This window comes from Aliirhizobium wenxiniae, from assembly GCF_014201355.1.
GTDB lineage: Bacteria > Pseudomonadota > Alphaproteobacteria > Rhizobiales > Rhizobiaceae > Neorhizobium > Neorhizobium wenxiniae.
In genome coordinates, this window is sequence record NZ_JACHEG010000002.1 from 1,420,308 (window position 1) to 1,477,058 (window position 56,751).

The 56,751-nt window shown below is 59.7% G+C and carries 54 protein-coding genes and 1 other RNA gene (2 of these 55 running past the window's edge); 33 read left to right on the forward strand and 22 right to left on the reverse strand.

The features are described 5' to 3' along the window. Positions 1 to 1,780: the 5' portion of a DNA polymerase I gene (polA, locus tag HNQ72_RS14825; RefSeq protein ID WP_183993155.1), read on the reverse strand. 1,205 nt of this gene lie to the left of the window's left edge; the window shows 1,780 of its 2,985 coding nt (coding positions 1–1,780); it begins with the start codon at positions 1,778 to 1,780; its stop codon lies beyond the left edge, outside the window. Positions 1,781 to 2,207: 427 nt separating this feature from the next. Here polA and HNQ72_RS14830 point away from each other — a divergent pair, with 427 nt between their 5' ends. Then, positions 2,208 to 2,639 carry a MarR family winged helix-turn-helix transcriptional regulator gene (locus HNQ72_RS14830; RefSeq protein ID WP_183992935.1) on the forward strand — a complete coding sequence of 144 codons (432 nt, stop codon included), beginning with the start codon at positions 2,208 to 2,210 and terminating at the stop codon, positions 2,637 to 2,639. A 48-nt stretch (positions 2,640 to 2,687) separates the two neighbouring features. On the opposite strand, the gene HNQ72_RS14835 is transcribed toward HNQ72_RS14830, so the two are convergent. Further along, positions 2,688 to 4,352 carry an L-lactate permease gene (locus HNQ72_RS14835; protein ID WP_183992936.1) on the reverse strand — a complete coding sequence of 555 codons (1,665 nt, stop codon included), beginning with the start codon at positions 4,350 to 4,352 and terminating at the stop codon, positions 2,688 to 2,690. 226 nt (positions 4,353 to 4,578) lie between these two features. On the opposite strand from HNQ72_RS14835, the gene HNQ72_RS14840 reads away from it, so the two are divergent. Continuing rightward, positions 4,579 to 5,970 (forward strand): M20/M25/M40 family metallo-hydrolase, encoded by a 1,392-nt coding sequence (locus tag HNQ72_RS14840; RefSeq protein ID WP_183992937.1) that lies wholly within the window; start codon positions 4,579 to 4,581, stop codon positions 5,968 to 5,970. Positions 5,971 to 6,043: 73 nt separating this feature from the next. Here HNQ72_RS14840 and dnaJ read toward each other — a convergent pair whose 3' ends face one another. From dnaJ to HNQ72_RS14855, 3 genes are all read right to left on the reverse strand, one after another. Continuing rightward, positions 6,044 to 7,171: a molecular chaperone DnaJ gene (gene dnaJ / locus HNQ72_RS14845; protein WP_183992938.1), complete on the reverse strand. Its 1,128-nt coding sequence runs from the start codon at positions 7,169 to 7,171 to the stop codon at positions 6,044 to 6,046. Positions 7,172 to 7,260: 89 nt separating this feature from the next. After that, positions 7,261 to 9,159, reverse strand: coding sequence for a molecular chaperone DnaK (dnaK, locus tag HNQ72_RS14850; RefSeq protein WP_148146183.1), 1,899 nt, complete (start codon positions 9,157 to 9,159; stop codon positions 7,261 to 7,263). Positions 9,160 to 9,377: 218 nt separating this feature from the next. Beyond that, positions 9,378 to 11,948 (reverse strand): transglycosylase domain-containing protein, encoded by a 2,571-nt coding sequence (locus HNQ72_RS14855; protein WP_183992939.1) that lies wholly within the window; start codon positions 11,946 to 11,948, stop codon positions 9,378 to 9,380. 115 nt (positions 11,949 to 12,063) lie between these two features. On the opposite strand from HNQ72_RS14855, the gene HNQ72_RS14860 reads away from it, so the two are divergent. From HNQ72_RS14860 to HNQ72_RS14875, 5 genes are all read left to right on the forward strand, one after another. After that, positions 12,064 to 12,423, forward strand: a complete 360-nt coding sequence (locus HNQ72_RS14860) for a hypothetical protein (protein ID WP_183992940.1) — start codon at positions 12,064 to 12,066, stop codon at positions 12,421 to 12,423. A gap of 115 nt (positions 12,424 to 12,538) precedes the next feature. Next, entirely contained in the window at positions 12,539 to 12,748 is a 210-nt protein-coding gene (locus tag HNQ72_RS14865) for a hypothetical protein (protein WP_183992941.1), read from the forward strand. A 108-nt stretch (positions 12,749 to 12,856) separates the two neighbouring features. Beyond that, on the forward strand, positions 12,857 to 13,054 hold the full coding sequence (locus tag HNQ72_RS31250) for a hypothetical protein (RefSeq protein WP_312408121.1): 198 nt from the start codon (positions 12,857 to 12,859) through the stop codon (positions 13,052 to 13,054). 283 nt (positions 13,055 to 13,337) lie between these two features. Further along, entirely contained in the window at positions 13,338 to 13,550 is a 213-nt protein-coding gene (locus HNQ72_RS14870) for a hypothetical protein (RefSeq protein WP_183992942.1), read from the forward strand. Between the two features lie 102 nt (positions 13,551 to 13,652). Then, positions 13,653 to 14,021 (forward strand): hypothetical protein, encoded by a 369-nt coding sequence (locus HNQ72_RS14875; RefSeq protein WP_183992943.1) that lies wholly within the window; start codon positions 13,653 to 13,655, stop codon positions 14,019 to 14,021. A gap of 6 nt (positions 14,022 to 14,027) precedes the next feature. On the opposite strand, the gene HNQ72_RS14880 is transcribed toward HNQ72_RS14875, so the two are convergent. Further along, a complete protein-coding gene (locus tag HNQ72_RS14880) occupies positions 14,028 to 14,519 on the reverse strand; it encodes a YbaK/EbsC family protein (protein WP_183993156.1) in 492 nt (163 codons plus the stop codon). 557 nt (positions 14,520 to 15,076) lie between these two features. Between HNQ72_RS14880 and HNQ72_RS14885 the strand changes: the two genes are divergently transcribed. Continuing rightward, on the forward strand, positions 15,077 to 15,286 hold the full coding sequence (locus HNQ72_RS14885; RefSeq protein WP_112459391.1) for a cold-shock protein: 210 nt from the start codon (positions 15,077 to 15,079) through the stop codon (positions 15,284 to 15,286). A 457-nt stretch (positions 15,287 to 15,743) separates the two neighbouring features. Further along, positions 15,744 to 16,925 carry a low temperature requirement protein A gene (locus HNQ72_RS14890; protein WP_183992944.1) on the forward strand — a complete coding sequence of 394 codons (1,182 nt, stop codon included), beginning with the start codon at positions 15,744 to 15,746 and terminating at the stop codon, positions 16,923 to 16,925. A 100-nt stretch (positions 16,926 to 17,025) separates the two neighbouring features. Here the strand turns inward: HNQ72_RS14890 and HNQ72_RS14895 are convergent, their stop codons facing one another. Beyond that, positions 17,026 to 17,232: a SlyX family protein gene (locus HNQ72_RS14895; RefSeq protein WP_183823872.1), complete on the reverse strand. Its 207-nt coding sequence runs from the start codon at positions 17,230 to 17,232 to the stop codon at positions 17,026 to 17,028. An 82-nt stretch (positions 17,233 to 17,314) separates the two neighbouring features. Continuing rightward, complete coding sequence (locus tag HNQ72_RS14900) at positions 17,315 to 18,814, reverse strand: globin-coupled sensor protein (protein ID WP_183992945.1); 1,500 nt, start codon at positions 18,812 to 18,814, stop codon at positions 17,315 to 17,317. Positions 18,815 to 19,088: 274 nt separating this feature from the next. Here HNQ72_RS14900 and recF point away from each other — a divergent pair, with 274 nt between their 5' ends. From recF to HNQ72_RS14915, 3 genes are read left to right on the forward strand one after another with little or no spacing between them, the layout of a single operon-like run. Continuing rightward, positions 19,089 to 20,222: a DNA replication/repair protein RecF gene (gene recF / locus HNQ72_RS14905; protein ID WP_183992946.1), complete on the forward strand. Its 1,134-nt coding sequence runs from the start codon at positions 19,089 to 19,091 to the stop codon at positions 20,220 to 20,222. A 34-nt stretch (positions 20,223 to 20,256) separates the two neighbouring features. Further along, positions 20,257 to 21,063, forward strand: a complete 807-nt coding sequence (locus HNQ72_RS14910; RefSeq protein WP_183992947.1) for a molybdopterin-synthase adenylyltransferase MoeB — start codon at positions 20,257 to 20,259, stop codon at positions 21,061 to 21,063. Next, positions 21,063 to 21,545, forward strand: a complete 483-nt coding sequence (locus HNQ72_RS14915) for a GNAT family N-acetyltransferase (protein WP_183993157.1) — start codon at positions 21,063 to 21,065, stop codon at positions 21,543 to 21,545. Before HNQ72_RS14910 ends, HNQ72_RS14915 begins: the two co-directional genes overlap by 1 nt. A gap of 2 nt (positions 21,546 to 21,547) precedes the next feature. On the opposite strand, the gene HNQ72_RS14920 is transcribed toward HNQ72_RS14915, so the two are convergent. Further along, complete coding sequence (locus HNQ72_RS14920; protein WP_183992948.1) at positions 21,548 to 22,552, reverse strand: 2-hydroxyacid dehydrogenase; 1,005 nt, start codon at positions 22,550 to 22,552, stop codon at positions 21,548 to 21,550. 156 nt (positions 22,553 to 22,708) lie between these two features. On the opposite strand from HNQ72_RS14920, the gene HNQ72_RS14925 reads away from it, so the two are divergent. Then, the gene (locus HNQ72_RS14925) at positions 22,709 to 23,248 is read left to right on the forward strand and encodes an SH3 domain-containing protein (protein ID WP_183992949.1); all 540 of its coding nucleotides are present in this window, start codon (positions 22,709 to 22,711) and stop codon (positions 23,246 to 23,248) included. Here the strand turns inward: HNQ72_RS14925 and HNQ72_RS14930 are convergent. After that, positions 23,241 to 24,233 (reverse strand): adenosine kinase, encoded by a 993-nt coding sequence (locus HNQ72_RS14930; protein WP_183992950.1) that lies wholly within the window; start codon positions 24,231 to 24,233, stop codon positions 23,241 to 23,243. The genes HNQ72_RS14925 and HNQ72_RS14930 overlap by 8 nt on opposite strands. Before the next feature lie 316 nt (positions 24,234 to 24,549). Here HNQ72_RS14930 and HNQ72_RS14935 point away from each other — a divergent pair, with 316 nt between their 5' ends. Next, positions 24,550 to 25,494, forward strand: coding sequence for an AEC family transporter (locus tag HNQ72_RS14935; RefSeq protein WP_183992951.1), 945 nt, complete (start codon positions 24,550 to 24,552; stop codon positions 25,492 to 25,494). Between the two features lie 65 nt (positions 25,495 to 25,559). Here HNQ72_RS14935 and HNQ72_RS14940 read toward each other — a convergent pair whose 3' ends face one another. Next, positions 25,560 to 26,141: a c-type cytochrome gene (locus HNQ72_RS14940; RefSeq protein WP_183992952.1), complete on the reverse strand. Its 582-nt coding sequence runs from the start codon at positions 26,139 to 26,141 to the stop codon at positions 25,560 to 25,562. A 169-nt stretch (positions 26,142 to 26,310) separates the two neighbouring features. On the opposite strand from HNQ72_RS14940, the gene HNQ72_RS14945 reads away from it, so the two are divergent. Further along, on the forward strand, positions 26,311 to 27,069 hold the full coding sequence (locus HNQ72_RS14945) for a 3-deoxy-manno-octulosonate cytidylyltransferase (RefSeq protein ID WP_183992953.1): 759 nt from the start codon (positions 26,311 to 26,313) through the stop codon (positions 27,067 to 27,069). Positions 27,070 to 27,083: 14 nt separating this feature from the next. Further along, positions 27,084 to 27,947: a prephenate dehydratase gene (locus HNQ72_RS14950; protein WP_183992954.1), complete on the forward strand. Its 864-nt coding sequence runs from the start codon at positions 27,084 to 27,086 to the stop codon at positions 27,945 to 27,947. An 88-nt stretch (positions 27,948 to 28,035) separates the two neighbouring features. On the opposite strand, the gene HNQ72_RS14955 is transcribed toward HNQ72_RS14950, so the two are convergent. The 4 genes from HNQ72_RS14955 to HNQ72_RS14970 form a co-directional block, all read right to left on the reverse strand. After that, positions 28,036 to 28,410, reverse strand: coding sequence for a VOC family protein (locus HNQ72_RS14955; RefSeq protein WP_183992955.1), 375 nt, complete (start codon positions 28,408 to 28,410; stop codon positions 28,036 to 28,038). Between the two features lie 68 nt (positions 28,411 to 28,478). Then, positions 28,479 to 29,174, reverse strand: a complete 696-nt coding sequence (locus HNQ72_RS14960; protein ID WP_183992956.1) for a helix-turn-helix transcriptional regulator — start codon at positions 29,172 to 29,174, stop codon at positions 28,479 to 28,481. A 49-nt stretch (positions 29,175 to 29,223) separates the two neighbouring features. Beyond that, positions 29,224 to 30,201, reverse strand: coding sequence for an NAD(+) diphosphatase (nudC, locus tag HNQ72_RS14965; protein WP_183992957.1), 978 nt, complete (start codon positions 30,199 to 30,201; stop codon positions 29,224 to 29,226). Then, on the reverse strand, positions 30,198 to 30,608 hold the full coding sequence (locus HNQ72_RS14970) for an HIT family protein (protein WP_244654364.1): 411 nt from the start codon (positions 30,606 to 30,608) through the stop codon (positions 30,198 to 30,200). Before HNQ72_RS14970 ends, nudC begins: the two co-directional genes overlap by 4 nt. 99 nt (positions 30,609 to 30,707) lie before the next feature. Between HNQ72_RS14970 and ffs the strand changes: the two genes are divergently transcribed. From ffs to HNQ72_RS14990, 4 genes are all read left to right on the forward strand, one after another. Next, an RNA gene (gene ffs, locus HNQ72_RS14975) (signal recognition particle sRNA small type) lies at positions 30,708 to 30,804 on the forward strand. Positions 30,805 to 30,894: 90 nt separating this feature from the next. Further along, positions 30,895 to 32,781, forward strand: a complete 1,887-nt coding sequence (locus HNQ72_RS14980) for a DNA polymerase III subunit gamma/tau (RefSeq protein WP_183993158.1) — start codon at positions 30,895 to 30,897, stop codon at positions 32,779 to 32,781. Positions 32,782 to 32,801: 20 nt separating this feature from the next. Beyond that, complete coding sequence (locus tag HNQ72_RS14985) at positions 32,802 to 33,125, forward strand: YbaB/EbfC family nucleoid-associated protein (protein WP_112506836.1); 324 nt, start codon at positions 32,802 to 32,804, stop codon at positions 33,123 to 33,125. 24 nt (positions 33,126 to 33,149) lie between these two features. Continuing rightward, a complete protein-coding gene (locus HNQ72_RS14990) occupies positions 33,150 to 33,761 on the forward strand; it encodes a LysE family translocator (RefSeq protein ID WP_183992959.1) in 612 nt (203 codons plus the stop codon). Positions 33,762 to 33,766: 5 nt separating this feature from the next. On the opposite strand, the gene HNQ72_RS14995 is transcribed toward HNQ72_RS14990, so the two are convergent. Next, the gene (locus HNQ72_RS14995) at positions 33,767 to 34,378 is read right to left on the reverse strand and encodes a hypothetical protein (RefSeq protein ID WP_183992960.1); all 612 of its coding nucleotides are present in this window, start codon (positions 34,376 to 34,378) and stop codon (positions 33,767 to 33,769) included. 90 nt (positions 34,379 to 34,468) lie between these two features. Beyond that, on the reverse strand, positions 34,469 to 35,089 hold the full coding sequence (locus tag HNQ72_RS15000) for an MOSC domain-containing protein (RefSeq protein ID WP_183992961.1): 621 nt from the start codon (positions 35,087 to 35,089) through the stop codon (positions 34,469 to 34,471). 56 nt (positions 35,090 to 35,145) lie between these two features. Here HNQ72_RS15000 and recR point away from each other — a divergent pair, with 56 nt between their 5' ends. Both recR and HNQ72_RS15010 read left to right on the forward strand, forming a co-directional pair. After that, complete coding sequence (gene recR, locus HNQ72_RS15005; protein ID WP_183823894.1) at positions 35,146 to 35,751, forward strand: recombination mediator RecR; 606 nt, start codon at positions 35,146 to 35,148, stop codon at positions 35,749 to 35,751. A gap of 178 nt (positions 35,752 to 35,929) precedes the next feature. Then, a complete protein-coding gene (locus HNQ72_RS15010) occupies positions 35,930 to 37,198 on the forward strand; it encodes a lytic murein transglycosylase (protein WP_246450323.1) in 1,269 nt (422 codons plus the stop codon). Here HNQ72_RS15010 and HNQ72_RS15015 read toward each other — a convergent pair. Both HNQ72_RS15015 and HNQ72_RS15020 read right to left on the reverse strand, forming a co-directional pair. Next, the gene (locus HNQ72_RS15015) at positions 37,190 to 37,648 is read right to left on the reverse strand and encodes a GNAT family N-acetyltransferase (RefSeq protein WP_183992963.1); all 459 of its coding nucleotides are present in this window, start codon (positions 37,646 to 37,648) and stop codon (positions 37,190 to 37,192) included. The genes HNQ72_RS15010 and HNQ72_RS15015 overlap by 9 nt on opposite strands. Before the next feature lie 3 nt (positions 37,649 to 37,651). Further along, entirely contained in the window at positions 37,652 to 39,280 is a 1,629-nt protein-coding gene (locus tag HNQ72_RS15020; RefSeq protein WP_183992964.1) for an MFS transporter, read from the reverse strand. A gap of 234 nt (positions 39,281 to 39,514) precedes the next feature. Between HNQ72_RS15020 and rimP the strand changes: the two genes are divergently transcribed. The 11 genes from rimP to HNQ72_RS15075 all read left to right on the forward strand — a co-directional run bounded on the left by rimP (position 39,515) and on the right by HNQ72_RS15075 (position 53,304). Continuing rightward, complete coding sequence (gene rimP, locus HNQ72_RS15025) at positions 39,515 to 40,108, forward strand: ribosome maturation factor RimP (protein WP_183992965.1); 594 nt, start codon at positions 39,515 to 39,517, stop codon at positions 40,106 to 40,108. A gap of 68 nt (positions 40,109 to 40,176) precedes the next feature. Next, positions 40,177 to 41,790, forward strand: coding sequence for a transcription termination factor NusA (gene nusA / locus HNQ72_RS15030; protein ID WP_183992966.1), 1,614 nt, complete (start codon positions 40,177 to 40,179; stop codon positions 41,788 to 41,790). Continuing rightward, on the forward strand, positions 41,787 to 42,476 hold the full coding sequence (locus HNQ72_RS15035) for an RNA-binding protein (protein ID WP_183992967.1): 690 nt from the start codon (positions 41,787 to 41,789) through the stop codon (positions 42,474 to 42,476). Before nusA ends, HNQ72_RS15035 begins: the two co-directional genes overlap by 4 nt. A 100-nt stretch (positions 42,477 to 42,576) precedes the next feature. Beyond that, the gene (infB, locus tag HNQ72_RS15040; RefSeq protein WP_183992968.1) at positions 42,577 to 45,396 is read left to right on the forward strand and encodes a translation initiation factor IF-2; all 2,820 of its coding nucleotides are present in this window, start codon (positions 42,577 to 42,579) and stop codon (positions 45,394 to 45,396) included. A 69-nt stretch (positions 45,397 to 45,465) separates the two neighbouring features. Next, positions 45,466 to 46,224, forward strand: a complete 759-nt coding sequence (kduD, locus tag HNQ72_RS15045; RefSeq protein WP_183992969.1) for a 2-dehydro-3-deoxy-D-gluconate 5-dehydrogenase KduD — start codon at positions 45,466 to 45,468, stop codon at positions 46,222 to 46,224. A 335-nt stretch (positions 46,225 to 46,559) separates the two neighbouring features. After that, positions 46,560 to 47,750 carry a tonB-system energizer ExbB gene (gene exbB / locus HNQ72_RS15050; RefSeq protein WP_373289438.1) on the forward strand — a complete coding sequence of 397 codons (1,191 nt, stop codon included), beginning with the start codon at positions 46,560 to 46,562 and terminating at the stop codon, positions 47,748 to 47,750. 4 nt (positions 47,751 to 47,754) lie between these two features. Beyond that, positions 47,755 to 48,270: a TonB system transport protein ExbD gene (gene exbD, locus HNQ72_RS15055; RefSeq protein WP_183992970.1), complete on the forward strand. Its 516-nt coding sequence runs from the start codon at positions 47,755 to 47,757 to the stop codon at positions 48,268 to 48,270. After that, complete coding sequence (locus HNQ72_RS15060) at positions 48,267 to 49,199, forward strand: energy transducer TonB family protein (RefSeq protein ID WP_183992971.1); 933 nt, start codon at positions 48,267 to 48,269, stop codon at positions 49,197 to 49,199. Before exbD ends, HNQ72_RS15060 begins: the two co-directional genes overlap by 4 nt. Before the next feature lie 96 nt (positions 49,200 to 49,295). Continuing rightward, complete coding sequence (locus HNQ72_RS15065) at positions 49,296 to 50,288, forward strand: Ldh family oxidoreductase (RefSeq protein WP_183992972.1); 993 nt, start codon at positions 49,296 to 49,298, stop codon at positions 50,286 to 50,288. Positions 50,289 to 50,734: 446 nt separating this feature from the next. Then, entirely contained in the window at positions 50,735 to 51,361 is a 627-nt protein-coding gene (locus HNQ72_RS15070; RefSeq protein ID WP_183993160.1) for a ribonuclease D, read from the forward strand. Between the two features lie 206 nt (positions 51,362 to 51,567). Continuing rightward, entirely contained in the window at positions 51,568 to 53,304 is a 1,737-nt protein-coding gene (locus tag HNQ72_RS15075; protein ID WP_183992973.1) for a hypothetical protein, read from the forward strand. Positions 53,305 to 53,405: 101 nt separating this feature from the next. Here the strand turns inward: HNQ72_RS15075 and rpsA are convergent, their stop codons facing one another. From rpsA to aroA, 3 genes are all read right to left on the reverse strand, one after another. Next, positions 53,406 to 55,112 (reverse strand): 30S ribosomal protein S1, encoded by a 1,707-nt coding sequence (gene rpsA / locus HNQ72_RS15080; RefSeq protein WP_183992974.1) that lies wholly within the window; start codon positions 55,110 to 55,112, stop codon positions 53,406 to 53,408. 172 nt (positions 55,113 to 55,284) lie between these two features. Next, positions 55,285 to 55,920 carry a (d)CMP kinase gene (gene cmk, locus HNQ72_RS15085; RefSeq protein ID WP_183992975.1) on the reverse strand — a complete coding sequence of 212 codons (636 nt, stop codon included), beginning with the start codon at positions 55,918 to 55,920 and terminating at the stop codon, positions 55,285 to 55,287. Continuing rightward, positions 55,920 to 56,751 carry the 3' portion of a 3-phosphoshikimate 1-carboxyvinyltransferase gene (gene aroA, locus HNQ72_RS15090; protein ID WP_183992976.1) on the reverse strand. 536 nt of this gene lie beyond the right edge of the window, so only the last 832 of its 1,368 coding nucleotides appear in the window; its start codon lies off the right edge, out of view; it ends in the stop codon at positions 55,920 to 55,922. Before aroA ends, cmk begins: the two co-directional genes overlap by 1 nt.

Here is a 56,751-nt window from a genome sequence, read left to right on the forward strand (position 1 = left end):
CGACCAACGGACGCTCCAGCCGTTCGTAAATACGGGTAAGGCCCATCGCGGCCAGCTGCGGCTTCAGCACCATCCAGAGGCGCAGCGTCACATCGGCATCTTCGGCGGCATAGGTCGTCGCACGGTCGATATCGACGAAATCGAAGGTGACGCCGCTCTTGCCCGAACCGGCCACATCCTTGAAGGCGATCGGCTTATGGTTCAGCCAGCGCTCGGAAAGCGTGTCCATGCCGTGCGTGGTCTTGCCGGCATCCAGCACATAGGACATCAGCATCGTATCGTCATAACCCTTCACGGTGATGCCGTGGCGCTTCATGACGAGGTAATCGAATTTGAGGTTCTGCGCGACCTTGAGGACCGATGGATCTTCGAGCAGCGGCTTCAGGCGATCGAGAGCATCTCGGGTCGATAGCTGGTTTTCGGCCATTCCGCCGCCGAGCAGATCACCAACGCCGGTCTTGTGGGTGAGCGGCACATAGGCGGCGCGAACATCGAGCCCGGACGGATTATCGCTGTTATCGGCAATGGCGAGCGAAAAACCGACCAGTTCGGTCTGCATCGGATCGAGCGAATTGGTCTCGGTATCAAAGCCGACAAGACCGGTTTCACGTGCCGCCTTGATCCAGTCGTCGAGCACCTCGACATCTCGGATCGTCACGTATTTCGTCGTGTCGATCCTGGTATTGGCGAAAGCGGCGATCCGTGCGTCCGCGAGATCCGACGGCGTTGCGCCATCTGTACCCTTGGCGACAGCAGTCTTGGCAGGCGAAGCCGGCGCATCGGCAGCAGCTTCGCCGGTGTCGACCGCGGTGCCGGCGTCGAGATCCGGTCCACGTGCGTCTGCGCCCCATTCCACTTCGATGAGAGCCGGTTCGATGGCATTGGCATCACATTCGCAGGCGGTTGCCACGCGGCGGGTCAGCGTGCCGAATTCCATCGCCTTGAGGAAGGCTACGAGCTTCGGCCCGTCCTGTGGCTCAAGGAACAACGCGTCGAGATCGAGCTCAAGCGGCACATCGGTCCGCAGCTCCACCAGCTGGCGGGAAAGGCGCGCCATATCGGCATTGGCAATGATGTTTTCGCGGCGCTTGACCTGCTTGATCTCGCCTGCGCGTGCCAGCAGCGTATCGAGATCGCCGAACTCTTCCAGAAGCTGGGCAGCGGTCTTCGGGCCGATGCCGGGAATGCCCGGAACGTTATCAACCGAATCGCCGACCAGCGCCTGAAGGTCGATCATTTTTTCCGGCGGCACGCCCCATTTTTCGACAACCTCCGGAATGCCGATCTGCTTGTCCTTCATGCTATCGTACATGTGGACCATCGGCGTCACGAGCTGCATCAGGTCCTTGTCGGAAGACACGATGGTTACGTCTGCGCCAGTGGCTTCCGCCTGACGGGCGTAAGTCGCGATGATGTCGTCGGCTTCGAAACCCTCGGTCTCTATGCAGGGCAGATTGAAAGCGCGGGTCGCCTGACGGATCAGGCCGAATTGCGGGACCAGTTCTTCCGGTGGCGCCGAGCGGTTTGCCTTGTAGGCATCGTAGAGATCCTTGCGGAAAGTCTTCGACGAATAGTCGAAGATGACCGCGAAATGGGTGGGCGTCACGCCAACGGATGTGTCACGCGCATCGGTGAGAAGCTTCCAGAGCATGTTGCAAAAGCCGGAGACCGCACCGACCGGCAGGCCATCGGTTTTGCGCGTCAATGGCGGCAATGCGTGGAAAGCACGGAAGATAAATCCGGACCCGTCGACTAGGAAGAGGTGATCGCCTTTTTTCATGGGCATGAAATAGCGTGGCACAGGATCGGCGTCCATGAAAACTTCTCGGGAACCAAGCTAGCAGACCTTGGCCTACCTTACCGAATTGTAATCCAGCTTTCCCTTGAAAAGCCGCAATCCGCCCCTCATTTCAGGATTACCGGCGATTGTAACGCCGCAGTCTGGCAGAAGGCCCGTCCCCCGCCTCACCAGACCGGACAAAGGCCTACCCCCCTCTCCGGGTCTTTGTCCTGCTATAAGAAACGCCGCGGCTGTCCCCCTCCCAGCCGTGGCGTTTTTATTTGCGCTACCTCCGGCATCGGCAACCGAATTATCAGTGCCCATCTTGCCAACATCGCGCCTGTGCCCCAATCTCATAAAAGCATTGCCTGATATCGATTATCGTCTGCCAGCCAAGCTGGTTCCCTTGAGAATAGTGGCGGAGGCCATGGGATTCGATCGCTCGCAGTCGGCTACCTATCTGGCCGGTCAGCTCGCCAGGGTGTTTTCACGATCGCTGCAGAAGCGTGCGGCGTCACTGGGCTTTTCTCCCGGGCAGTTCCCCGTCCTGCTTGAGCTTTGGCAGGAGGATGGCCTGACCCAGAAGCAGCTTCTGGACAAGCTTGAAGTGGAGCAGGCAACGCTCGCCAATACGCTTGCCAGAATGGAGCGCGACGAGCTGATTGTGCGCACACCGCATCCAACCGACAAACGCGCCCAGATTATCACCCTGACGGAACTCGGAAGATCGCTGGAAACCAGCGCTGTCGATGCAGCCGCCGAGGCAGACAGCGCACTGTTTTCCGGCTTCCGCTCCTTCGAGCGCGAGCTGATGATGGAATATATGCGGCTCATCATTTGCAATAGCCGCAAGGCATGACGGAAAAGACTGCCCAAACCGAAGTCCGGACAGCCTCTCCCGAAACCCTCAAGGCTGCACGACCATCGCCGAGAAGGGCCAGACATAGGCCTGCAACGTCACCAGCACACCAACAAGGCAGGCAAGCACAATCGAGTGCCAGAAGACGAAGCGCAGGATACTGCCCTCATGCCCGAACCAGCCCGTCGCGGTGGAGGCAACAACGATCGACTGCGCGTCGATCATCTTGCCCATTACCCCACCTGACGAGTTCGCAGCCCCCATTAGAATCGGCGAAAGGCCGAGCTGTTCGGACGTCACCTTCTGAAGGTTGCCGAACAGGATGTTCGATGCCGTGTCGGATCCAGTGAGCGCCACGCCCAACCAGCCGAGCAACGTACCGAAGAACGGATAAAAGACACCGGTCGCGGCAAAGGCGAGGCCGAGTGTGGAATCGATACCCGAGAGCCTTGTCAGCGTGCCGAGCGCCAGCATGGCCGAAATGGTGATCAGCGAATAGGCGCAGAGTTTTATGGTCCGGGCATAGGTCTTCACCATCTGCCCGGGCGTAAAGCCCATGGCGAAGCCGGAAAGAAGTGCTGCGATCAGCATTCCGGTTCCGGTGTAGGATAGCCATGTAAACGAGAAAGTTGCGGCCTCCGGCGTGGGACCGGGAGCGACAGGCGGCATCTTGGCGATCATCTTGTCGAGGCCCGGAACGGGATAGTTCCATACCGCCCATGAATTGACCGCCGACTTGAAGAAACCGGTGCCCCAGATCAAAAGGATCACGCAGACGATCACCCACGGTGTCAGTGCTGCGCGGATCTCGGCCCGCGACGGTCGCACGACCGGTCTTGCTTCCTTCAATGTGCCGTCATCGGAAATATCGTGGCCGCGCAGCTTGGGTGAGGTCCAGACCTCCTTGGGCTGCCAGACCTGCAGGAAGCCGATGAGGCATGCCATGGAGATCAGCGATGCGCCGATATCGACGATCCAGGGATTGATGTAGTTGGAAATCGCAAATTGCGAGATTGCGAAGGATGCGCCGGTCACCAGGATGGCCGGCCAGATCTGCATCATGCCCTTGCGTCCGGCAAAGACCCAGATCAGCCAGAAAGGCACCAGCACCGAGAAGAACGGCAGCTGTCTGCCGACCATGGCGCCGAGCAGATAGGGATCGATGCCGGTGACCTGCGAAAGCCCCTGGATCGGCGTGCCGAGCGCACCATAGGCGACCGGGGCCGTATTGGCGATCAGCGACAGGCCGGATGCGGCGAGCGGCGAAAAGCCGAGGCCGATCAGGATCGCGCCGGTGACCGCCACCGGAGTGCCGAAGCCGGACGCGCCCTCGAAGAAAGCACCGAAGGCGAAGGCGATGAGCAACAATTGTATGCGGCGGTCATCAGTCACGCTGCCGATCGTCTGTTGAAGCTTCTCGAACTGCCCCTTCTCCACCGTCAGCCGGTAGAGAAAGATGACATTGAGGACGATCCAGCCGATCGGGAAAAAGCCGGTAATCGCTCCGAGAATGGTGGCGCGGATCGACATGGCTGCCGGCATGGTGAAGATGAAGATCGCAATCAGATTGGCAATGACGAGCGCGATGATGGCTGCGATATGTGCCTTCACCACATTGGTTGCGATCAGGCCGAGAAGAATGAGAACGGGAATTGCGGCGAGTATGGTGGACAGAACAGCGCTGCCCGTGGGGTCATAAACTTGATTCCACATTGAAGCCCCTCCCAAGGCCGGACGAAACATTGTCCGAATTCGGAGCATATATCTCCACTTTGTCGACAGTCCAGAGTTGTACCCCTTCGACCAAAGTTGCATTGCCTCGCCGATCCTGGCGTCGACAACGGCTTTTGCCATTGTGCCGCCCTCCCCTTGCTTGCTAACAGTTCAAGGCAAGCTGGCCGCCCGGTGTGCGCTGCCGCTCAAAAGACAAGGTGTTTCCATGACCGATATTTCCGCCGTTCTCGATCGCGCCGACCAGAACCTTTCCGACAGCATTGAACGTCTCTTCTCGCTGGTCCGTATCCAGTCGATCTCGACCGACCCTGCCTACAAGGCCGAGTGCCGCAAGGCGGCCGAATGGCTGGTGACCGAGCTGAAGGGCATCGGGTTTGATGCCTCCGTGCGTGATACGGCCGGCCATCCGATGGTCGTTGCACATCACGATGCGGCAACCGCCGATGCGCCGCACGTCCTCTTCTACGGTCACTACGACGTGCAGCCGGTCGATCCGATCGAACTTTGGGAAGACTCGCCGTTTGAGCCGAAGATCAAGGAGCTTTCGCCCGGCCGCAAGGTGCTGACCGGCCGCGGCACCGCCGACGACAAGGGCCAGCTGATGACCTTCGTCGAAGCCTGCCGCGCCTACAAGGAAATCAACGGCTCGCTGCCGATCCGCATCACCATCCTGTTCGAGGGCGAAGAAGAATCCGGTTCGCCATCGCTGAAGCCCTTCCTTGATGCGAACGCCGCCGAGCTTAAGGCCGAATTCGCTCTGGTTTGCGATACCGGCATGTGGGATGGCGATACACCGGCAATTGCAGCCGCATTGCGTGGCCTAGTCGGCGAAGAGATCGTCATCAAGGCTGCCGATCGCGACCTGCATTCCGGTCTGTTCGGCGGAGCTGCCGCCAACCCGATCCATATCCTCACCGACATTCTCGCCGGCCTGCATGACGAGACCGGTCGCGTGACACTGGAAGGCTTTTACGAGGGCGTCGAAGAGACGCCGACCAACATCAAGGAAGGCTGGGAAACGCTCGGCCGTAGCTCCGAGAGCTTTCTTGGCGGCGTCGGCCTTTCGATCCCGTCCGGCGAAAAAGGCCGTTCGGTTCTGGAACTGACCTGGGCGCGCCCGACTGCGGAAGTGAACGGCATTACCGGCGGCTACACCGGCGAAGGCTTCAAGACGGTGATCGCGGCTCAGGCCTCCGCCAAGGTTTCCTTCCGCTTGGTCGGTGACCAGAACCCGGCCAAGATCCGCGAAGCGTTTCGCGCCTATGTGCGCTCGAAAATCCCCGGCGATTGCTCGGTGGAATTCCATGAACATGGCGCATCACCTGCGATCCAGCTTTCCTATGATTCACCGGAACTGACCAAGGCAAAGGCTGCCCTGTCGGAAGAGTGGAAGAACCCGGCCGTCATCATCGGCATGGGCGGCTCGATCCCGATCGTCGGCGATTTCCAGAAGCAGCTCGGCATGGATTCGTTGCTGGTCGGCTTCGGTCTCGTGGACGACCGCATCCATTCGCCAAACGAGAAATATGATCTGAAGTCCTACCACAAGGGCATCCGCTCCTGGGCACGGATCATGACGGCTCTGGCTGCCAAGTAAGCCGAAAATTCTCCCACAAACGCAAAACGCCGGCTCTTCAGCCGGCGTTTTTCAATTCCACGATCGTCTTCGATCAGTTGTCGAAGAATTCCTTCATCCGGGCAAAGAAACCGGTCGATTCCGGGTTGTTCTCCTTGGAGGAGATTTCCTCGAATTCCTGCAGCAGTTCGCGCTGACGCTTGGTCAGCTTCTGCGGCGTTTCGATGCCGATCTGAATGTAGAGGTCGCCTGTCTGCGACGAGCGCAGAACCGGCATGCCCTTGCCCTTCAAACGAAACTGCTTGCCGGCCTGGGTGCCTTCCGGCACCGACACACGCGACTTCGAGCCGTCCAGCGTGCCGACATCGAACGTGCCGCCAAGCGCTGCCGTGGTCATCGAGATCGGCACGGCGCAATAAAGATCGGCTCCGTCGCGCTGGAAGAATTCATGCGGCGTGACCGACAGGAAAATGTAGAGGTCGCCCGCCGGGCCGCCACGGGTGCCGGCTTCGCCCTCGCCCTGAAGGCGGATGCGGGTGCCGTCCTCGATGCCGGCCGGTATGTTGACCGAGAGCGAGCGTTCTTCAGTAACACGGCCCTGGCCGTGGCACTTGGTGCAGGGGTCGGTGATCGTCTGGCCGCGGCCATGACAGGTCGGGCAGGTGCGCTCGACAGAGAAGAAGCCCTGGGAAGCGCGAACGCGGCCGGAACCCTGACAGGTGCCGCAGGTCTTTGGCTGCGTGCCAGGCTTGGCGCCAGAACCGGTGCAGACGTCGCAGGTGATCGAGGTCGGAACCCGGATCTGCGCCGTCTTGCCGGAAAATGCCTCTTCCAGCGAAATTTCCATGTTGTAGCGAAGATCGGCGCCGCGTTCGCGACCGCCGGCGGAACGGCGCGCACGACCGCCGCCCATCATCTCGCCAAAGATGTCTTCGAAAATGTCGGAGAAGCCGCCGGCACCACCGCCGAAACCGCCGCCACCGCCCATGCCGCCCTGTTCGAAGGCTGCATGACCGTAACGATCATAGGCTGCGCGCTTCTGCGGGTCCTTTAGGGTTTCGTAGGCCTCGTTCAGTTCCTTGAACTTCTTTTCGGCCTCCGCGTCACCGGGATTCTTGTCCGGGTGGTATTTCATGGCCATCTTGCGGAAGGCGCTCTTCAGCTCCTTCTCGTCCGCCGATTTGGCGACGCCCAGGATTTCGTAAAAGTCTGCTTTGGCCATTCAGGTATCCGGCTCCGGAAACGTAGTCCGGCTGCACAAGGCAGCCGGAACTTTTAGTCGACTATATTGAGGCTTCCGTCAACGGAGCCTTAGGCCGACTTCTTGTCGTCCTTGATTTCCTCATAGTCGGCATCGACAACACCGTCGTCCTTGCCGCCTTCGGCACCACCTTCAGCCTGCTGGGCCTCGTAGATGGCCTGGCCAAGCTTCATGGAAGCTTCCATGAGGGTCTGCGTCTTTGCCTGGATGTCATCGGCATCCGGCTCGGAAGCTTCGACCGAGGTCTTCAGCGCAGCAATCGCATCTTCGATCGCCTTGCGGTCGGCTTCGGTGACCTTGTCGCCATACTCCTGGAGCGACTTCTCGCTGGAGTGGATCAGGCTTTCGGCCTGGTTCCTGGCTTCAACGCCTGCACGACGCTTCTTGTCGGCTTCGGCATTGGCTTCGGCGTCCTTGACCATCTTCTCGATATCGGCGTCAGAAAGACCACCGGAAGCCTGGATACGGATCTGCTGTTCCTTGCCGGTACCCTTGTCCTTGGCCGAAACCTGGACGATGCCGTTGGCGTCGATGTCGAAGGTGACTTCGATCTGCGGCATGCCGCGCGGTGCCGGCGGCAGGCCGACGAGGTCGAACTGGCCGAGCAGCTTGTTGTCTGCCGCCATTTCGCGCTCACCCTGGGAAACGCGGATCGTCACGGCCTGCTGGTTGTCGTCAGCGGTCGAGAAGGTTTGGCTCTTCTTGGTCGGGATCGTCGTGTTACGGTCGATCAGACGGGTGAAGACGCCGCCGAGGGTCTCGATGCCAAGCGACAGCGGGGTCACGTCGAGAAGCAGAACGTCCTTGACGTCGCCCTGAAGAACGCCGCCCTGGATAGCAGCACCGAGGGCTACGACTTCATCCGGGTTGACGCCCTTGTGCGGCTCCTTGCCGAACAGCTGCTTGACGATTTCCTGCACCTTCGGCATGCGGCTCATGCCGCCGACGAGAACGACTTCGTCGATCTCGGCTGCAGTCACGCCGGCATCCTTCAGTGCTGCCTTGCACGGTGCGACAGTGCGCTGAACCAGATCATCGACCAGGCTTTCGAACTTGGCGCGGGTCAGCTTCAGCGTCAGGTGCTTCGGACCGGAAGCGTCAGCCGTGATGAACGGCAGGTTGATTTCGGTCTGCTGCGAGGACGACAGTTCGATCTTGGCCTTTTCCGCAGCTTCCTTGAGGCGCTGCAGGGCAAGCTTGTCGTTCTTCAGGTCAATGCCCTGATCCTTCTTGAACTCGGCTGCAAGATATTCGACCAGACGCATGTCGAAGTCTTCACCGCCCAGGAAGGTATCGCCATTGGTCGACTTCACTTCGAAGACGCCATCGCCGATTTCCAGAACCGAGATATCGAAGGTGCCGCCACCCAAGTCGTAAACGGCGATCGTCTTGCCGTCCTTCTTGTCCATGCCGTAGGCAAGGGCAGCAGCGGTCGGCTCGTTGATGATACGGAGAACTTCAAGACCGGCGATGCGGCCGGCATCCTTGGTTGCCTGGCGCTGCGCGTCGTTGAAGTATGCCGGAACGGTGATGACGGCCTTTTCGACCTTTTCACCGAGGTAGGATTCAGCGGTTTCCTTCATCTTCTGAAGGATCATCGCGGAAACCTGAGCCGGGGAATAGTTCTTGTCGTGTGCCTTGACCCATGCGTCGCCGTTATCGCCCTTGACGATATCGAACGGAACAAGGCCCTTGTCCTTCTCGACCGTCGGGTCTTCGAAGCGGCGGCCGATCAGGCGCTTGACTGCAAACAGGGTGTTGGTCGGGTTGGTCACCGCCTGGCGCTTGGCCGGCTGGCCGACGAGACGTTCGCCGTCTTCGGTGAATGCGACCATGGAGGGCGTGGTGCGCGCGCCTTCGGCGTTCTCGATAACCTTCGCATCCTTGCCATCCATGATGGCGACGCAGGAGTTGGTGGTACCGAGGTCGATGCCAATTACTTTAGCCATATCTTCTCTCTCCTTTAAGCGAACCGTCGGGACCCCGAAAGGCATTCCACTGACAGTTCCTCGACTGGGATGGTCTTTTGAATTCCTTGGCAGCCAGCGCTACCGTCATGCGGCGTATATAAGGACGGGTTTTTCCGACTGCAAGGCAGGAAATCGCCAGCCTTCCGGCAAAAAGCGCGATTCATCAGCTGACGCATACAAGCATGCCGCCGGAGACATTACTGGCCCATGATGACGTCAAGCAATGTGGTCCTGCGAGCTTGCTGCGGCTGGTAGACATGGCCGCCGTCAGCGCCGACATCTCCGGAAGGCATAGGGCCGCCACCAACGCTTCCGGGCGGCACGGGAGCCTGCGAATCATACGGGCCTTTATACTGGCGATAATCGCGGTAGCCGCCGGCCTGTTCGGCGTCGGTATTGCCGCGATATTGGCGCTGCTGCCGATTATCGTAAACCGTGCCACCATTACCGTTGTTGCAGATGGCGTTATCGCCATAAGCGCAGGGAATGGCGCCCGGAGGCTGCGGTGAAGCCGGCCGATCAATGTTTCGGGCCGGCGGCAGGGCAGCCTCTGCCTGCGGCTGCACCGGCGGCAGCGGGCGCGAGCGAACGATATCCGAGCCGGCAGGTGCCGGTGGCGCCGGCGGAAAACTGTCAGAGCCCGAATATTCCGGTTGCTCCTGAGAGGCTCCAGGCAGGATGCCGGAAATGATGTCGCCGATCGAAGTGGAGGGCGACTGCGGCTGATCGGTTGCGGGCGGCAACTGAGCGCCGTTGCCGAAACCAAACAAGGGCGTCGGCGTATATCCCTTCATCGCTACAGTCATATATTCCTTCCAGGCCTTGGCAGGCAACGTGCCGCCGGTAACCCTCTTCATGTAGCTGCCGTCGTCATTGCCGAACCACACACCAGTCGTCAGAATGCTGGTAAAGCCGACAAAAAGCGCATCTCGGGAATTCTGCGTCGTCCCCGATTTTCCGGCCGCCTGCCAGCCGTCAAGCCGTGCCGCCCTACCGGTACCCTCGCGAATGACACCGGACATCATGCCGTTCATCGTGGCGGCGATGGGTTCGCTCAATACACGCGGTGGATTGCTGTAATCGGCCTCGTACAGAACCTTGCCATCCGGATCGGTGATGCGTTTGACGATGTGCGGCGTCGCCTTGTAGCCGCCGTTCATGAAAGCTGCGTAAGATGACGTCAGCTCCACCAGCGAGACTTCCGAAGTGCCAAGTGCAATCGAGGCATTTGGCTGGATATCGGAATCGACGCCGAGTCGATGCGCCATCGAGACCACTTTTTCCGGACCCACGGCCATGACCAGCTGTGCCGCAACCGTGTTCAGCGAATGTGCCAGGGCATAGGAGAGCGGAACCGGACCTTTATATTCCTTCTCATAGTTTTCCGGCGTCCAGTTACCGATCTTCACCGGCGCGTCGTTTACGATCGTGTCGGGACCGTAACCGGCTTCGAGTGCGGATGCATAAACAAACGGCTTGAATGCCGATCCCGGCTGACGCTTGGCCTTGAAGGCACGATTGAACTGGCTCTGGACATAATCGCGCCCGCCGACAACGGCGCGAATCGCTCCCGTCGCGTCAACCGAAACCAGCGCAGCCTGGGAGGCGTTCAGCTTGCCTCCTTCCTTTTTCAGGACGTCGTTCAGCGATTTGTCGGCCGCTTCTTCAAGCTTGAGGTCGATGGTCGTTTCGACGGTGACATCAACCTTCGGCTCGCCGATCAGGCTTTTCACCTCGTCCACGACCATATCGGCGGCATAATGCTGCGGGCCGGACCAGTAGCTCTTTGCATGGGAAGGCGGCTGCGCCATCGCCTTGTTGAAATCGCTGTCGGTTATGTAGCCTTCTTCGCGCATCGTACCGAGGACGACCTGAGCACGCTCTTCGGCCGCTTTCGGATCGCGGGCAGGAGAGAGCCGTGAAGGTGCCTTCAGAAGGCCGGCGAGCGTCGCCGCCTCACCGAGGTTCACATCGCGGGCGGACTTGTTGAAATAGCGCCTTGATGCCGCCTCGACGCCATAGGCACCAGAGCCGAAGAAAACCCGGTTCAGATACATGGCGAGGATCTGGTCCTTGGTGAACTTGTGCTCCAGCCAGAAAGACAGAAGCACTTCCTGGATTTTTCGCTCGAAAGTGCGATCCGGAGAGAGAAACAGGTTCTTTGCCAGCTGCTGGGTAATCGTCGAGCCACCCTGGATCGGTTGGCCGGTCAGGTTGTTGACGAAGGCACGCGCAAGACCCAACGGGTCGATGCCGAAATGTGAATAGAAACGCCGATCCTCGATCGAAATCACCGCCTGAGGAAGGTAAGGCGACATTTCTTCCAGCGCCAAGGCCTCGCCGCCGGTCGCACCGCGATTGGCAATGACGGAACCGTCGATCGCGGTGATCTTCATGTTCGGCGGACGATCGGGAATCGACCAGCTGCTGGCCGCCGGCATTTGCGCGCCGTAATAAAGTACAAGGCCGCCTATGCCGATTGCACCCCAGATACCGAGAACGACGCACCAGTAGATCAGCCTGCGCAACGGAGCGAATAATCCGCCACCGGCAGAACCACCGCCGCGGCGAGATCCAGGTTTTGCGGACCCCCGTTTTTGGCGACGGGCCGTGTCGACCTTCGCATCAGACTTGGGCGCGCGTTTAAACGCCTTGCGATGACCGACAATGCGATCGTCAGCCTCAAGGCGAAATTCGTCCTGGTCTTCGTCGTGCGATGCTTCGAAGGAAGGTTCGACGCGCTTGTCTGATTTGCCTCTGGCTACCATGCGAGCCGGCGGTCTCCCGTCTTATGCCTGCGAAAAAACAGCAGGCCTTTTGCCATCAGGTTTCCGCTGGACTCTAAATGCGGCGATTTAAGGAGGGGTAAAAGGCAAACAGAACATGAAGAAGATAACTAGATCTTCAGCCAACCGTTCCGAGACGTGGCTCTCTACCTTGAAAACCATGGCTTTCCAGAAAATTCCGGATTTGGTAATATCAGAGGCTACTGAAGTTATGCGTCAGGCAGATAAAGGGAAGAATTCCGGACTGCCGCGTTCAGCGCTCGGGGAGGGAGCCATGAACAAAATCTTCGAGGCCGTCGTTCGGAACGGCGACCAACGAGTGCCAGTAGCACTCGTCAATCTCAAGCAGGCCCTGGAAATGTCCGAGAAACTTGTCTTCGAGTTCAGCCATCCTGAACACGAAGCGGGCAAGACGGATATCTTTGTCGGCCGAGAGGTCTTGCAGAAGCTGATGTGACTGTGTCCCATCGACGTTGTGTGTCGATTACACAAGCCTTACGCGTATTCGTGATTTGGGCAGCTGGACATTACTTGTTATCCTCCTCAGCGCAACAAGCGAAAGGAGAATGGACATGAAGACATTTCTCGTCGTCGCTGCCGTCATCGGCCTTACGTCATCCGCAGCACTCGCGGATTGCGCCGGTCATAAAGTGACGGCTTCCAATGCGGTGGACAAGGAAATCACCACCGCGAGCATTGCTTCCACTCCAGCGCAACAGGAGATGAAGCAGGCGGGGCAACCAAGCGACCCTGCCGCTGAAAGCCCAAAAGCCACTCCATAACCGATGCCCTGCGCCGGGCATTTGTCCGGCGCAGCAAGCCGCAATAAAGCTGGAACCTAGTCAGCCTATCTCCGTTGGGTTTTATGAAATCCACAAAAGGAGGTTGTGATGCCGAACAGAGATCCGATCCCCAATCCGGCGACAGATACGCCACGCGGGCCAACACCAACAGGTGGAGTGCCGGACAGAATCCAGGAAAAGCCACCCCTGACACCTGCGCAAGACAAAGGGGATAACAAGAATCCACAGGATCCCGTTCTCGATCCGGCTCTGTTGCCTACAGGTGACCCAGCTGGCATGGCTTAAATTGGCTTTCGGCCTTTCGGGCGTAGTGCTGCACACGCGCCGCCCGAAACCCGATTACATATCGCGATAGAATTTAGACCGCATTTTTTAACCCCCAAATCGTACCCGCGCTAACTTGTTGTTGCCATTTCATTGACCGGATATCAGATTGCCGCCCGGGTAAGGACATTTCGATGACACAGGCTTGCGATCCACAAGGCTGTGCTCGTGCTTTTGACCTGCCCAGGCAAAGTCGGGAACTGACTTGTCTGCCATTGGGTCCCAACCGCGACGCGAGGGTTTGATGCCGACTCAGTTGATCCGAAATCCGGTGAATCCGGAACAGCTCACCCTGGTACAGCAGGTCTTTGATGCAACATGCGCCGAGCATGGCATCGACAAGGCGAGTGCTGATGGTGAAGCACTCGCCTTGATTCTTGTGAACTCGCTTCAGAAAGGTTCCGCTGAAAAAGAGCAGCTGGAAGCTCTGGCCGGCGCTTTGATACAAACGCGCTGATTGCAGTCCCCCAATTCTTGCGCGGTATTTTGACGGACCAGGGAACCTAATCATCGCGTCGAAAGTTGAACGGTCTCCAGGATCAAGATGATGGAGGCCGGAATGGCAGAGTCAGTCAAAAGCTTTACCCGCGAAAACGCTATCGCTTCATTCGATCATCAGCCGAGCGACAGCGCGATCGCTGAAGAGATTCAGGGCCTGCGTTCCGAGATATCCAGGTTGCGTGCACTTATGTCGGAAAAGACCGGCGAGGTTTACGAGCGGGTTGCAGATCGTGCCAGCAGTGCGGCAAATTACGTCTCTTCGGAAGCCAATTCGGTGGCAGGTACGATCAAAGAGCACCCGGCGGCGACAACCACCCTATTCACCCTTATCGGTGCGGCAGGATTTGCAATCGGTTATGCCGTCGCTTCGGCCTCTGCGGATAGCAAGCAGGCATGGTACCAGCGTTATCTGGGCGACCGCTTCTGATCGCCTTCACAGCGACGGTGCTTCACCAGCCGCAACCACATCCTGGGCGACGTCAATCCAGACGGCGCCCGTCAACTCGGCCATTTGGACGGGGTTGATCCGAACTGCCGAATTGGTAGCACCGGCTGCTGGTACGACTTCGTCGAAGCGCTTGAGGGAGATGTCGCAATACACCGATAGCGGCGAAGCCAATCCGAAGGGGCATACGCCGCCGACCGGGTGGCCGGTGATTTCAATAACCTCTTCGCCACCGAGCATGCGCGGCTTGGCACCGAAGCGGGAACGGAATTTCTTGTTGTCCAGGCGAGCAGTACCAGCCATCACTACAATCATGGTTTCTTCGCCAGCGCGCAAACATATGCTTTTGGCGATCTGATCCGGCTCTACCCCATGTGCGGCAGCAGCCAGAGGAACCGTCGCGGAACTGGCTTCGGTAACGATCACTTTGATGTTGGGCGCGCGCTGGGCGAAAAAGGCTTGGACGGACATAAGACTCATGCCGCAAACATTGCGCATGAATCGCTTCCAGGCAAGCGTATGCAGCCATGCGCGACGCGCAATACTGCGGTGCGTAATCATGGCTGTTTTTTAGGCTCGCCTCCTGTATAGTCAAATCATCGACGGACGCACTCCTCCTCCCAGTGTCCTCGATGGGACCAGCAACACCTCCTCCTCCCGGTTGTTGGTCAGTTTCAGAAACCCGGCGCACCTCCTCCCGCGCCGGGTTTTCTGTATTTAATGCCTTAATCACAGCGATCTAGAGCACGACCTAGCACTTTCAATGCTGGTTTCTAGCCATCAAGCCGTTGATATATATAGACCTTTGCGATTACCCTTAAAGATTGCAGTATCAACCCGATACGTCCCCGCAGCATCGCATCAATCTTGACGAACATTGGGGCAAGCCCTAAGTGCGTATGATCGAAATTTGTCTGATGGCCAGCACCGGGCTACTGCCACGCTTGCGACGTTCTACTCTGCAAAGTTCGAAGTTCAATCTGTTCCTTCCGGTTTTCCGGGAGGGGCTGTCGGTCATTGCAAAGAAAGGCATCGATATGGCGACGGGTACAGTTAAGTGGTTCAATGCGACCAAGGGTTACGGCTTCATTTCTCCTGATGATGGCGGTGCGGACGTTTTCGTTCACATTTCCGCTGTTGAGCGTGCAGGCCTCGGCCAGCTTCAGGACGGCCAGAAGCTCTCCTTCGAGCTGGTAACGGACCGCCGTTCCGGCAAGGTTGCAGCTGACCAGCTGCAGGCTGCCTAATAAAGCTTTGCTCGCGGCGACCCGGTCGCCGCGAGCTTCCAGATCACCGTCACTTATCGGTCCCGGCGACGGTCTTGAAACGACCTGAGCGCCATCCTATTTAAAATCCAACGGCATTTCCGACAAATACTGAGGCGAATACGGGCAACCGTGCCACTTCGAAGCAGGCAGCGGATCCACTTAACGGTCCATTAACCTATTTCAGAGATGATGAGTGCCACAGAGCTGCGCGGTCATAATGATCAGAAATGCAGCCGAGACGGAATGCTTGACCCGTTTGACGTGACCACGGATGTACTGGCACAATGAACGGGATTGGAAAGGTCGGGCTTGCCCCGGCCTTTTTGTTTTTCTACCCCCTGTAGCCCAGCAAATATTCCCGACCATCCTCTCCACTTATGATTCGCCGCCCTAAATCCGTCCTTCGGCTTGCCATGGAAGGAGGATAAAAACGAGAATGGCTGAAGGCAAACATCACTGGCTGCGCAAGGACGACGCCGAATCGACCAAGGCGAGCTTTCCCGAACTGTTTTTCGATCTTGTTTTTGTCTTCGCGCTGATCCAGCTGTCACAGACGCTGGCATCGGATTTTTCCTTCGGGATCGCATTCGATGCCCTGATCTTCATTTTCGCACTCTGGTGGGTGTGGATCCACACGACATGGGTGACCAACCTGCTCGATGCCGAAGTCGTGCCGGTAAGATTGCTTCTATTTTGGCTGATGTTTCTCGGTATCGTACTGGCGATCGCCCTGCCAAAAGCCTTTGATGAGGCGGGGCTGGTTTTCGCACTGGCCTATGCGGCGATGCAGCTCAGCCGCTCGTTGTTCGCGCTGTATGCCTTCAAAGGGACCGACGCCAGCTCGTTCATGACATTCGCGCGCATCACTATGTGGCTACTCGTCTCCAGCGCTTTCTGGGTCGCGGGCGGTCTTGTCAGTCCGGAAAGCCGTGTCGTGTTCTGGATCGCAGCACTGGCAATCGAATATTCGGCACCCCTCGTTCGTTACTGGACGCCGGGGATCGGCGCCTCGCCTGCCGAAACACTTGATGTAAATGGCGAACACCTCGCCGAACGATGCGCCCTTTTTGTCATTATCGCGCTTGGCGAAACGATCATCACCACCGGCAAGACCGCCTCTGACCACGCCGATGAGGGCAGCATCATCTTTCTGGTTCTCGTCCTGGCTTTCCTGACAACCGTTTTGATGTGGTGGATTTATTTCCACGACGGACAGGAACGCGCAGCCGACACGGCGGAAGATACGACCGAGCCGCAAAACACAGCCGACCATCTTTTCACCTACGGGCATCTGCCGATCGTTGCAGGCATTATCCTGACCGCGGTGGGAGAGGATTTCACACTCACGCATCCCCACAACCAGAGTGACCACGCCAATGCGCTGGCGATTCTCGGCGGCCCGCTGCTGTTTCTTGCCGGCACCCTATGGATGAAGGCGGTATCGTCACGCAGCGTGCCGTGGTCGCATTGCGCCGGGATCACAGCCATTCTCGCGGGGTTTATTCTTGTTCCCTACGCAGAAAACTACCTGCTTCAGCTTATGGCCGCCGCCAGTCTTCTTGGCGTAGCGCTATGGGAATATATAGCGCTCAGGCGATTTCGCCGTGCGCCTGCTTAAAGTTTTTCCGCCTTTCCTCGAAATACGAAACCAATCCGTCTATTTGCTTGCAAGCAGTTGGGGACGCAGGACCGGTCCCGCTTCGCCGGAGTTATTCCGATCAGTAATGCGGAGGCCTTGTCACTGGCGCCGCCTCGCGGGTCGATTCCTCCAGTGTCAGAAAACGCTCGGTCAACCGATCGAGTTTGGCACGGGTTTGCTCAACCACTTTCCATTGCTCGGCAAGCTGATCGGACAGTTCATCGATTACCTTGGCCTGATGGGCGGCCAATTCCTCAAGCTGCACCAGTCTAGTCTCGTCACTCACGGCAGCAATCCTCTCCATATTCTTCCAAACCTGAATGTGGGCCGGGATTTAGAGGATGTCCTGGATCCGGTCCAGCCTTCGATCAGGCACGGAGCCTGGGGCGCTCCTGATAAACACTTGCCGAACCGCTCGTTCTGAAACGCGCCACGAGCGTGGCAAGGCTACCGCTAATGCTGACGAGGCTCTGGGCTGCGGCATTCGTTTCCTCCATCAGCGCGGCATTTTGCTGGGTAATCTGGTCCATGCTGCGAACAGAAGCGTTGATCTGATCGATGCCGGATGCCTGCTCCTGCGCAGAATAGGCGATCGAGGTAATGTGTTCGTCGATCGCCTTTACCCGCGTGCCTATGCCGGTCAGCGCTTCGCCGGCACGATTGACGAGACCGACACCGCGTTGCACATCACCTGCGGAGCGATCGATCAACTCCTTGATCTCCTTGGCCGCCGCGGCCGATCTTTGTGCCAATTCACGCACTTCCTGGGCAACGACAGCAAAACCCTTGCCCTGCTCACCTGCACGCGCCGCTTCGACACCAGCATTCAATGCCAGCAGGTTCGTCTGGAATGCGATCTCGTCAATTGCGCCGATGATCTGGGTCATCTTTTGCGATGATTCCGCGATATCGTCCATGGCGGAGATCGCCTGATGGACAACCTCGCCGTTCCTCTGCGTCTCTACCGCCGATTCGCGGATGATGGTCTGCACCTCTTGCGTTCGCTTGGCCGCCTGACCGGACAGTGCTGTAATCTGCTCGAGCGCTGCTGCGGTCTGTTCGAGCGACGCCGCCTGCTGTTCGGTGCGCTTCGCCATGTTGTCCGCCGCAGTTGAGATATCGCCGACTTCTGCACGAACCTGACCGACAGACTGATTGATTTCCCCCATAGCCGCATCCAGTGCGGCAACTGAGGAATTGTAGTTAGCCTTGAGTGTATGGAAATTCGGCGCGAGTTCCTGATCAAGCTCTGCCGTCAGATCACCACCGGCAAGATCCTTCAGCGCCTGCCCCAATGCCTCGAGAGCGCCATCTTGCTCCTGCTTGGCCGCAACGCGTTCTTCCTCTATCTTTCGGCGACCGTCTTCCAGCGCTTCCAGATAGACCGAGATGGCATAGTCCATGTCGACCATCGCCGCCTTGACCACTGCTGAAAGGTGATCTGCCAGCACACCGGCCTTCTTGTCGAGGAAGAACCCCTTCATCTCCTTGGCAATGACGGCACGGATGATGCCGTCGAGAATGAGTGCATAGCCACCGATATACCAGCGCGGCTCAAGGCCAAGCCGGGCATGCGTCTTGCCGATCGCGGAAACCGCATCGACATAATCGCCATCATACCGGCCGGACGAGATGACGTCCCAATGGCTCGCCTGACGTTCTTTCGCATGCGTTATGTGAGCGTCGCTGGAAAAGAATTTAGCGGTATGCGGATGCGCCTTGGCTTTCTGATAGAAAGCATCAAGAGCCGGGCCGACGGCGCCTGTGACTACCGGTTGGACATTCGCGAGATGGCGGCGCTCAATCTCTCCGAGCCCGACGAAATTCAGGCGCTCGGCAAGAACGGCCTTCTGGTCTTGATTTCTCATTTTGCCCCCGGTCCCATGTTGAGCCGTTTTACGGATTGCACGCGGCATCACTCTACAATGAAGCCTACCCGCGAAAGTTTAACTCACTGTTATCCAATCACCCTAAGCTTTCATTAATCATAACTTGTTGCCGATATACTAACGGACGAAGAATTGGGACTTTAGTCGCTGGGGACATCACGCGGGGCGGGTTCACTGGCTCAATCGATCCAATCGCTTGCGTTCTGCCATGCAAATCCTTAGCTCCTGTGCAACAGGCAAACCGCGATTCTCCATGGCGCAAAAGACTTCGATCTCACGGCTTAAGCTTACCGACTTCCGCAATTACGCGGCAGCTTCGCTTGTGCTCGACAGCAGGCATGTGGTGCTGACGGGAGAAAACGGTGCCGGCAAGACCAACCTGATGGAGGCAATATCCTTCCTTTCACCCGGGCGAGGTTTCAGGCGCGCCGTGCTTACTGACGTGACACGGGTGGGTGCTGACGGAGGTTTTGCCATCTTTGTCGATCTCGACGGAATGCAGGGCGAGGTTGCAATCGGCACGGGCACAGAGCCGGGTGACGGCGAGAGTGTCAGCCGCAAGCTGAGGATCAACAGCACGCCGGCCAAATCCACCGAGGAGCTTTCCGACCATCTGAACGTGTTGTGGCTGACGCCGTCGATGGATGGGCTGTTTACCGGCTCGTCATCGGACCGGCGGCGCTTTCTCGACCGGCTTGTGCTTTCGCTCGATCCCACCCACGCTCGAAGGGCAAGCGACTTCGAGCGTTCCATGCGCAGCCGTAACCGACTTCTTTCGGAGGGGCGCTTTGATCCTGCGTGGCTGACGGCGATAGAAACGCAGATGGCGGAACTCGGGATAGCCATGGCTGCCGCACGGCATGAAATGTTGGGCCTGCTCCAGTCTCTCTCGGTCAATTCCGCCGAGACACCGTTCCCGACACCGGCCCTGGCACTCGAAGGTTTCATGGATGGCGGCATGGATCGCCCGGCGGCTGATCTGGAAGAGGATTATCTTATCGCCCTGCGCAACGGACGCGGGCGTGACGCAGCCGCGGGCCGTACACTCGAAGGCCCGCACCGCGTCGATCTTCTCGTGCGCCATCAGGAGAAGAATATCGAGGCTTCGCGATGCTCCACCGGAGAGCAGAAGGCATTGCTGATCGGGCTCATTCTCGCCCATGCCCGATTGACGGCGGATATGACCGGTTTCGCACCTATCCTGTTGCTCGACGAAATCGCCGCGCATCTCGATGAGGGGCGGCGTGCGACATTGTTCGATCTGGTAGATGGGCTCGGCGGACAGGCCTTTATGACCGGCACCGACCAATCGATGTTTGTAGCCCTCGGAGACCGCGCACAGTTCTTTACGGTGAGCCATGGAAGCGTGACGCCGGGAAAAGCCTGACGATAGATGCTTAACCGGAAGAGGTGGTGGTGATATGAAATCGATCATGGAAAACCAGGCTTCGCAACTGCCGGAGACGGCACTCACCCCGGACGAGATCGAGCGTTACAAACGCCATATCCTGCTGCCGGAAATCGGCGGAACCGGCCAACAGAAGCTGAAAGCCGCCCGTGTTCTGGTGATCGGCGCCGGTGGCCTTGGTGCCCCCGTGCTGGAATATCTCGCCGCAGCCGGTATCGGCACGATCGGCATCGCCGATGACGACCGGGTATCGCTTTCCAATTTGCAGCGCCAGGTGATCCATGATTCCGGCACGATCGGCGAAATGAAGACGAAAAGCGCGCGCGACAAGATCGCCCGCCTCAATCCGCATGTCCGGGTCGTCGATTTCGAGGAACGGTTTTCGCCCGAATGGGCGAGGCTGCATCTGCCGCGCTTCGATCTTCTTGTCGACGGGTCCGACAATTTCGATACGCGATATGCGGCGGCGGACGCCGCTGAGACGGCAAGGATCCCGCTCGTCACCGGCGCCGTCGGGCGCTTCGATGGTTCCGTCACGGCGCTCAAGCCCTATGAGAGCAGCGCAGACGGCGTGCTCAACCCGACCTATCGCGACCTGTTTCCCGAAAAGCCGCCGGAAGGATTGATCCCTGCCTGTGCGGAGACCGGCGTGGTCGGGGCTCTGACCGGCGTCATCGGCACTCTGATGGCGATGGAAGTCATCAAGCTGATCACCGGCATCGGCGAACCGCTCGTCGGCCGACTGATGCTCTACGATGCGCTTTCGGCCCGGTTCGACACGATCAGATACAAACGCAGAAAGAGGTCGTCGGCAGAATGATCACCATTATCAGGATCGACAACGGCTTTGGCCGCTGGGACGAATTGCTCGCGCTTATCCTCTCTTCCTTCTCCTACATGGACGAGATCATCGATCCGCCCTCCTCGGCACACCGGCTGACACTTGCCTCACTCGCGCAAAAGGCCACGAGCGAGATTGCATTCGCCGCCCTGGAGGAAAACTGTCTGGTCGGTTGCGTGTTCCTGAAACCCGAAACCGATTGCCTTTATGTCGGGAAACTCGCGGTCGCGCCGGGTCAACAAGGCAAGGGGGTCGGCCGCCGGCTGCTGAAGGTTGCGCAAGATACTGCGCATGAACTGAATCTGCCGGCGCTCAGGCTGGAAACGCGCATCGAGCTTGTCGGCAACCACACGACCTTCGGCCGCTGGGGATTTCAGAAGACGGCAGAAAAGTCTCATCCGGGCTTTGACCGGATCACCTTCATCGAAATGCGCAAGCAGCTCGAGCCGACCCCGGCCTGAATTCAATTCCGGCCGGGCAGAACACGGTTCGGCGGGCGATGACCGTCGAAAAAGGCTCGGATATTGATGATGACCTTATCGCCCATGTCGATCCGGCCCTCGATCGTGGCCGAACCCATATGGGGCAACAGAACGACCTTGCCTTCATTCGCAAGCTTGACGAGTTTTGGGTTGATCGCCGGCTCGTTCTGATAAACGTCGAGGCCAGCACCGGCGATCTTGTCTTCACGCAGAAGCTTGATCATCGCCATCTCGTCGATGATGTCGCCACGCGCCGTGTTGACGATGATCGCCGTCGGCTGCATCAGCGCAAGGCGCCGGGCTGACACAAGATGAAAGGTTCCGGGTGTCGACGGGCAATTCACCGAAACGATATCGACGCGGGCCAGCATCTGGTCGAGGCTGTCCCAATAGGTCGCCTCCAGTTCGCTCTCTGTCGCCTGATTGACCGGCTTGCGGTTATGATAGTGGATGGATAGGCCGAAAGCCTTGGCGCGTCTTGCGACCGCAGTGCCGATCCGGCCCATCCCGATAATACCGATCCGTTTGCCCCAAATCCGGCGTCCGAGCATCCAGGTCGGGCTCCAGCCGGCCCAATCGCCGGGATTGTCGGTCAAAATACGCGAGCCTTCAGCAAGGCGACGGTTGACGGCAAGGATGAGCGCCATCGTCATGTCCGCCGTGTCCTCGGTCAGGACGTTCGGCGTATTGGTGACGGTAATGCCCTTCTCAGCCGCCGCATCGACATCGATGTGATCCGTACCGTTGGAAAAACCGGCAATAAGCTTCAGTTGCGGACCTGCTGAGGCCAGAAGCTCGGCATCGATCTTGTCCGCGATTGTCGGTACAAGTACGTCGGCACTCGCCATCGCGGCCGCAAGCTCTTCGCGTGAACGCGGCCGGTCATCGATGTTGAGCTCGGCGTCGAAGAGTTCGCGCATGCGCGTCTCGACGGCGTCCGGTAGCTTGCGCGTGATATAAACCCTGGGTCTTTTCTTCGCAGTCATCGCTCCGCCACCGCAATTTTAGCAGGTCATTAACCAAGTCGCGCGATAGTCGATCCTATCCTTGGGCGTTCTAGCAGACCCACCGGCGAAGACAAACAAAACCTCGCAAACGGGCCATGAAGCACATCCGCGGATCGTCAGTCAGGATCCACAAAAATGCGCCGCCTCATCATCATCATCGTAGCCATCTGCTTTCCCCTGATCGCAACGCTCTCCGCTATCGTGCCTGTCTATGCACAGGGCGCTGCAAAAGGTGCAAGCGGCCTGCCGCTACCGCGTTTTGCCAGTCTGAAATCAAAGAAAGTCAATATCCGTATCGGGCCGAGCACCGATTATGCGGTTTCATGGATGTACATGAAGGCAGGTACGCCCATGGAAATCATCCAGGAATATGACAACTGGCGGCGCGTGCGTGACGCTGAGGGCACCGAGGGCTGGGTGAACCAGGCGCTGCTTTCGGGCGAGCGTACGGCAGTTGCGGCTCCATGGATGCGCGGGAAGGGCCAGGACATCTATGTCAACATGCGCCGCGACCCGCAAAGCTCGGCCGCGATCATCGCGAAGCTTCAGCCGGGTGTTCAGCTTACCATCAAGGAATGCAACGGCGACTGGTGCCAGGCGGAAACCGGTGGTGCCGAGGGCTGGGTAGCCCAAGGCGAAGTCTGGGGTGTTTACCCGGGCGAAGCCTTTAAATAAGGCCCGCCTCAGCTGCTGCTTCTTTCAGCGATACCAGCGGACGCGGGCCGATCTGCTGGATAACTTCAGCTGCAGCTAGGCAACCGAGCTTGCCGCAGTCTTCCAGCGAACGGCCTTGCGTATAGCCGTAGAGGAAGCCGGAGGCGAAGAGATCGCCGGCACCCGTCGTATCGACCAGTTCATCGATAGCATAGGCATCGATCTTTACCCGCTCGCTTGCGCGGACGATGACCGCACCCTCTTCGCTGAGCGTGACCGCGGCCAGCTTGCAGTCTGCGGCGATCTTGCCAAGAGCCAGTTCGAAATCTTCCGTCTCGTAGAGCGACAGCAGTTCATGCTTGTTGGCGAAAACGATATCGACGGTGCCTGAACGCATCAGATCCAGGAATTCGGCGCGGTAACGGCCGACGCAGAACGGGTCGGAAAGCGTCATCGACACTTCGCGGCCGTTTTCATGGGCGATGCGCGCTGCCTCGCGGATGGCGTCTTTGGCGCGCGGCGGGTCCCAGAGATAACCCTCGAAATAGGTGACCTTGGCTTCGGCTACGACTTCTTCCTCAACATGCTCGGGGCCGAGTTCGACGCAGGCACCGAGATAGGTGTTCATCGACCGTTCGCCATCGGGCGTGACAAAGATCATCGAACGAGCCGTGGGGGGATGAAGACCATCCGGCTTTGTCTGGTAGTGAACACCCTGCGCGCGGATGTCGTGCTGGAAGATCTGGCCCAGCTGATCCTCGGCAACCTTGCCGAAATAGGCGGCCTTGCCGCCGAAACCTGCAATGCCGGCAGCCGTATTGCCGGCCGAACCACCCGACGCCTCGACTGCAGGTCCCATCTTTGAATAAAGAAATTCGGCGCGCTCGGCATCGATAAGGTTCATGGCGCCCTTGATGATCGCATTGTCTTCAAGAAACGAATCCTCGCAACGGGCGAGGATATCGACGATGGCGTTGCCGATGGTCAGCACGTCGAACTTTGGCATTCAGTCTTCTTCCTTTTGCGTTCAAGCTGCGCCATGGGTAGTGGCCTTTTCCGGCCAAGGGAAGAAGAAATGTTTTGCGTCCATGCCAGCCGCGCATCGGATTGGTTCAGGTTTATCATCTGTCATCTGGCCGTCACGGTTTTCGCATATGTTGATCCCGTCCGGTAAGGTTGGCTGCCACGGATGTACTGGCGGCTGACTGCCGGATTTTTCATTCCGTTATAGATCTGGATCAGAGCACGGTTGCATATATGCATTTGTTGCTCGGAGGCTTATGCGCTAGACGCATAGGATCGGAATATTCCAAGGTCCTACCGTGTCGCTCGTCCTCGCCAATGTCCTCCCGGTCTTCATTCTCATTCTGCTCGGCTGGCTGATCGCCAAATCCGGCCTTCTCAAAGCGGAGACCGGCGATGCGCTGGGCGAATTTGTCTTCAAGATCGCCGTTCCCATGCTGATCTTCCGCACGCTAGCAACCGCGCATTTCGAAGGCGTTTCGCCCTTCAGACTGTGGACCGCCTATTTTATAGGTGTCGCGATCACCTGGACCATCGGGGCATTTATGGCCAAACGCGCCTTCGGGCGTGATGCCAAAGTTGCCGTGATTGCAGGCATGTCGGCAAGCTTCGCCAATAATGTCTTCATCGGCCTTCCGCTGGTCGATCATATCGTCGGACAAGATGGGCTTGTTGCCATCTCCATCCTTCTCGCAATCCATCTGCCGATCATGATGATTGTCGGTACAGTGCTTATGGAAAGCGCCTCAGCCAAGGTGGATGGCACCGCTGCCCGCGGTATTGTCGCCGTGCTCAAGCAGGTGGGGACAAACCTTGCTCGCAACCCGCTCGTCATCGCCTTGACACTCGGGCTTGCCTTCAATCTTTCCGGCCTGTCGATGAATGCACCCATTGCCCTGGTCGTCGATCAGATTGCCGGCTCAGCCAGCCCGGCTGCGCTGATTTCCATCGGGATGGCGTTGACCCGCTATCCGATCAAGGGTGACCTTGGGCTTTCGACCAGTTCAGCGCTGCTCAAGCTTTTCATCCTGCCCGCATCCGTCTTCGGTGCCTGCCATATGCTCAACCTGCGGCCAGACTGGACAGCTGCGCTGGTTCTGACTTCCTCTGTTCCAACGGGCATCAATGCCTGGCTGATTGCCCAGCGATTTCGCTCCAGCCAGAGCCTCGCGGCCTCCGTCATCAGCATTACGACCGCCTTCGGCGTCATCTCCGTCAGCATGTGGGCGTGGCTACTCACCTGACGTGAGAACAGAATGCAAAACGCCCGGCTGGACCGGGCGTCAGACTTTAAATTCGGCAGTGCAAATCAGTTCGTTGCCGGCGCCGGCGCGTTCGGATCCGGCAGCGGCGCCGGGGTGTCGGACTGCTCGCGGATATAGGCGAGCAGATTGGCGCGTTCCTTGTCGTTCTTGATACCGGCAAAGCCCATGGCCGTGCCCTTCACGTAAGCCTTCGGGCCGGCAAGGAAGTGGTTGAGATGGTCAAAGGTCCAGGTTTCCTGGCCACCCTTGGAAAAGTCCTTCATGCCGGCCGAATAGGAGAAGCCCTCATGCGTGGCGACCGGGCGATTCACGAGACCCCAGAGATCAGGGCCAACCTTGTTCGGCCCTCCCTTCTCGATGGAGTGACAGCTCTGACACTTCTTGAAAACTGCAGCACCGGCTGCGGCATCTGCACTCGCCAAAAGCTGGCCGACAGGCACGGCGGCAGGGGCTGCTTCGGCTGCGGCCGCCTCACCACCGGCTGCTTCTTCAGCTGCGGCAATGGCAAAGCCTTCCTTTTCAGGAGTCGGAGAATGAAAAATACCCTCCGAAGCGATCGAAACCGACATCATCACAAAAACAGTGGCCAGCAACGCGCCGACCGACATATTCACGTAGGGGTTCATCCAGAGCTCCTTCCCATCTCGTTGGCTACCCTTGGGACCAACTTGCGGTACAAACGGCCATCTTGCAATCGCGCGGAAGCTATGTCTTTTGCCAAATCGTTGCAATTGGAAACAAAACGCGCCGCATGAGACTATTTGACACTCTTGACGCGAGAACAGAAGGCCTTCGATGACACAACCGGCAGCAGAAAAAACACTGGTCCTGATCCCGGCCCGAATGGCCTCGACGCGACTGCCGAACAAGCCGCTTGCCGACATCGCCGGCCTGCCGATGATCGTTCAGGTGGCAAAGCGCGCCGAGGAAGCAAAAGCTGGACGTGTTGTCGTCGCCGTCGATGAACAGGTCGTTTTCGATGTCGTCAAGGCAGCCGGTTTCGATGTCGTCATGACCCGCCAGGATCACCAGTCCGGCTCGGATCGCATCTACGAGGCGCTGCAGAAGGCTGACCCGGATGGCAAGGCTGAATTCGTCATCAACGTCCAGGGCGACCTGCCGACGATCGAGGCGGACGTGGTACGTGCTTCACTTCAACCGCTGCTCGACAACCCCTCGACCGACATCGCGACTCTGACGGTCGAAATCACCGACGAACACGAGAAAACCAATCCCAATGTGGTGAAGATCGTCGGCTCGCCGATTTCCGAAACCCGGTTGAAGGCACTCTATTTCACCCGCGCGACCGCTCCCTATGGTGATGGCCCGCTTTACCATCACATCGGCCTTTACACCTATCGCCGCGCGGCTCTGGAAAAATTCGTCGCGCTCGGCCCCTCGCCGTTGGAAATGCGCGAGCGGCTGGAGCAGCTTCGGGCGCTTGAAGCCGGTATGCGGATCGATGCCGAGATCGTGCACTCGATTCCGCTCGGCGTCGACACACCGGCAGACCTTGAGAAAGCCCGTGCAATCCTGATGTCGCGCCAATCCTGAAAAAGAGGCCCACGATGACCACGCTGACCAATCGCATTGCCTTCCAGGGCGACTACGGCGCCAATTCCGACATGGCTTGCCGCGACATGTTCCCCGATATGGAGCCACTGCCCTGTGCGACCTTCGAAGATGCCTTCCAGGCGCTCGAAAGCGGCGAAGCCGATCTGGCTATGATCCCGATCGAGAACACGATTGCCGGTCGCGTGGCGGATATCCACACGCTGCTGCCGGAATCGCGGCTGCATATCATCGGCGAATATTTCATGCCGATCCGCTTCCAGCTGATGGTTCTGCCGGACGTCAAGCATGACGAAATCCGCACGGTTCACAGCCACATCCATGCGCTGGGCCAATGCCGCAAGATCATCCGCTCGAACGGCTGGAAAGCCGTCGTTGCCGGCGATACGGCGGGTGCCGCCAAGATGGTGGCGGAAAAAGGCGACCACTCAATGGCAGCGCTTGCCCCGCGTCTTGCTGCCGATCTCTACAAGCTCGAGATTCTGGCCGAAAACGTCGAAGACACGGAAAACAACGTGACCCGCTTTGTCGTTCTCTCGCGCGACGAGAAGTGGGTACAGCGCAACGATCCGGAAGACGTGATCGTCACGACCTTCGTTTTCAACGTCCGCAACATCCCCGCAGCCCTCTACAAGGCAATGGGTGGTTTTGCCACCAACGGCATCAACATGACCAAGCTCGAAAGCTATCAGCTGGGCGGCAAGTTCGTGGCGACGCAGTTTTATGCGGATATCGAAGGCCATCCGGACGATGCACCGGTGCGCCGCGCGCTGGAAGAACTGCGGTTCTTCTCCGAAAAAGTCCGCATCCTCGGCAGCTACAAGGGCCACCCGATGCGCGGCGCGCTGCAGAAAGCGTAAGGCGCTTCAACGCGCCAAGCCGAAAGAGGCAGGGTATCCTAACCGGTGATTTGTAAAAGGCGGCGTGTTCTACGCCGCCTTTCGTGTTTCAAGCTGCTTCGCTCCTTGCATAGACCCGCAGTCGATGACCATCGGGATCAGTCACGACGAAGGTGTAGCCGAAGTCCAGCTCCACCGGCGTCTGCAGGACGCGCAGACCCTTACTCGCCCAATCGCTATAAATACGATCGACATCAGCAGGCTTTTCGAGCCGGTAGCATATTTCCACCGAGCCGCTTTCTGCCGTCACAGCCGGCTGTGCCGTATGGCGAGACCACAGACCGAGCTTCAAGCCGTTGGACAGGACGAAGAGTGCGAATGTCGGTGAGCTTTCCACCGGTTCGACGCCGAGCAGATCGCGGTAAAATGCGGCGCTTGCAAACGGATTGTCGACGAAAAGAATAGTGAAATCAGGATGAACCATGTCAGTGCTCCTTGTTGAGACTGACCGGAATTTATTCCACCATGCTGTCAAATTCTGTCAGCAGCGATCTAGCCCGGCGTGGGAATGCCTTCCGCCCGTCGCCACTCTTTCAGCAATGCCGGGCGACGGCGCGGGTAACGCTTTCCTGTCGAGACCGCGGAGATGATGCGGTCCGTGCGGAAATGTCGAAATCCCTGGCGCAGCTCGCACCAGCCGACCATCACCCGCACACTGTCGAAAAAACCGAGCGCAAAAGGCCAGACGCGGCGCTCCGTCAGCGCGCCCCTTTCATCCTCATAGGCAAGGTGGAGCATGTGTTCGGCGCGGATCGCCTTGCGGATCATCGCCAGATCGCTCCTGTCTTCCCTGTTTCGCGGCGCAGCCACAAGCAGCGTGGAGTTGTCGATCTCTTCCTTGAGTTCTGCCGGCAGGACTGCGGCGATCTTCTGCAACGCATCCACGGCACCTGCCGCGAGTATGGGATCCGCCATTTTCGCAACCCAGCGGGAGCCGAGCACGAGCGCCTCGATCTCCTCTTGCGAAAACATCATCGGCGGCAACATGAAACCGGGCTTCAGGACATAGCCGAGCCCCGCCTCCCCCTCGATCAAAGCCCCCTGCGCCTGCAGGCTGGCGATATCGCGGTAGAGTGTACGGAGGCTGACGCCAGTTTCGGCGGCAAGCGTTGCGCCACTGACCGGCTGCCGATACCGCCGCATGACCTGCAGGAGGACAAGAAGGCGCTCCGAGCGGGCCACTGTCATCAGGCGCCTCCGGTTTCCGGCCTGCTCAATCGGGCCGCGGAACTGTTACTCAAGCGACGCCCGATTGCTCGTCCGGCCAGTCGATCCAGTCCTTCATCAGCCGATAGGCGATCGCGCCGCTGGCCGGGCCGAAGGGTTTCATATCCGGGCCAGCGTCGAGCATGTGCCTGACCTCGTCACGGGTGAACCAGCGGACATCCGACATTTCCTGCGGATCGATGGTGATCTCGGTCGAAATGGCTTCGGAGTAACAGCCGATCATCAGCGAGTGCGGCATCGGCCAGGGCTGGGACGCATGATAACGCACCCGACCAACCTCGATGCCCGATTCCTCGACCGTCTCGCGGCGCACCGCATGTTCGATCGTCTCGCCCGGTTCGACGAAACCGGCAAGGCAGGAATACATGCCCTCCTGAAAATGGTGGCTGCGACCGAGCAGGCAGCGATCGTTTTCCTGATCGACCGTCAACATGATCACCACCGGATCGGTGCGCGGGAACATCATGTGCTGGCACTGAGTACAGACCCGCTTGTAGCCGCCGATCTTCATTTCCGTCGACGAGCCGCATTTGCCGCAGAAGCGGTTGGCGGCGTTCCAAGACAGAAGCGAGATCGCCTGGGCGACCTCGCCCTGCAGTTCCGCGTCGATCAGCGCTTCGCGGTAGAGCGCACGGGCATCGGTGGGCTTGTACTGGCCGGCGAGTTCTTCCGCCGGGCCATCGACCGGTATCGCCACACGCGGCTCGCCGTTTTCGCGGTAGCCAAGCAGGATGGCATTGTCGAAATCGGGCTTAAGTTCCGCCAGTTCATAAGCCGCAAAAAGCGGGTCTAGAACCTGCTCGTCGTGCTTGAGAATGAGCTTTGCGCCGGCGAAGGCGAGAATATGGGTGCCGTCGATCGCGAGCGCCTCGCTGATACAATCATCCGCGCGATACTCGGCCCTTCGGTCGAGCCTGTTGCCGGAAAAGGCAGTCAGATTGCCAGGCTCCGGATGGGGTGCGTCCGTCTCGAAAAGTTTTCTTGTCATGATACGAGATTTTCCGTCAGGCTTTTGATCAACGACTGCTTGGCTGCATCTTCATAAGGTTCCGCTTGACCATAACCCCAGATCGGGCCGGGCCAGTTCGGATCGCCGTCGGACCGTGCGACGATATGCACATGCAGCTGGCGAACGATATTGCCGATAGCAGCCACATTGATCTTTTCGGCTCCCGTGGCCTTTTTAAGCGCGGCCGCGACCATGTTGGTCTCGAAGGTCAGAAGCGCCTGGTCGAGCGGCGTCAGCTGGAACAGCTCGCTCACGTCATTGCGCTGCGGCACCAGCATGAACCAGGGCCAGCGGCTGTCCTTCATCATCCTGAGCTGACAGAGGCCGAGGCTTTCCACGAGCTCGGTATCTCTGGCAAGCCGTGGGTCCAGTTCAAAGGCGCGCAAGCGGTCCTCCCGGCATTTTCGTTGTTGTGATTTTTGCTTCCGATAGTTTTTTACAGGGTTGGCTTGCATTTGGAAGCGTTTTTGCCGATATGTGCGGCGGGAGGTTGGTGGTGGACGAGCCACTCGCCAACCGGGTCAGGTCCGGAAGGAAGCAGCCCTAACGAGCCCGGCACGGGTCGCCGTGCCAGCCTCCCACCTTCTCATCTTGGTCAACACCCGGTCCGGTCAAGATCGCCTGACTGCCGGAATGGCCCGTACAGGCCCGAGGGCCTATAGTCAGGACCTTATGAGCGACAGCGGGCCGACATCGATCAATCCCTCTTCCCCTGCCCCTTCGGGCAGTACCGGATATCGGGTACTCGCCCGCAAATACCGGCCGAAGGATTTCTCCGACCTGATGGTCGGCCAGGAGCCGATGGTCCGTACGCTGACCAATGCGTTCGAGACCGGCCGCATTGCCCAGGCCTATATGCTGACGGGCGTGCGCGGCGTCGGCAAGACGACCACCGCACGCATTCTCGCCCGTGGGCTGAACTACAAGACGGCCGAAATCGACCGCCCGACGATCGACCTGCGTGAACCTGGCGAACATTGCCAGGCGATCATGGAAGGCCGGCATGTCGACGTGCTCGAGATGGACGCCGCGTCTCATACCGGTATCGACGATATCCGAGAGATCATCGAGCAGGTGCGCTACCGCCCGGTTTCGGCGCGGTACAAGGTCTATATCATCGACGAAGTGCACATGCTCTCGACGCAGGCCTTCAACGGGTTGTTGAAGACGCTCGAAGAGCCACCGGAGCATGTGAAGTTCATTTTCGCGACGACGGAAATCCGCAAGGTTCCGATCACCGTCCTGTCGCGCTGCCAGCGCTTCGACCTGCGCCGGATCAGCGCTGCCGATCTGGTCGGTCTGTTCTCCACGATTCTTGAGAAGGAAGGCGTGCCAGCCGAGCAGGAAGCTCTGGCGATGATCGCGCGTGCTGCAGAAGGCTCCGCCCGCGACGGCCTGTCGCTGCTCGACCAGTCGATCGCCCATGGCGGCGGCAGCGTGCATGCCGATACCGTGCGCGGCATGCTGGGCCTTGCCGACCGCGCACGTATCGTCGATCTGTTCGAGCATATCGTGAAGGGCGACATCACGGCGGCGCTTTCCGAATTCAACGCGCAGTACGAGGCCGGCGCCAATCCGGTCGTCGTCCTGACGGATCTGGCCGATTTCACTCATCTGGTCACCCGGTTCAAATATATCCCCGAAGCTGCCGACGATCCTTCGCTGAGCGAAGTCGAGCGCGTGCGCGGCCGGGAGTTTTCCGAAAATGTTGCGGTCAGCGCGCTGTCGCGTATCTGGCAGATGCTGCTCAAGGGCATTCCGGAGGCTGAAGGTTCTTCGCGCCCGGCAGGTGCTGCCGAAATGGTGCTGATCCGGCTGACGCATGCGGCATCGCTCCCCTCTCCCGAGGATGCGGCGCGGCGGCTGGCGGATTTTGCCAGTAGCGATGGCCAGCCTATGCCCAATGGCGGCGGCGGAAATGGCGGCGGGCGCGGCACACAGATGGCGCAGCAGGCGACCGTCAACGCCCGTGGCTTCGATGGCGGCCAGCGCGCTCCATCCGGCGGACCGACAGCCATGCTGCAGGCGGTGCCGAACACGACGCCACGGGAGATGCCCGTCGGCCGCATCGAAGAACGCCCGTCAGAGAAACCGGAGCCGAAGGTTGCCGTCCGCTCGTTGCATGACATCGTCGATCTCTGCACCGAAAACCGCGATCCGAGACTGAAGGCGCTGGTGCGCAATTTCGTGCGGTTGGTTAAGATCGAACCCGGCCGCCTCGATATCCGCATGACGGAGGGTGGTCCCGGTACGCTGCCCGGTGAACTCGGCGTCAAGCTGAAGGACTGGACCGGTATTCACTGGATCGTTTCGCTGAGCAAGGACGAGGGTGAGCCGACGCTGGTGGAGGCTGATGCCAGCGCTCGCGAAGCACGAATGACCGATGCGCGCTCCGATCCGGATGTCGCGGCGATCCTGTCGCAGTTTCCCGGCGCCAAGATCACCGACGTCAGAATTCGCGTGCTTGAGGAAGACAACGAAGTCGAGGATGCGCCGGCACCGGCCATCGCGGAATCCGCCGAGGGCGACATCCTGCCCGGCGACGACATCGAGCTATAAGAGAAGAAGAGGAATTACCGATGCGCGACATCATGGGCATGATGGGCAAGGTCAAGGAAATGCAGGCCAAGATGGAAAAGATGCAGGCGGATATCGCCGCTCTTGAAGTCGAAGGCACTGCCGGCGGCGGTCTCGTCACCGTCAAGATGAACGGCAAGGGCGAAATGCTCGGCCTGAAGATCGATCCGTCGCTGTTCAAGGAAGACGATATCGAGATCCTCGAGGACCTGATCGTTGCCGCACACAAGTCGGCCAAGGATCGTGCCGAGCAGATCACCGCCGAAAAGACCAAGGAACTGACCGCCGGCCTGCCGATCCCGCCCGGCATGAAGCTGCCGTTCTGATTTCACATTGAAAGGGCGGTTCGGATGACATTGGCTTCCCTGCTCGTATTCGCCGCCGCGCTGTTCGTCGCGGCGGGGTCTCCCGGCCCCAGCATCGCCGCACTTGTCTCGCGCGTGCTGACCAAGGGCTGGCGCGACGTGCTGCCCTTCCTGATGGCGATGTGGGTCGGTGAGACCGTCTGGCTGTCCTTTGCGGTTGCCGGGCTTTCGGCCATCGCCGAGAGTTTTCAGCCCGTCTTCGTTGCGATCAAGTGGATAGGCGTCGCCTATCTCCTTTTTCTCGCCTGGAAAATGTGGTTTGCCCGAACGGACGGCGCTGACGGCGAACTGCCGGAAAGCCGATCTGCGGCAAAAATGTTCTTTGCCGGACTGACCGTGACGCTCGGCAATCCGAAGATCATGATGTTCTACGTCGCGCTTTTGCCGTCTATCATCGACCTCCACGGCGTCACGATGGTCGGATGGCTGGAACTGGTCGCCGCGATGCTGATCGTGCTTGCGACCGTCGACATCGTCTGGATCACGCTGGCGAACAAGGCGCGGCAATTCCTCAAAAGCCCCCGGGCGCTAAAAATAGCCAACCGGGTTTCCGCAGGCACCATGGCCGGCGCGGCCGCGGCAATCGCGACCCGATAAAAACCTCAGAAATTATATCTGACGCCGACGACATTGGCGTTCGAACCACCATGCATGTCGCCAAGCGTGCCCCATGCGCCGGAGCGGTGGTGCAGGCGCCAGAAAACCTCAAGCTCCGGGCGAGAAACGGTGCTGAAGCTCAATTCCGGGCCAAGATAAAAGAGCGTCGAGGCATCGCCGTCGCGCGTCTCTTCGTTCTTCTTTTCGCGTCCATCCATCGTTTCGGTCACATGGCTCAGGCCGAATGTGAAGGACGGAATGATACGGATCGTGTTGGCGATCTCGATCGCATCGTAACGGCCGACCACACCACCCCAGATCTCTGCATTGGTATTGCCGCCGAAGCGCCCGGCGAGGCCTGCTTCAAGGCCCAGCTTCACCGACCCGATACTGTAGGGAAAGAACTGGTAGCCAATCCCGAAGATCGGATGATCCTCGTAATCGACGCCGAAGGGATTGGCCGATTCCGCCATGTCTCCATCGACCATTGCTCCGCCGAAGGTGAAGAGCGAATGCTCTACATCAGTCTCCTCGGCCGCAGCTGCGCCTGCCGTCGCGAGCTGGACGATCAGCGCGCCGGACAAAAAACCGAAAGGGATGCGTCTTAGAAAACTCATACAAAGCTCCGCATAGCCATCGATTAAGCGGTATAGGGCCTTAACTCTAAGCAACCACATCACCAAACATCACGGCTTCGTGATTACCTTTTAATTAGGAGCAAGCTGAAATCGTTCTCTCCAACGGATACCGATCGGCACCGAGAGAAAGCGGTTCCTCTCCGCATCCGACACTTTCCGCCCTGCTGAATTCAGGAGTTCGGAAACAGGTACGCGCTCGTCGGCATAAAACTCATGCCTCACCATGTCTCCGATCTGGAGGCTTCCCGGCGTAATGACCCTGCAATAGATGCCGGGCCGACCTGCTTTTAGAAATGTCCTGGAGAATTTCGGATCCTCCATACGAGCGGCAAGCGTGTTGCAGGGCGCGCGGGGAGAGGTGGCTTCCAGCACGATCTCCCCGAGGTGAAACCGGTCACCCACTGCCACGTCCCGATTGTCGAGACCTTCGATGACGAGGTTCTCGCCGAATGTTCCAGGCGGCAGGTCGCGACCGAGTTCAGCGGCCCACCAAGCAAGCGTCAACGATCCCTCGAGCAGGATCGCCTGATCCGGTCCGCCATGGTGCTTCTTGTTGCAGACGACATCCCCGACCAGGCCGAGCTGATCGATCAGGACGGGACCGTTTACCGGTGTCTTGTAGATGCCGGTCTTGTAGCTCTTTCCGGGCAACCGTTCCGCCTGGCCGATGCAGATCGCGAGAAGTTTCATGCAGCCCTGGTCCTTCGGTCTTTCCGTTCAACCGACATATGGGCTAAAGGGAGAACATGGCAAAGCGAGTCACCGGCCCCGAAATCGAAAAACTCATCCAGCTTCTGGCGAAAGTCCCGGGCCTAGGTCCGCGGTCTGCGCGCCGGGCAGCGCTGCATCTGATCAAGAAGAAGGATCAGCTGCTCGGTCCGCTATCGCTTGCGATGGGCGAGGCCTATGACAAGGTGAAGATCTGCTCGCGCTGCGGCAATGTCGATACGTCCGATCCCTGCACCGTCTGCACCGACATCCGCCGTGACCACTCGATGCTGATCATCTGCGAAGACGTTTCCGACCTCTGGGCGCTGGAGCGCGCCGGTGCGATGAATGCCGCCTACCATGTTCTCGGTGGCACGCTGTCGCCGCTCGACGGTGTCGGTCCCGACGACCTCAATATCCGGGCGCTTGTCGATCGCGTCAGCGAAGGCACCGTCAAGGAGATCATCATCGCGGTCAACGCAACGGTCGAGGGGCAGACAACGGCGCATTACATCACCGACCAGCTTTCCGATTTCAACGTCAAGATCACCAGACTTGCCCATGGCGTGCCGGTCGGCGGCGAACTCGATTATCTCGACGAAGGCACGCTGACCGCAGCGCTTCGGGCACGCACGGCGATCTGATCTCTGGAGGCAACGGATGCGGAAATTCACCCCCCTCTGGCCTGCTTGCCATCTCCCCCACAAGGGGGGAGATCAGCTGGGTGTGAGCTCTCCGACCCAAAGCAACGTGTCCGCTGGGAATACGGATTCTTTGAAGGCGAAGGTCCAACCGCTTGTGATCTCCCCAGCTGTGGGGGAGATGCCCGGCAGGGCAGAGGGGGGCTTGCTCGCGCAAACAGCAAGCGTGCTGTTCGCTGCACTCCTCACCCTCCTTCCCCTCCCCGCACTTGCCCAAAGCAAGCCTGATGTCGAACGCCAGTTCCAACGGTGGATCGCCAGTGATCTTGGTCCCGAAGCCCGCAAGGCGGGGATTTCGGACAAGACGCTTAACGCCGCATTTGATGGCATCAAGCTCAACTGGAGCCTGCCGGATCTCGTGCCGCCCGGCTCCAAGCCGCCGAAGCAGCAGGACCAGAGCCAGGCTGAATTTTCCTCTCCCGGCGCCTATTTCAACGAGAACCGGCTGCAGACTCTCGGACTTGCAGGGCGCGGGCTTGCCGGCACCTATGCCGCCGGACTGAAGAAGATCGAAGCCGCCTACGGCGTTCCCGGCGAGATCATCATTGCCGTATGGGGCCGTGAATCCGGTTTCGGAAAGGCGAAACTGCCCTATTCTGCGATCGAAGTGCTGGCCACCAAGGCCTTCATGTCGACCCGCAAGCCGATGTTCCGCGAAGAACTGATCGCGGCGCTGACAATGATCGAGCGCGGCGATGTGAGTGCTGCGACGATAAAGGGATCCTGGGCCGGAGCGCTCGGCCAGCCGCAGTTCATGCCGACGAGCTACCTGAAATATGCGGTCGACTTTGACAAGGACGGCCATCCGAATATCTGGAATTCGGTGCCGGACACACTGGCATCCATAGCCAACTATTTGAAACACGAAGGCTGGCAGGCAGGTCGCGACTGGGGATTCGAAGTATCCATCCCTGAAAATGTGTCCTGCGCGCAGGAGGGGCCTGATCTCGCCAAGCCGATTTCCGCCTGGGCGTCGACCGGAATTACGCGGATTTCCGGCAAGGCGTTTCCGGCTTCGGAAATGAAGGCACAGGGTATGATGCTTCTGCCGGCCGGCCGCAACGGGCCGGAATTCATCGTCACGCCGAATTTCTACGTGCTGAAGGAATATAACAATTCCGACCTCTACGCGCTGTTCATCGGCAATCTGGCCGATCGCATCGCTCATGGCGGCGGGTCGTTCCAGGCCAAGTGGGGCGATGTCGGCAAGATGCTGCGCTCAGACGTGCTTGCCATGCAGAAGGCGCTGGTCGCCAAGGGTTATGACGTCGGCAATGTCGATGGATTACCAGGCTTCAAGACCCGCCGATCGCTCGGCGACTGGCAGGCAAAGGCCGGCATCTCTCCGACCTGCTATCCGGATGCGTCGCTGAAGGCCAAGCTACGATAGGTCAAGCTTCAAGCCTTCGTGGCTGGCGACAAAACCGAGTTTTTCGTAGAAGCGGATCGCATCCGGCCTCCGCTTGTCCGAGGTCAGTTGCAGAAGGCCACAGCCTCTTTTTCTGACCTGCTCCACGGCCCATTCGATCATGGCTGCACCCAACCCATTGCCGCGATGGTCAGCGGCAATCCTGACGCTTTCGATCTGGCCTCGCCACATGCCCTTGCGTGACAAGCCGGGAATGAAGGAAAGCTGCAAGCAGCCGATCACCTTTTCATCGTCATCGACCGCAACGACCAGCAATTGGTTGCGATCGGCTTCAATTGCGGCAAAAGCCTCGCGGTAAGACTGATCTACCGCCCCGAACGCAGCTTCTCTGGCTGCGCCGAGCGGATCATCCGCCAGAAGCGCGATGATTTCGGGCAGATCGGCGGAGTTTGCCTTGCGGAACATCGACATGCCTCAATGCAGATCGACATGGTGCTTGTGGAAGATATCGTCTTTCGGCGGGATCGTCTGCCGCTCGATCATGCGGTGGACCCGCGGTCCCTCCACGCCCCTGTGAAGCTTCCGGATCGCGTCCCAGATTTCTTCGTCGATCTGCAGGCGGCGGCGGTTATGGCGGACATAATCGGCCCAGGTCGCGGTGTGATAGGTCTCCGTCCAGATTTCCGGATGTTCGAGGTCGCGCATCAAGGCCCATTGGCGTGCTCCGTCGCGAATGCGAACCCGGCGGCGGCGCGCCATCAGGGTGAGGAATTCGGGAATATCTTGCTCGGCGATCTCATAGTCGATCTGCAATACGATCGGGCCGCTTCGTGGCTGCAGGTCGAGCCGCAGCATCGGTTCATTGAATTTGTTGAGCGGGCTCAGGTCGACATCGGTAAATTGCGGCAGCGGGTTTCTCAAGCCGGCAAGCCCACCCACGAGCATTGCAAGGCTGGCGAGGCTCAAGGACACCGAAACACCGAGATTTTCAGCACCAACGCCCCAGATCCAGCTGCCGACCGCCATGCCGCCGAATGTCGTCGTCTGGTAGAAGGACAATGCGCGGCCGACAACCCAGCGCGGTGCCGACAGCTGCACGGTCGTGTTGAAAAGCGAAAGGGCCAGAACCCAGCACGCCCCCGGCACGATCAGCACGAGTGCCGTCAGCGCGGTATTGGTGCTGAGCGCGATGACGGAGGAACTTGCCGCAAAGCCGAGGAAAGCGAACTGGACAATCCTCTCGCTCGTCAGCTTTTCGCGCAGTCGCGCATTCGACATGGCGCCACCGATCGCGCCTACGCCGAAACAGCCGAGCATGATGCCGTATGTCAACGGTCCGCCCGAGACGAGATCACGCGCGACGATCGGCAAAAGCGCCAGGATGGCGCTGGCAGAAAAACCGAAGAGCATGCCGCGCAAGAGAACATTGAGGATGTTCGGTGACATGGAAACATAACCGAGGCCTGCCGAAAGCGCTCTCAGAAGCGTTTCGCGCGGCAACGCATCGTCGCGGCGCTCCGGCTTCCAGCGCAGCAGCGCATACATGAGCGCAACGTAACTTGCGGCATTCAGAGCGAAGGCCGCTGCTGCACCTGCCGCTGCGACGACAGCGCCGCCGATCGCCGGTCCGACACTGCGGGTAATATTGAAGCCGACGCTGTTGAGCGTCACGGCCTGGGGCAGCATTTCACGAGAAACGATATCGCCGACGGACGCCTGCCATGCGGGATTGTTGAGCGCCACGCCGCAACCGAGCAGGAATGTGAAACAGAGAAGCAGCCAGGGCGTCAGCAGGTCCAGATAGGCAAAGATGGTCAGGGCGATCGAAACAGCCAGCATGAACAACTGCGCCGTCAGCATGATACTGCGTCGGTTGAAATTGTCGGCGAGAGCCCCTGCGATCAACGAGAACATCATGATCGGCAGTGTGGTGGAAGACTGGACGAGCGCCACCATGTCCTGCGAATTGGAGATCGAGGTCATCATCCAGGCGGCGCCGACGGCCTGAATCAAGCCACCGAAATTCGATGCAAGGCTCGCTATCCATATTGTGCGGAAGGTCTGGTTCTTGAACGGCGCGAGTGTTGCTATCCTGTCCGGCACGATGTGGCTCTTGCTCCTCTTCCCGACTCTCTGAACCGGTTATAGACGTCGATCAGGCTAATTCCAGCTTTGAATGGCGGAAATGCGGAAGTCTTGCAATTGCCGGTCCAAGCGCGTATATGCAGCCCATATTCTTGATCGTCCGATGAAGAGTGGGCCCACACCGGACCCGCTCTTTTTTGTTAGGCGATCGCTTCAACCCGCACTTTGAGCGGGGATTGAACCGGAGAGCTTATGCAGCAGACAGACCACGAGCCGCGTCTCATCGTCGAGACAGGTCTCGACCTCAGGATCGCCGAAATCATCGAGCCGGTACTGACCGCCATGGATTACCGTCTAGTCCGTGTGCGCATGCTGAACCTGAACGGCATGACCCTGCAGGTCATGGCCGAGCGCAATGATGGCACGATGGATGTCGAAGGCTGCGAAGCCGTATCGGTCGCCATCTCACCCGTTCTTGATGTGGAAGATCCGATCGATCGCGAGTATCATCTCGAAGTGTCCTCGCCCGGTATCGACCGGCCGATGGTGCGCAAGTCGGATTTTGCCCGCTGGACCGGCCATCTGGTGAAATGCGAAACGTCGATCATGATCGACAACAAGAAGCGTTTCCGCGGCAAGATTGCCGACGTCAACGAAGAAGGCTTCACCGTCGAGCGCGACCAGGTCGCCTATGGCGAGGAGCCGCGGGTCGTCATCCCGTTCTCGGCGCTGGCCGAAGGCAAGCTGATTCTGACGGACGATCTGATCCGCGATGCGCTGAGAGCCGACAAGCTCGCCAAGCAGCAGGCCGCGAACCAGAACGACGAAGCTGAAGACGAAGAATAATCGACCAACACACTGGCCTTTCCGAGGAGGGAAGGCCGCCAGAATTGGACCTACGGAGACCAACGACAATGGCAGTGAGCGCAAACCGGCTTGAACTTCTGCAGATCGCAGATGCAGTGGCCCGCGAAAAGGTCATCGACCGCGAAATCGTGCTGGCTGCGATGGCTGACGCCATCCAGAAGGCCGCACGCTCGCGCTACGGTTCGGAAACCAACATCCGCGCCGACATCAATTCCAAGACCGGCGAAATCCGCCTGCAGCGTCTTCTTGAGGTCGTTGAAGTCGCCGAAGACTACGGAACGCAGATCCCTTTGGTTCTGGCCCGCGACCGCAATGTCGACGCCAAGATTGGCGACTTCATCGCCGATCCGCTGCCGCCGATGGATTTCGGCCGTATTGCCGCGCAGTCGGCCAAGCAGGTCATCGTCCAGAAGGTGCGCGAAGCCGAGCGTGACCGCCAGTTCGACGAGTTCAAGGATCGCGTCGGCGAAATCGTCAACGGCACCGTCAAGCGCGTCGAATACGGCAACGTCATCGTCGATCTTGGCCGTGGCGAAGGCATCATCCGTCGCGACGAGATGATCCCGCGCGAAAACATGCGTTACGGCGACCGCGTTCGCGCTTATGTCTACGACGTCCGTCGCGAACAGCGCGGCCCGCAGATCTTCCTGTCGCGTACCCATCCGCAGTTCATGGTGAAGCTGTTCACCATGGAAGTGCCGGAAATCTACGACGGCATCATCCAGATCAAGTCGGTTGCCCGTGACCCGGGTTCGCGCGCCAAGATCGCCGTCATCTCGAACGACTCGTCGATCGATCCGGTCGGCGCCTGCGTCGGTATGCGCGGTTCGCGCGTTCAGGCCGTTGTCGGCGAACTGCAGGGCGAAAAGATCGACATCATTCCGTGGAGCCAGGATCCGGCTTCCTTCATCGTCAACGCCCTGCAGCCGGCTGAAGTCGCCAAGGTCGTTCTCGACGAAGATGCAGAGCGTATCGAAGTCGTGGTTCCGGACGAGCAGCTGTCGCTCGCCATCGGCCGCCGCGGCCAGAACGTTCGCCTCGCTTCGCAGCTGACCGGCTGGGATATCGACATCATGACGGAAGCCGAAGAATCGGAACGCCGTCAGAAGGAATTCAACGAGCGCACCAACCTGTTCATGGAAGCTCTCGATGTCGACGAAATGGTTGGCCAGGTGCTTGCTTCGGAAGGCTTTGCTCAGGTCGAGGAACTGGCCTACACCAATCTCGACGAAATCTCGTCGATCGACGGCTTCGACGAAGACACCGCCAACGAAATCCAGACCCGCGCCCGCGAATATCTGGAGCGTATCGAAGCTGAAAACGATGCCAAGCGCGTTTCGCTCGGCGTCCAGGACGAACTGAAGCAGATCGAAGGTCTTACCGCCCAGATGCTGGTAGCGCTCGGCGAAGAAGGCATCAAGACGGTCGAAGACTTCGCCGGCTGCGCTGCTGACGATCTCGTCGGCTGGTCGGAACGCAAGGACGGCGAGACGAAGAAGTTCGAAGGCACGTTCTCGAAGTTCGACGTTTCCCGTGTCGAGGCTGAAAACATGATCGTCCAGGCCCGTCTGCTTGCAGGCTGGATCACTGAAGAGGATCTCGCCAACGGGCAGGCTGATGATGAGGCCGAGGAGGAGGCCGTCGCCGCCGATCAGGAATGATCGCGGACGACAATGGTGCGGATGATGCAGATGCTTGGCCGGACGATTTCGTCGTGAACGACCGTACCTGCATCGTCACCCGTGAGGCGACTGACCCGAAGGACCTTATCCGGTTCGTCCGCGCTCCTGACGGGAGCGTGGTGCCGGATCTGAAACGGCAGCTTCCCGGACGGGGTTGCTGGATCAAGGCGGAACGGGAGCTTGTCGACCGGGCCGTGAAGCGGAAGCTGTTCTCGCGCGCCTTCAAGAGCGAGACGAAGGCGGCTGACGATCTCGGGGCATTGGTCGATCGGCTTCTGGTCGCCGACCTTGCCGGGATGATGAACATGGCGCGCAAGGCGGGCCAGTTCGTTTCCGGCGCGATGAAAGTCGATGCCGCAGTCCGCTCGGGAGCCGCCGTCGGCGTCTTCCATGCCTCTGATGCAGCGGCGGACGGAGTTCGAAAGATAGATCAGGCCCGCAAGGCCTGGAAATTCGGCACCGATGCCGAGCATGACATTCCGGCCTTTCTGCTCCTTACAGGGGCGGAATTGGACGAAGTGATGGGCGAGAATGCTTTTATCCATGCTTGCGCGCTTGCAGGGCAGGCGGGTGAGGGTGTAGTGAAGCGCGCAAACCTACTTGAGCAGTTCCGTAAAGGCGGACTGCCCCAGACAAAGGGTGTCGTTGACATGCCTAAACCATGACGCTGTCACCGGCTCTAGCCGGACGCAGATCGAATTGTACGACTTGAACGACAGGTTCTGATGGCTTCCATCCGTTCCTGTACGAAGGAACAGGAACGGAATGACCGACAACAAAGACGACAAGACACTCGGCGTGAAAAAGACCCTCTCGCTCAAGCCATCCGGCATGAACCAGGGTACTGTGCGCCAGGACATGGGTCGCGGCCGCACGAAAGCGGTCGTCGTCGAAACGGTGAAACGCCGCCCGACCCGCCCGCAGGACGAAAAGCCGATTACCCCGATCGCAGCCGCTCCGGCCGCTCCGGCGCCGCGCCCTGTTGAAGCAGCAGCACAGCCTGCTCCGCAGCAGCCGCGCCCGCAACCGGCAGCGCCGGTGCACCAGCCTGCGCCGCAGGCACAGCGCCCGGCACAGCCGCAGGGTCAGCGCTCCGGTTCCCACCAGGGCCAGCGTCCGGGCTCGAACTACGGCCAGCAACAGGGCCAGCGTCCGCAGCAGGGTCAGCGCCCGCAGCAGTCGAACCAGCAGAACCGCCAGCCGAACCGCCCGAACGTGCTTCACGATCTCTCCGCAGGAGAAATGGAAGCCCGTCGCCGTGCGCTGGTGGAAGCGCAGGCCCGCGAAGTCATCGAAGCCAAGCAGCGTGCCGAAGATGAAGCACGCCGTGCAGCCGAAGCAGAAGCCCGCAAGGCCGAAGAGGCCGCTGAAGCCGCTCGCCGCGCAGCAGAACCCGCCCCCGAGCCGGAACCCGAACCCGTTGCTCCTGCACCGGCTCCGGTCGTTGCCCGCGCACCGGAACGCACCGGTGATCGTGCACCGGCTGGTCGCCCGCAGGACGGTCGTCCGCAGTCGCCGCGCCCCGGCACTGAGGCTCCGGCAGCGCAGCCGGGTGCCGTCCGTGGCCGCCGTGGCAATGAAGAAGATGATGACCGTGGCCCGTCCCGCAGCGCCGGTGCGCCCGGTCGTGGCCGTGTGGTCGCTCCGGCTCCTGCCAAGCCGCCGGCACGCCCGAAGGGTGACGAAGGCCGTCGCCAGGGCAAGCTGACCATCACCACTGCCGGTTCGGACGAGGACGGTAACGCCCGTGGCCGTTCAATGGCCGCGATGCGCCGCCGTCAGGAAAAATTCCGCCGCAGCCAGATGCAGGAAACCCGTGAAAAGGTTATCCGCGAAGTCATCCTGCCGGAAACCATCACCATTCAGGAACTGTCGCAGCGCATGTCCGAACGCGCGGTCGACGTCATCAAGTACCTGATGAAGGAAGGCCAGATGATGAAGCCGGGCGACGTCATCGACGCCGATCTGGCAGAACTCATCGCCGTCGAATTCGGCCATACCGTCAAGCGCGTTTCGGAATCCGACGTCGAAGAAGGCATCTTCGACAAGGCCGACGATGCGGGCGAAATGGTTTCGCGTCCGCCGGTCGTTACGATCATGGGTCACGTCGACCACGGCAAGACCTCGCTGCTCGACGCCATCCGCCAGGCGAACGTCGTGTCCGGTGAAGCCGGTGGCATCACCCAGCATATCGGTGCCTACCAGGTCGAGAAGAACGGTCAGAAGATCACCTTCATCGACACCCCCGGCCACGCCGCCTTCACGGCCATGCGTGCCCGTGGTGCGCAGGCGACGGATATCGCGATCCTGGTGGTTGCAGCCGACGACAGCGTGATGCCGCAGACGATCGAGTCCATCAACCATGCCAAGGCGGCTGGTGTTCCGATCATCGTGGCGATCAACAAGATCGACAAGCATGAAGCCAAGCCGGACAAGGTTCGCCAGCAGCTTCTGCAGCACGAAGTCTTCGTCGAATCGCTCGGCGGTGAAGTGCTCGACGTCGAAGTTTCGGCCAAGAACAAGACGAACCTCGACAAGCTACTCGAAGCCGTCCTGCTGCAGGCCGAAATTCTCGACCTGAAGGCCGACCCGACGCGTACTGCCGAAGGTACGGTCATCGAAGCCCAGCTCGACCGCGGTCGTGGTGCGGTTGCGACCGTGCTCGTCCAGAAGGGTACGCTGAAGCCGGGCCAGATCATCGTTGCCGGCGATCAGTGGGGCCGTGTTCGTGCTCTCGTCACCGACAAGGGCGACCACGTCAAGGAAGCCGGTCCGGCAACCCCGGTCGAAGTGCTCGGTCTTTCCGGCACGCCTGCGGCCGGTGACCGTTTCGCCGTCGTCGAAAACGAAGCTCGCGCCCGCGAAATCTCCGAGTATCGCCAGCGTCTTGCTCGCGACAAGGCGGTTGCCCGTCAGTCCGGCCAGCGCGGTTCACTCGAGCAGATGATGAGCAAGCTGCAGAATACCGGCTTCAAGGAATTCCCGCTGGTCATCAAGGGTGACGTGCAGGGTTCCGTCGAAGCGATCATCGCGTCGCTCGACAAGCTTGGTACCGACGAAGTTCGTGCCCGTATCGTCCATTCGGGCGCCGGTGCAATCACCGAGTCGGATATCTCGCTCGCCGAGGCATCGGATGCCGCAATCATCGGCTTCAACGTCCGCGCCAATGCACAGGCTCGTACGATCGCCGAGCGTAACGGCCTCGACATCCGCTACTACAACATCATCTACGATCTGGTGGATGACGTTAAGGCAGCCATGTCGGGTCTTCTGTCGCCGGAACGTCGCGAAACCTTCCTCGGCAATGCCGAGATCCTGGAAGTCTTCAACATCACCAAGGTCGGCAAAGTTGCCGGTTGCCGTGTCGTCGAAGGCAAGGTCGAACGTGGCGCAGGCGTACGCCTCATCCGCGACAACGTCGTCATCCACGAAGGCAAGCTCAAGACGCTCAAGCGCTTCAAGGACGAAGTTGCCGAAGTGCCGATGGGTCAGGAATGCGGTATGGCCTTCGAAAACTACGAAGATATCCGCGCCGGCGACACGATCGAGTGCTTCCGCGTGGAACACATCACACGCACGCTTTAAGCTTGATAATTGTCATGTTAGGAACCGCCGGGGAGAAATTCCCGGCGGTTTTTTTATGTGGAGGTTTTCATGGCTATTTCGTTCGATCTGACCGGCAAGACAGCGATTGTCACCGGTGCCAATACCGGTTTAGGCCAGGCCATTTCAGTTGCCCTTGCCCAGGCCGGGGCCAAGGTGGCGCTGGTCGGTCGCTCATCGATGGCGGAAACCGAAGCCGCAATCAGCGCCAGCCGCGGCGAGAGCCTCGCCATATCGGCTGACCTTTCCACGCTCGAACCGATCGAACGTATTCTCGACGAAACCACTTCCTGGTCCGGAGGTGCTGATATTCTCGTCAACAATGCCGGGATTATTCGCCGCGCCGATGCCCTCGAATTCAGCGAGGCTGATTGGGATGCGGTGATGGATGTGAACCTGAAGAACGTGTTTTTTCTGTCGCAAGCCTTCGCCCGGCGGCTCGTCGCAGCCGAGAAGGGTGGAAAGATTGTCAACATTGCCTCACTTCTTTCCTTCCAGGGCGGCATCCGTATTCCCTCCTATACGGCGTCCAAGAGCGGCCTTGCAGGCCTGACCCGGCTCCTGGCCTGCGAATGGGCCGGTAAGGGTATCAACGTCAACGCCATTGCCCCCGGTTATTTCTCGACCAACAATACGGAAGCTCTTCGCGACGACCCGGACCGCAATGCCGCCATTCTGGCGCGCATCCCAGCCGGTCACTGGGGCAAACCGGAAGAGCTTGGCGGTGCAGCAGTCTTCCTCGCATCATCGGCCTCGGACTACATTCACGGCACCGTGCTGCCCGTGGATGGCGGCTGGCTGGCGCGCTAAGTCTTTACGCGGCCTCGTTTTTAGAATGCCTGATCTGCGCCATCTCCGATGGCGCAGATACATTCTCGCCTTGAGCTCTGTCATCCCCGACGTCGTGAAGGTAAAATTGGCAGCTTCACTCAAGATTTATTAGTTGCCATTTGAACTCATGTTTATTATCGCATAGCAGCATAGTCTGTTGCTGGCCTCGATGCCGGCTGCGACCTGATGATGTCGTGCCGAGCCGGCAAAAATGCCTTTCGGCAATAGTCGGAGTATCACTTTCAATGTCTGCTGCACTTGTCCCCGCCCTTTCCGGAAATCGCCGCCTTGCCAAGGTTGCGAAACAGCTCGGGATGACGGCCGCAGCGCTTTCGCTTCTGGGCGCGATGGCGATGGCGCAGACCTCCGCTCCGGCTCCACAGGCGCCGACCACTCCGCAGACGGATAATGCACCACAGCAGCAGGCTCCGGCTTCGTCTGCAGCGCCAACGACCGGCCGGACGGCTCCCGCCGCAGCGCCGGCAACGACGCCGACCGCGCCTTCCGCTCCTGCGGAAAATGCAGCACCGACCAGCCCTGCAGCACCCGCTTCCCCTACGGCCACGGAGGCGGCTCCCGCCGCTCAGGCTCCGGCACAATCCGCCCAGCCTGCTTCCTCGACCGAGACAACGGCTCCCGGCGTATCCCAGTCCGCATCGGCTTCTACACCGGCCGAATCCGGCTCCGAGGCAGGCGCCGTGCCCGCACAGGCCCAGGCTGCGCCGCAGGAAACGGTAACCGACCTTGCGCCGGCGGAAGAAGAAACACCGGTACTGACAATCCCGCACGACCTTTCGCCCTGGGGCATGTTCATGGCGGCGGACTGGGTCGTTAAAAGCGTCATGATCGGGCTTGCCATCGCTTCGCTGGCAACCTGGACCGTATGGCTGGTCAAGACGCTCGAACTTGCCGGCGCCCGCACCCGCGCTGGCCGCATCATCAAGATCATCCGCAATTCCCGTACGCTCGCCGAAGCTGTCGATGCCTCTGCCGGACGCGGCGGTCCTGCCGCCTACATGCTCCAGGCAGCAGCTGAGGAAATGAGAATGTCTGCAGAGGCTCTCGACCATGTCGAAGGCGACGGCGTCAAGGAACGCGTCGGCTCCTCCCTGTCGCGCATCGAGGCCTTTGCCGGTCGCCGTATCGCACGCGGCACCGGCATTCTGGCGACGATCGGCTCGGTCGCTCCCTTTGTCGGCCTGTTCGGCACGGTCTGGGGCATCATGAATTCGTTCATCGGCATTTCCGAAACGCAGACGACCAATCTTGCCGTCGTCGCGCCCGGCATTGCCGAGGCGCTACTTGCAACGGCCATCGGCCTCGTCGCCGCCATTCCCGCCGTCGTGATCTACAACCTGTTTGCCCGTTCGGTTACCGGATATCGCCAGTTGCTTGCCGATGCAGCCAGTGGCGTCGAGCGACTGGTGAGCCGCGATCTCGACTTCCGCAAGGTTCCGCCGGGCGGCCGCAAGGCAGCCCCGATGTCCCTGATGGCCGGAGAATAAGTCCATGGCCGGCGGCATTCGCGAACATCACGGCGAGGAATTGCAGGAAAACCACGAGATCAACGTGACGCCCTTTATTGACGTCATGCTGGTGCTCCTGATCATCTTCATGGTCGCCGCGCCGCTTTCCACGGTCGATGTCAATGTCGACCTGCCCGCATCGAGCGCAAAGCCCGCACAGCGGCCTGAAGAGCCTCTCTATCTGACGGTTCAGGAAGATCTCACGCTCAATCTCGGCAATGACCAGGTGGCGCGCGAGCAGCTGACGACCAGGCTGAACACGATTACCGGCGGCAACAAGGATACCCGCATCTTCCTCCGTGCCGACAAGGCTGTCGGCTACGGCCCGTTCATGGAAGTGATGAACCTTCTGCGGGATGCCGGTTATCTGAAGATCGCGCTGGTCGGACTGGAAACCCTTCCGGGTGCCGCAGCACCTGCTGCCCAGCCTGCAGCGGGTCAACCCGCAGCAAGCCAGCCTGCCGCACCGGCTTCGCCAGCACCAGGGGTTTCGCGATGAACCCAGCCGCCCCCTATCGTAGCCGGGTACAGAAGATCGGCGAAATATCACTCTGGGCAGGCGCCGGCGCATTCGTGCTGACGGCGCATATCGCTGCTGCCGCTCTGCTGATGCAGGAAGAGCCTATCGTCGACGCAGACAGTTCGCCGCCGGCTGCAATCATGATCGAGCTTGCGCCTGAACCGGAAGCCGTGAACACGGAGGAAGAGCAGATTTCTCCCGACTCGACCGATTCCGAAAAGGTGGAGAGCGAGCAGCTCAAGCCTATCGAAGAGGTTCAGCAGGAGCCCGAGCCTATTCCGGATCCGGTCGAGCCCCCGCCGGAAGAAGTGGTGAAGGAAGAACCTACACCGCCAGAGCCTGAAATCGCCCAGCCCCAGCCCGAACCGCCGCCGGAGCCGATCGAAGAGCCCGATCCGCTTGAGGAGCAGATGACTGCGGCTCTGGACAATGTCGAGGTCCCGCTACCGGTTGTGCGCCCACCACCGCCGCCGCCGGAAATCGCGGAAAAACCGGAACCCAAAAAAGAGCCGAAGAAGGTGGAACGCCGCAAGCCGCAACAGCAGCAAGCTCAAAAAGAGCTGGCTCAGGCCAAGGCGCAGGTCCAGCAATCGGACCGGAATGCCGCAAGCCAATCTTCTACCGGCTCCGTCGCAACATCGTCGGTTCCTCCTGCCCGATGGCTGACGCGTGTCAGGGCGAAGATTGCCCGCAGCGCTCGCCGTTGCCCGGGAGGCGACAAGGGTGTGGTGATGGTCAATTTCAGCTTTGACAATGGCGGAAACATCGGACGCGTGTCCGTTTCACGCTCCTCCGGTAACGCCCAGATCGACGATTATATGGCTTCGGCCATTCGTAGGGCCTCGCCAATTCCGGTACCACCCGCCGGTGTTGCAAGCACGCTCACTCAGTTGGTAGAGTGCAAGTGACCGCATAGAAGGGTCCGGCTAGAAACTCCGCTCGGAAGGGGAGCCAGATACCTCTGGTCCCTCGTCTCAACATGGAATTTCTGGACCCCCTCACCCATGCATATGACATTAACTGAAGCCGGGATGCTGGTTCGTGGCATCTTCGAAGATAACGGCGTGCGACCCTCTACATCGTTCTCCGTCGCCCACGCACTCGTCCAGGCGGAAGCTGCCGGTCAATCCGGCCACGGCCTGCGCCGCGTTCCGGCTTATGTGAAGCAGGTTCGCACCGGAAAAGTGGATGGCCAAGCGGAGCCGATCCTCTCGCGCCCTCGCCCCGCGGTGATGTCGATCGACGCCGCGCATGGCTTTGCCTACCCGGCACTTGATCTTGCGGCCACCGAACTTCCAGCCATTGTTCGCGATCAGGGCATCGCCTTTGCCGCCATCGGTCGCTCCCATCATGCCGGCGTAATGGCGCTGACGGTGGAGCGTTTTGCCGAACAGGGTCTGATTGCCATGATGTTCGCCAATGCACCGGCCGCAATGGCGCCCTGGGGCGGCAAGAGCCCACTCTTCGGCACCAATCCGATTGCATTCGCCGTACCGGTCGCAAATGCCGATCCTGTGGTCATCGACCTGGCGCTCTCAAAGGTCGCACGTGGCAAGGTCATGGAAGCCCACCAGAAGGGAACGAGCATCCCTGACGATTGGGCCCTCGACATTGACGGAAACCCCACCACGGACGCTGCAGCAGCGCTTAAAGGCACGATGGCGCCTTCCGGTGGAGCAAAAGGGGCTGCACTGGCGCTGATGGTGGAGATACTTTCAGCGGGCCTTGCAGGCGCCAATTTTTCCTATGAGGCAAGTTCGCTCTTCGATGAAAACGGGCCACCGCCGGAACTCGGTCACTCGATCATCGCAATCGATCCGGACGCCGCCAATGGCGGCGGCACGGCCATGCGCATGGCAACTCTTGCCGAAGAAATGGCTAGGCAGGACGGCGTGCGGCTTCCCGGTCGCCGCGGCAAAGGCCTGCGGGCCGAGGCTCTTTCGAACGGAATAGAGATCGAGGACGACGTATTGAAGGCGATAGAGGCGCTTCGCTGATCGCAGGACGACACCACGACCCTGAGCCTACCTCACATGCATGGCTCAGGGTTCTGCCAGGCGACAGGGCGGCATCAAACGCTTTTGGTAAAGCGTAGTAGCACTGCCGTTCAATTGTCTTTCGGGAAAAGACCCTCCAGAAAAGCGAAAAGCCTGGCGCGGGAGGAGGATGCGCCAGGCTTTAAACTTGATCGACAACTGGGAGGAGGAGGATGTTGTCGATCCGTATCGAACGACACTGGGAGGAGGAGTGCGTCGTTCGATGAGTGGTATATAGGCTAATACTGGTATGCTCGCCAAGCCGGTTAGGCGCATTGCAGCAATGCATTAGGTGCAAAGCTGAGCATTTGCCCATGGCGGCGATATCATGGCAGCAATCATCACTATATCGATATGCGCAAAGCTGGATTATAGGCAATATCGATTCAAATGCTTGGAAAGGCGGGATTATGGCTGAAATTCGCTATCACGAGGGAGATCTTCCGGCGACGGCAGCGGCCCGCTACACGGGTGCGGTGGCAATCGATACCGAAACGCTTGGCCTCATCCCACGTCGTGATCGCCTATGTGTTGTGCAATTATCTCCCGGGGACGGCACGGCCGACGTCATTCGCATTGCTGCTGGACAGAATCAGGCGCCCAACCTCGTCGCGCTTCTGGCTGATTCGTCGCGGCAGAAGATCTTTCACTACGGCCGATTCGATATCGCCGTGCTTTTCCATACGTTCGGGGTATTGGCCACGCCGGTCTTCTGCACCAAGATCGCTTCACGCCTGACCCGAACCTATACCGATCGTCACGGGCTGAAGGACAATCTGAGAGAACTGGTCGAGGTCGACATTTCCAAGGCCCAGCAGCAGACCGATTGGGCGGCGGAAACGCTATCACAGGCGCAGCTCGAATATGCGGCCTCGGACGTGCTTTATCTACATGCCTTGCGCGACAAGCTGACCATGCGGCTGATCCGCGACAACCGCACGGATCTTGCCACCGCCTGCTTCGAGTTCCTGCCGACACGCGCACGACTTGATCTTCTCGGTTGGGAAGAGACAGATATTTTCGCGCATAGCTGAGCCATGCCGCCAGTTCCGGCAGGCGGCGCTGGCCGTTTGCCGGGCTCCCGACACGAGATCAACGATAATTAGCCGACCGTTAACCATTTCCGTTTAACGTCTGTCAATCGGCATCATCCCGCCATGAGGCGTAGCGACAGCCGTCGCACCATTACCCAAACACGGCCGAACTGTTCCACCGTCGCAGATAACAGATGGAGCATGCGATGCTGCCACCCGTTCGTGCCGCGTTGAGTTCGACTGCAGATTACCAGAACCAGACGCAGGCTACAGTCAACCCTGCGCGCGTGACCTCATCGCCAGCGTCCGCGCAGTCGCAGTCGATAAGCAACGCTGTCCTCTCAGGCGCGCGGCTCGATGCCGCCTCGCTGTCGGCTCAACTCAAGCTGGCGCAGGGGTCCTCCATCCTTGCCGAGACGATCGGCAAGCTGTTGAAGACACCGCGGCGGGAAAACGAAACGCTGATCGACTATACGGCACGCCTTTTCGAAGCCGTTCAGGCGCTGAAGCCGCAGGAGGTCGCCAATGTGGAGCGGCTGCTCAACCAGATCGTCAAGGGCATTTCCCTGCGGTTGATGGCTGAAATCCTAAAAGAACCTTCAGGCCCGGCAGCCGCCCGGCTTGCGGCGCATATAGAGACCGCGAACATTGCCCAGCGCGATCTCGCGGCCAAGACCGTCGTCAGTTTCTATCGGCAGAATGGAAGTACTGACACACCGCCAGCGGGCAATGGTCCGCGTCTGCAGCAAGCTGCGAGCCCTACGGCTGCACAGACCGGCCAGATAAGTCCAACACAAACAACTTCGAACGACGACCATATTGCCTCGCTTCGCCAGCCGGCCGGGAACGAAGCTTCGCCGAAGCTTGGCGAAGGCCAGAATCAACGTTCACCAGCCCCGGCCCCCGCATCACCTGAACTCAAGCCGCAACAGGCGGAGCAGGCATCGAAACCTGCAAGCTCGATAACCGGCCCAGCCATTGCATCGGCGTCGCAGGCCCCAACCAGTCGTCCAGTTACCCCGACAAGTGAAGCAGTTGCAGCAGCAAAGCCGACAATGTCCATGACTGGCTTGAAGGATGGATCCCAGGCAAATGCGGTGCGACCCGATATCATTCCCGGCAGAGCCAGCACACCCACGACGGTAATCAGCAATCAGTTGCAAATCTCGGCAACCCAGGTCGCCCAGCAGGCAGTGGCAACCGAACCCGAAGAAATGCAGGCTCTGGCGCGCACCGCGGTGGAAATGTTCAAGCTGGACATACCGGTCCCTGCGCGTCTCTGGTCGTCGCTTTCCGATCAGACCCTGCTGAAACTGGCAAACTGGCTGGCGACGGCCCTGTCCGAACTCGATCTGCCGGAAACCAAGCATCTACCGATGTCCTCGCCTGCGGTCCAGACTGCAACGGATGACGGACTTGCCGATCAACAGCGTGCGGCCGGTAACGCGCCTTCCGCAAGTACATCTCATGGCGGACAGACGGCGGCATCACCGCAAACCGCCAACGGCGCCACGCCAGATGCCGCCCGTGCCGCGGCTGTGGCAGCGAGGGCGGATATGCCGGAACAGAATATGGCGGCGCTGGCGGTTGCTGCGAACACCGTGCCGACACAGGCACGCGAAGCTCTTCCCTGGCCCTATGTCGCAGCCTATCCACCTGCCGATGAAGAACCGAGACATAGAGAGCGGCAGGCCGAACCGATCGAGGCGCTGGAAGACGAAGAGCAGGACGAATCATCACAGCAGCACGCTTTTGGCGACGAGCACGAGCCGGAAGGCGAGGAGCCGCAGGATGATGATACCGAGGGTGAGGAAATCATCAGCGATACGATGACCAGGGCAGAGAAGGCGGCAGGATACCGAGCCGGCGAGGCCAGGCTGGAAGCGGACGTGCCCGAGGTGCAACCGAGCGATCTATACTGGCGCATGGCCGGCTGGACGTAATCCGGAAATCTGCCGAGCACGTGTTCGGCTTTTACAAGTGATCATGAAAAAGCCGCCGGACCTTTCGATCCGGCGGCTTCTTTTATTTCAGGAAACGACGATTACTCGTTGCTGCCGCGGTTCTTCAGGGCTGCGCCCAGAATGTCGCCGAGCGAAGCGCCCGAGTCGGACGAACCGAACTGTGCAACTGCTTCCTTCTCTTCGGCGATTTCGAGCGCCTTGATGGAAAGCATGACCTTGCGGTCCTTCTTGGAGAAGTTGACGACGCGGGCGTCGACAACCTGGCCAACCGAGAAACGCTCCGGACGCTGGTCGTCGCGATCGCGAGCGAGGTCAGCGCGGCGGATGAAGGCAACGAGGTCTTCGTGGGCAACGAGCTTCACTTCGATGCCACCGTCGTTGACGGCGATGATTTCAGCCGAAACGACAGCGTTCTTGCGCAGGTCGCCGGAAGCGGCTGCATCACCAACGGCATCCTTGCCGAGCTGCTTGATGCCGAGCGAGATACGCTCCTTCTCGACGTCAACATCGAGAACGACAGCCTTGACGACGTCACCCTTGTTGAACTCTTCGATGACCTGTTCGCCCGGACGGTTCCAATCCAGATCGGAAAGGTGAACCATGCCGTCAACGTCGCCTTCGAGGCCGATGAACAGGCCGAATTCGGTCTTGTTCTTGACTTCGCCTTCGACTTCAGTGCCGGCCGGATGCGAGTAGGCGAATGCCTGCCACGGGTTTTCCAGGGTCTGCTTGAGGCCGAGCGAAATACGACGCTTGGACGGGTCGACTTCGAGAACGACAACGTCGACTTCCTGGCTCGTGGACAGGATCTTGCCGGGGTGTACGTTCTTCTTGGTCCAGGACATTTCGGAGATGTGGATCAGGCCTTCGATGCCCGGCTCCAGCTCTACGAATGCACCGTAATCGGTGATGTTCGTGACGGTACCGGAGATCTTCTTGCCGATCGGGTACTTGGCCGCAATGCCATCCCACGGATCCGACTCGAGCTGCTTCATGCCGAGCGAGATACGGTGGGTTTCCTGGTTGATGCGGATGATCTGAACCTTGACCGACTGGCCAATGGACAGGATTTCCGACGGATGGTTCACACGGCGCCATGCCATGTCGGTGACGTGCAGCAGGCCGTCGATGCCGCCGAGGTCAACGAACGCACCGTAATCGGTGATGTTCTTGACGACGCCGTCAACAACCTGGCCTTCTTCGAGGTTCTGAACGATTTCAGAACGCTGCTCGGCACGCGACTCTTCGAGAACCGTACGGCGCGAAACAACGATGTTGCCGCGACGCTTGTCCATCTTGAGGATTTCGAAGGGCTGCGGGTTGTGCATGAGCGGGGTAACGTCGCGGATCGGACGGATGTCGACCTGCGAACGCGGCAGGAAGGCAACGGCGCCGTCGAGATCGACGGTGAAACCACCCTTGACCTGGTTGAAGATAACGCCTTCAACGCGCTCGCCAGCTTCGAACTTGGCTTCGAGCTTGACCCAGCTTTCTTCGCGACGAGCCTTTTCGCGCGACAGAACGGCTTCGCCGAGAGCGTTTTCGATGCGCTCGACATAGACTTCGACTTCGTCGCCGACCTTCAGCGAACCGTCTTTGCCCTTGGCGCCGAATTCCTTAAGCGCGATGCGACCTTCGACCTTGAGGCCGACGTCGACAACTGCCATGTCCTTCTCGATTGCCGTTACCAGACCTTTGGTAACGTAGCCTTCGGCCAGATCGTTGGATGCGAAGGATTCCTCGAGAAGAGCTGCAAAGTCTTCGCGCGTGGGGTTAGTTACTGCCATGAAATCTCCTGATCGTGTCCTAAGCAAGGACACGCATGCGCCGGTGGTTCGTGTTAAACACGCCCGAAGTCCAGGCCCGCCTCTCTCTACGACTGTTGCGTGGGAGGCTATCCGGCGCTGGGACTGAACTGCGGGATCTCTTTAAACGAAAGGCCGGTCTCCCGGCAGTTCGTCAATTCTTTGTCAGGGCGACGTCGATGAACGATTTCGCGGCCTGAAACGCGGCCTCTATACCCATTTTAGAGGTATCTAGCAAGTGTGCGTCATCTGCCGGCTTCAAAGGGCTGTCGGCGCGACCCATGTCGCGCTCGTCGCGCTTCTTCACATCGGCGAAGATATCATCATAACTCGCCTCGCCGCCCTTGGCGATGATCTCGTCATAACGGCGTTTTGCGCGCACGTCGGCAGAGGCCGTGACATAGAGTTTTACCGTCGCATCGGGGCAAACGACAGTGCCGATATCGCGACCATCGAGAACCGTGCCGGGCGCCTTTTCCGAAAACGCCTGCTGGGCCTCTACCAGCGCGCGGCGCACTTTCGGCATGACGGCAATCTTCGACGCCGCCTCACCGATGGCATGGGCCGACAGGATATCGCGATCGAGGCCGGCAAGTTCGACCTCGCGGGCCATCTTTTCCGCGACAGCCTCATCATCCAGCGGCAGGCCGGCATCGAGAAGCGCCTTGGCGGTGGCGCGATAGGTCAGGCCGGTGTCCAGATGATGGAAACCGTAGGTCTCGGCAATCTGGCGCGACAACGTGCCTTTGCCCGCTGCCGCCGGCCCATCAATGGCAATGACGACGCCCATCAGGCGCCCTCACCTTCCACGGCATCGATCTTCGCGCCGAGGCCGGTCATCAGATCCATGAATTCCGGGAAGCTGGTGGCGATGATCGAGGCATCGTCGACAGTGACCGGGTGTTCCGAGGCGAGGCCGAGCACGAGGAAGCTCATGGCGATACGGTGATCGAGATGGGTGACGACGGACTTGCCCTGCGCATTGCCATAACCCTTGCCGCCCGGACGGCCGCGAACGACCAGCGTTTCCTTGCCTTCATCGCAATCGACGCCGTTGAGCTTCAAGCCTTCGGCGACGGCCGAAAGACGGTCGGATTCCTTCACCCGCAGTTCTTCGAGGCCAAGCATGGTGGTGGTGCCCGACGCATAGGCGGCGGCAACAGCCAGAACCGGATATTCGTCGATCATCGACGGCGCGCGATCGGCCGGAACGGTAACGCCCTTCAGCTCGGAATATCGTACCCGCAGATCGGCGACATCCTCGCCACCGGCAAGGCGTGCGTTCTGCACTTCGATATCGGCGCCCATTTCCTGCAGCGTCAGGATCAGGCCGGTTCGGGTCGGGTTCATCAGGACGTTGAGAATGGTGACATCCGAACCGGGCGTCAGAATTGCAGCCACCAGCGGGAAGGCCGTCGAAGACGGATCGCCCGGCACGTCGATGACCTGACCCTTGAGCTGGCCGCGACCGACGAGGCGGATGGTGCGAACGCCTTCGGCATCGGTCTCGACCGTAAGATCGGCGCCAAACCCCTGCAGCATCTTTTCCGTATGGTCGCGGGTCATGACCGGTTCGATGACGGTGGTGATGCCCGGCGTGTTGAGGCCGGCGAGAAGCACT

Bases quoted from the DNA above. Each gene is read 5' to 3' on its own strand.
- HNQ72_RS14830 (WP_183992935.1), top strand. From the start codon at position 2,208: ATGGGATTCGATCGCTCGCAGTCGGCTACCTATCTGGCCGGTCAGCTC.
- HNQ72_RS14835 (WP_183992936.1), bottom strand. From the start codon at position 4,352: ATGTGGAATCAAGTTTATGACCCCACGGGCAGCGCTGTTCTGTCCACC.
- HNQ72_RS14840 (WP_183992937.1), top strand. From the start codon at position 4,579: ATGACCGATATTTCCGCCGTTCTCGATCGCGCCGACCAGAACCTTTCC.
- dnaJ (WP_183992938.1), bottom strand. From the start codon at position 7,171: ATGGCCAAAGCAGACTTTTACGAAATCCTGGGCGTCGCCAAATCGGCG.
- dnaK (WP_148146183.1), bottom strand. From the start codon at position 9,159: ATGGCTAAAGTAATTGGCATCGACCTCGGTACCACCAACTCCTGCGTC.
- HNQ72_RS14855 (WP_183992939.1), bottom strand. From the start codon at position 11,948: ATGGTAGCCAGAGGCAAATCAGACAAGCGCGTCGAACCTTCCTTCGAA.
- HNQ72_RS14860 (WP_183992940.1), top strand. From the start codon at position 12,064: ATGAAGAAGATAACTAGATCTTCAGCCAACCGTTCCGAGACGTGGCTC.
- HNQ72_RS14865 (WP_183992941.1), top strand. From the start codon at position 12,539: ATGAAGACATTTCTCGTCGTCGCTGCCGTCATCGGCCTTACGTCATCC.
- HNQ72_RS31250 (WP_312408121.1), top strand. From the start codon at position 12,857: ATGCCGAACAGAGATCCGATCCCCAATCCGGCGACAGATACGCCACGC.
- HNQ72_RS14870 (WP_183992942.1), top strand. From the start codon at position 13,338: ATGCCGACTCAGTTGATCCGAAATCCGGTGAATCCGGAACAGCTCACC.
- HNQ72_RS14875 (WP_183992943.1), top strand. From the start codon at position 13,653: ATGGCAGAGTCAGTCAAAAGCTTTACCCGCGAAAACGCTATCGCTTCA.
- HNQ72_RS14880 (WP_183993156.1), bottom strand. From the start codon at position 14,519: ATGAGTCTTATGTCCGTCCAAGCCTTTTTCGCCCAGCGCGCGCCCAAC.
- HNQ72_RS14885 (WP_112459391.1), top strand. From the start codon at position 15,077: ATGGCGACGGGTACAGTTAAGTGGTTCAATGCGACCAAGGGTTACGGC.
- HNQ72_RS14890 (WP_183992944.1), top strand. From the start codon at position 15,744: ATGGCTGAAGGCAAACATCACTGGCTGCGCAAGGACGACGCCGAATCG.
- HNQ72_RS14900 (WP_183992945.1), bottom strand. From the start codon at position 18,814: ATGAGAAATCAAGACCAGAAGGCCGTTCTTGCCGAGCGCCTGAATTTC.
- recF (WP_183992946.1), top strand. From the start codon at position 19,089: ATGGCGCAAAAGACTTCGATCTCACGGCTTAAGCTTACCGACTTCCGC.
- HNQ72_RS14910 (WP_183992947.1), top strand. From the start codon at position 20,257: ATGAAATCGATCATGGAAAACCAGGCTTCGCAACTGCCGGAGACGGCA.
- HNQ72_RS14920 (WP_183992948.1), bottom strand. From the start codon at position 22,552: ATGACTGCGAAGAAAAGACCCAGGGTTTATATCACGCGCAAGCTACCG.
- HNQ72_RS14925 (WP_183992949.1), top strand. From the start codon at position 22,709: ATGCGCCGCCTCATCATCATCATCGTAGCCATCTGCTTTCCCCTGATC.
- HNQ72_RS14930 (WP_183992950.1), bottom strand. From the start codon at position 24,233: ATGCCAAAGTTCGACGTGCTGACCATCGGCAACGCCATCGTCGATATC.
- HNQ72_RS14940 (WP_183992952.1), bottom strand. From the start codon at position 26,141: ATGAACCCCTACGTGAATATGTCGGTCGGCGCGTTGCTGGCCACTGTT.
- HNQ72_RS14945 (WP_183992953.1), top strand. From the start codon at position 26,311: ATGACACAACCGGCAGCAGAAAAAACACTGGTCCTGATCCCGGCCCGA.
- HNQ72_RS14950 (WP_183992954.1), top strand. From the start codon at position 27,084: ATGACCACGCTGACCAATCGCATTGCCTTCCAGGGCGACTACGGCGCC.
- HNQ72_RS14955 (WP_183992955.1), bottom strand. From the start codon at position 28,410: ATGGTTCATCCTGATTTCACTATTCTTTTCGTCGACAATCCGTTTGCA.
- HNQ72_RS14960 (WP_183992956.1), bottom strand. From the start codon at position 29,174: ATGACAGTGGCCCGCTCGGAGCGCCTTCTTGTCCTCCTGCAGGTCATG.
- nudC (WP_183992957.1), bottom strand. From the start codon at position 30,201: ATGACAAGAAAACTTTTCGAGACGGACGCACCCCATCCGGAGCCTGGC.
- HNQ72_RS14980 (WP_183993158.1), top strand. From the start codon at position 30,895: ATGAGCGACAGCGGGCCGACATCGATCAATCCCTCTTCCCCTGCCCCT.
- HNQ72_RS14985 (WP_112506836.1), top strand. From the start codon at position 32,802: ATGCGCGACATCATGGGCATGATGGGCAAGGTCAAGGAAATGCAGGCC.
- HNQ72_RS14990 (WP_183992959.1), top strand. From the start codon at position 33,150: ATGACATTGGCTTCCCTGCTCGTATTCGCCGCCGCGCTGTTCGTCGCG.
- HNQ72_RS14995 (WP_183992960.1), bottom strand. From the start codon at position 34,378: ATGAGTTTTCTAAGACGCATCCCTTTCGGTTTTTTGTCCGGCGCGCTG.
- HNQ72_RS15000 (WP_183992961.1), bottom strand. From the start codon at position 35,089: ATGAAACTTCTCGCGATCTGCATCGGCCAGGCGGAACGGTTGCCCGGA.
- recR (WP_183823894.1), top strand. From the start codon at position 35,146: ATGGCAAAGCGAGTCACCGGCCCCGAAATCGAAAAACTCATCCAGCTT.
- HNQ72_RS15010 (WP_246450323.1), top strand. From the start codon at position 35,930: ATGCCCGGCAGGGCAGAGGGGGGCTTGCTCGCGCAAACAGCAAGCGTG.
- HNQ72_RS15015 (WP_183992963.1), bottom strand. From the start codon at position 37,648: ATGTCGATGTTCCGCAAGGCAAACTCCGCCGATCTGCCCGAAATCATC.
- rimP (WP_183992965.1), top strand. From the start codon at position 39,515: ATGCAGCAGACAGACCACGAGCCGCGTCTCATCGTCGAGACAGGTCTC.
- nusA (WP_183992966.1), top strand. From the start codon at position 40,177: ATGGCAGTGAGCGCAAACCGGCTTGAACTTCTGCAGATCGCAGATGCA.
- HNQ72_RS15035 (WP_183992967.1), top strand. From the start codon at position 41,787: ATGATCGCGGACGACAATGGTGCGGATGATGCAGATGCTTGGCCGGAC.
- infB (WP_183992968.1), top strand. From the start codon at position 42,577: ATGACCGACAACAAAGACGACAAGACACTCGGCGTGAAAAAGACCCTC.
- kduD (WP_183992969.1), top strand. From the start codon at position 45,466: ATGGCTATTTCGTTCGATCTGACCGGCAAGACAGCGATTGTCACCGGT.
- exbB (WP_373289438.1), top strand. From the start codon at position 46,560: ATGACGGCCGCAGCGCTTTCGCTTCTGGGCGCGATGGCGATGGCGCAG.
- exbD (WP_183992970.1), top strand. From the start codon at position 47,755: ATGGCCGGCGGCATTCGCGAACATCACGGCGAGGAATTGCAGGAAAAC.
- HNQ72_RS15060 (WP_183992971.1), top strand. From the start codon at position 48,267: ATGAACCCAGCCGCCCCCTATCGTAGCCGGGTACAGAAGATCGGCGAA.
- HNQ72_RS15065 (WP_183992972.1), top strand. From the start codon at position 49,296: ATGCATATGACATTAACTGAAGCCGGGATGCTGGTTCGTGGCATCTTC.
- HNQ72_RS15075 (WP_183992973.1), top strand. From the start codon at position 51,568: ATGCTGCCACCCGTTCGTGCCGCGTTGAGTTCGACTGCAGATTACCAG.
- rpsA (WP_183992974.1), bottom strand. From the start codon at position 55,112: ATGGCAGTAACTAACCCCACGCGCGAAGACTTTGCAGCTCTTCTCGAG.
- cmk (WP_183992975.1), bottom strand. From the start codon at position 55,920: ATGGGCGTCGTCATTGCCATTGATGGGCCGGCGGCAGCGGGCAAAGGC.